Genomic DNA, 56,354 nt, shown 5'->3' with positions numbered 1-56,354 from the left:
CTCGGCTTCGGCGCCATCGGCGCCCTGTCCTTCGGCGAGGGCGACTTCGTCCTGGTGCTCTACCAGCTCGGGCTGGTCGGCTGGGGGCTGGTCTTCCTCATCGCCAACCTCTGGACGACGAACGACAACACCGCCTACAACTTCGGCGTCGCCGGCGCGGAGATCGCGAACTCGCGGTCGAAGAAGCCGTTCGTGATCGGCGGCGTGATCCTCGGGACGCTGCTGGCCATCACCGGCATCTACGAGAACCTCATCCAGTACCTGGTGTGGCTGGGCATCCTCATCCCGCCGCTGGGCGGCGTGGTGATCGGCGACTTCCTCGCGCGGTGGCGGCGCGGGATGCCGGAGGCCGTGGCGCTCCCGGACGTCGAGTGGCGCAACCTCGCCGTCTACGTGGTGGCCGCGCTCGCCGCCTGGTGGAGCAGCGAGGCGAACTGGTTCATCCCGCCGGTGGTCGGCGTCGTCGTCGCCGTGGCCGGCGTGCTGGCCGTGCAGCGCGGACGACGCCCGGTGGAGGAGTCCGTCTCGGCCTGAGGAACCGCCGGGCCACGACCCGGGTCAGTGCCGGCGGCGGCTCACGGCAGGTTGTAGGCGTCCCCGCCGGCGAGTGCCGTGAGCACCACCATCGCCCCGAAGACCAGCGCCGCCGCGAGGAATACACCGAGGGCGAGCAGCCAGCCCCGCTCCTCGGCGCCCTTTTCCGTGGGCTTCTCGGCCGCCGGCCGGTACTGGACGGCCGGCTGCTGGACCGTTCCCGGGCGCTGCTCGGCTGCGATGCTCATGGCCACTCCTTCCGCGGGGTCTACGGGCGCCGGCCGGCGCCCGGACCGGGTCCCCGGTGGACCCGGATCCATGCTCGTGGCGGCGGAGATCCCTGCAGGAGGGCCCAAGGGGGCACGGTCGGCGGGCCGGAAGTACCTGAGTGGCCCCCGACGACCGGTGGCGGTGTCGAGCGCATCCGTGGAGCTCCGGAGGGCGCCGCCCCAGCACCGCACCCCGGAACCGGTCCACCCGCCCGGGCGCCGTTGCCGATCGGGGGTCCGGCGACCCGGCGGGACGAGGCAGCCGCATCGCGGTAGCCCACCCGGCCTTCTGCGGAACTGCTGACACTGGAACCCACGGGATCGCCTGGCCCGAGTCGATCCGAACAGTCCACAGTCAGGGGCCAACGTCCCTCGACGACGCGCGTGGTCCCGGCCACGATCGGAGGGATCCGCACACAGACCGCTAGTAGGGGGACCCCGTGCCGATCAAGCGTGCCTTCATCATCGCCGCGGCGGCCGGCTCACTGACCGTCGCCCCAGCCACCAGCGCGATCGCCGCACCGGACTCGGGCGGATGCCGAGAGTTCGGCCAGTTCGTGAGCTTCCTGGCGACGAAGCTCGGGGCCGAGTTCGGCGCGACCGCCGCCACCTCGGCCACCGCAGGGCCACGGGCGTTCCCGGAGAGAGTGGTCATGCCGGAACAGGACCGGGAGTGCGAGAACGTCGGCTAGGTCCGCGCCGCCGGCGATTACCGGCCGGCACGAGACGGACCTCGTAGCAGCCCACCGGCGGACCGGTGTGCGGCCCCCGGGGCAACCCGGCGCGCTCCCTACCCGGGGGGATCGGTGACGGGGTGGTGGGTTCTCAGCCGTCGACGTAGCGGTTCCGCTCCACCACGAACTGGCCGGTGGCGGTGTTCGAGTCGATGAACTCCGGCAGCATCGGGATCCGCACCGTGACGGTGACGCAGACGGAGAATTCCTCCCCCGGCGCCAGCGTCGGCGAGTAGCCGCCGGCCGCGTCACAGCCGGCGCCGGCGGACGCGTACGCCAGCCGCATGTCGGTGAGGTCGACCGACTGGTCCTCCACCGCGAGCTCCGCCGCCCGAAGCGCCCGTTCGTGCCCGGTCACCGGGTCCGGTGCGGTACCCATCGCCCGGCCGGCCTCGCGGGCCGCGGCCTGCGAGGCGAACACCCCGCGCTGCACCGCGGAGAACCCGGCCACGATGTAGACCAGCGGCACGAACACCACCAGCGCGATGAACACGAACTCCACCAGCGCCGACCCGCGCTCGCCGGACACCATGCCCAGCCGGCGGCGCAGCCAGGTCACGCCGCCTCCTTCATCGCCCGCCCGGTGGCCTCCAGCGGCAGCAGGTTGCCCAGCACCGCGAGCAGCGAGGGCACCGAGCCCGAGCAGCGGACCACCACCAGGTTCGCACCGCTGGGATCCGCCTCCTCCGCGGACGTGCAGGCCAGCCCCTGCGCCGTCTGCACCGACGTCGCCCGCGCCACGATCTCCACCGTGCGGCCGGCACCGGCGGACGAGGCGACGTCGGCGTTCGCCGCATACCGCGCCCCCTCCTGCGCGCTGGCGGTGACCACGTTCCGCACATGCACGTAGACCGCGACCTGCAGCACCGCCAGCAGCAGCGTCACGATCAGGATCGACACCAGCACGAAGTCGACGACGGCGCTGCCCCGCTCGCCGTCGTCCGGCACGTCGAGGGACCGCTCAGCCACCGGCGCCGGTGACGGAGTTCAGCGCGTTGGTCACCGCCGTGACGATGGCCTCCTGGAACACGGCCAGGATCGCCAGCACGAGGGCCGCCGTCATCACCGTCACCATCACCCAGCCGGGGACGTCGCCCCGCTCGGGGTCCTCGCCGGCCATGCGGTCCGACAGGGCGGACAGGGCAGCGAACAGGTACGCGAATGCGCGCATGGAGTGGTCCTTCCTACTTCCGCTCGCCGCTCATCGGGAGAGCGAGACGATGCTGATCAGCCCCGGGAACAGGGCGAAGAGAACGGTGACCGGGAGCACCAGGAAGACGACCGGGACCATCATTCCGATCTCCTTGCGCCCGCCGGCCTCGAGCAGCCGGCGTTTGCCGGCCTCCCGGACGTCGGCGGCCTGCGCTCGCAGCACCTCGGCCAGCGGCGTACCGCGCTCGATGGCGACCAGCAGCCCGTCGATGAACCGGGCGAGCGGGTCGAGCGAGGTCTGGTCGGCGACCTGTTGCAGCGCATCGACCAGCGGCACGCCGGCCCGTGCGCGGCCTAGCGCGGCGCCGAGTTCGCGGGCCAGTTCACCGCCGGAGAGCCGGGTGACCCGGGCGATCGCCGCGGTCGGGCTCTCCCCGGCGGTCACGGCCAGGGCCAGCAGCTCGGCGACGACCGGGAACTCGGCGAGCAGCAGCTCCTCCCGCCGGGTCACCTGCTGGGTGAGCCACCAGTCGCGGCCCAGTACGCCACCGACGGCGCCGGCCAGGCAGAACAGCCCGGCCGACAGCACGTTGACGCTGCCGGCCGCCACGGAGCCGAGCGTCGCCGCCAGTGCCGTACCGAGCAGGCCGAGCCCACCCCAGACGACCTGCTCGATGCGGAAGTCCTCGACGGTCATGGCGCCACCGAGGGCGTCCAGGCGGCGACGCACCGAGGCGCGCCCACCGAGGAGCCGGTCCACCATCCGGGCGCCGGTGCCGATCGAGGGCCCGGCGATCCGGCGGACCGCGGTCAGCAGGCCCGCCTCGGTGGCCGTGCCCAGCAACCGGGACGGCGGCGGGGTGTCGTGCACGTACGGCGCCAGCCGGTCGACCAGCCGCACCGAACGGCACGGCGGCGCGTAGGCGAGCACCAGGAGCAGTCCGGTGGCCGCCACCAGCCCGAGCACCATGCCGAGCACGCCGGGGGTCACGAGCGCACCCCGCTCACTGGAGCACCCGGACGTCCTCGGGCAGCCGCCCGATCCGCAGCATCAGCCGGTAGGCGACCAGGCAGACCGCTCCCCCGCCGAGCAGGATCGCCGTGCCCAGCGCCGAGTCGTAGGCCGCGAGCGTCGTCGACTGGGTGGCGAGCAGGAGCAGCACGACCCACGGCGCGGCGACGGCCAGCCGTGCGGCCTGCACCACCCAGCCCTGCCGCGTCTCCAGCTCCGCGCGGGCGCGGGCGTCCTCGCGCAGGAACGTCGAGAGGGTGCGTAACACGCGGCCCAGGTCGCTGCCGCCCACCTCGCGGGCGACCCGGAGGGTCTCCACGATGCGGTCGCCGACCGGGTCGGCGAGGTCGTCCTTCAGCCGGTCGAGCGAGGTGCCGAACCGGCCGCTGGAACGGTACTCGGCGGCGAACCGGGCGAACGGCGGGCGCAGCACCTCCGGGCCGCGGGTGGAGAGCGTCGACAGGGCCTCCGGCAGCGACAGCCCGGCCCGGACGGCGGACGTCAGGTTGTCCACCACCTCGGGCCAGACCTCGCGCAGGTCGGCCCGGCGCTTGTCGGCGAGCCGGCGCACCTGCACGTAGGGCAGCAGGAAGCCGAACAGGCCGAACACCAGGCTGACCGTGATCGTGGCGGTGGCGAGCAGGACGACGACGGTGACCAGCAGCCCGAGCCCGACCTGCAGCGCCAGCAGCTGGGCGCCGTTGATGCCGGTGAGCCCGGCCGCGGCGAGCAACTGCGCGCGCCGGCCGGGCCGGCGGGGGTCGGTCCGCGGCCTCGGGGCACGGGAGCCGCTGCGCCAGATCAGCAGCAACCCGACGCCGAGGAGCAGCCCCAGGAGGGCGCCGGATCCGGTCATGCCAGCAGGGCCGGCAGGTCGAAGCCGGCGGCGGCGAACCGGTCGGCGTGCGGCGGGTAGCCGTCGGCCCGCACGAGCCGGCCGTCGCGGCTGGTGAACACGTCGGCGGTCTCGATGACGCCGTCCTCGGCCCGTCCGGGCAGTGCGACGATCTCGCGCACCCGCCGCCGTCCGTCGGCGTCGGTGCCCACGTGCACCACCAGGTCGACGCTGGAGGCGACGGTGGGGACGACGAACGACGTGCCGATGTTCTCCCCGGCCAGCAGCGGCAGCGTGCACATCTTCACCACTGCCTCGCGGGCGCTGTTGGCGTGCAGCGTGCACATGCCCGGCAGCCCCGAGTTGAGGGCGATCAACAGGTCCAGGCACTCCTCCTGCCGCACCTCGCCCACCACGATGCGGGAGGGCCGCATGCGCAGCGCCTCCTTCACCAGCCGGCGCAGCGGGATCTCGCCGGCGCCCTCGAGATTGGGCTGGCGGGTCTGCATGGAGACGACGTCGGGCAGCGGTACGCGGAGCTCGAAGACCTCCTCGCAGGTGATCACCCGCTCCCGCGCGGGGACGGCGGCGCAGAGGCAGTTGAGCAGCGTCGTCTTGCCGGCCTGGGTGCCGCCGGAGACGAGGATGTTCAGCCCGGAGGCGACGGCGGCCTCCAGGAAGCGCGCCGCCGGGGCGGTGATGGTCCCCAGCGCCACCAGCTCGTCGAGCGAGTGCGCCTGCAGCACGAACTTGCGGATGTTGACGGCCATGTGCCGGCGGGTGATATCCGGGATGACCACGTGCAGGCGCGAGCCGTCGGGCATCATCGCGTCGACGAACGGCGTCGACATGTCGATCCGTCGGCCCGAGGTGCGCAGCATCCGCTCGACCAGGTCGGCCAGCTCCCCGGGGGCCAGGATCGTCGTCGTCAGCTCGCTGCGGCCATGCCGTGCGACGAACACCCGGCCCGGCTCGTTGACCCAGATCTCCTCGATCTCCGGATCGTCGAGGTAGCGCTGCAGCGGGCCGAAGCCGGCCACCCGGTCCAGCACGTCGCGGACCACCGACTCGACGTCACCGATCGGCGGCAGCGCCGAGGTCAGCGACCGCTCGGAGTAGTCGGCGACGACGTCGCGCACCAGCAGCCGCACCGGGCCCGGGTCGGTGAACGGGTCGAGCCCGCGACGACGGATGAGCTCGCGGACCTCACCGTCCACGACATCCAGAGCAGTCGGCACACCCATCCCCCGTCGAGCCCAGCCAGCAGTCGAATCGCCGGCGACTGTAAGGAAACGGATCAGTCCGTAGGGGTGACGTCAGGCGATCTGTGGACACCCGAAAGCGCGATCGGCACGAGGAGCACCCGGTCGGGTGAACGGGCACCGGGGATACCGCCGGCCCGCCGGGCCGGAGGGGCCGGAAGTCGAGGACGTCGGTCACGTGTCCGAGGTCGGTCACCCTCCGCCGGCAGACCTCAGATGTCCGGGGGCCGGCCAAACACGGCCGGCCCCCGGTCATGCCTCAGCCGGTGGTGGAGTCGTGCAAGGGCCCCTGGTCGACCGCCCCCGCACCCCGGGAGTCGTGCGGGACGCCCACGGTCACCGTCCCCTCGCAGGAACCACCGTGACCGTCATCGACGACAAAACCGACGTGGTAGACGCGGCCGTCACCGCCACCCGATCGCTCGGCGCGGAGCTCGGCGGTGGCGGTCCCGACGCCGGTCGCGTCCGGACCGGTATTCCCTGATCCGGGCTCGCGGACGGGCTCGTCCTGCCTGATCGAGGTCACGGTCACCGTGAGCGCGTCACCCTCGGGATCGCTGAGACCGACCACGCCGACCCGCGCGTACTCGTGCTGCGGCGGCCAGAGGCTTGCCACGCTGGACGCCGCGTCCGCACATGACGGCGGGCGGTTCAGCACCGTGACCCGCTGGCTGTCGCGACCGGTCCCACCGTCGTCGTCGGTGACCGCGAGGTCGATCGTGTAGGTGCCCTCGATCTCGTAGGAGATGTCCGTGCTCGGTGATGCGCCGTACTCGGCGCTGCCCCGCGCCGGCTGCAGTGGTCCCGTGCCGGTCCACGCGTAGCCGTAGGGTTCGTCGAGCGCTCCGGCCGGGTCCGTGAACGTGCCGACCGAGCGCACCGGGTCGTTCCGGTAGACCGTCACATCGTCGCCCAGGTCCACCGTCGGGGCGACATTGGCCACTTCGACGTCGGCCGTGTCCGTCGCACAGACGCCGAAGGTGTCGCAGACCCGGACGGCCACCTGGTGCACCGAGGGACCGTCGAGAGCGGCCGCTGAGAAGGTGGGCGTCAGCCCCGTTCCGTCGTCGTGGGAGCCGTCACCATCAAAGTCCCAGGTCACCGTTTCGACATTGTCGTCCGGGTCCGTCGCCGAACCGGCAAGCACCGTGGACCCGCCCTCGGGGACCCTGTACGGGCCGCCGGCGTCCGCGACAGGCGGATCATTGAGGTCGCGGACGGAGATACGGACCGTGTCCGATGAGCTGATCTCGGGCTCGAGCATGTCACGGACGGTGAGCCGGAACACGAGCTGCTGGTCCTCGGTGAACCAACCGACGTCGAACCCCGGCTCCGGGCTCGACGGGTCGTCGAGCGCGACCGGAGGACCGGAGACCTGCTCCCACAGGTAGGTCAGGTCTCGGACGGCGCTCCTGGTGCCGTCGAGCCGCACGCCCGCAGCCTCGTCGACGGTTTGGTCAGGGCCCGCATCGGCGACCACGTTCGAGGTCTTGGTGAGACGGGCGATGAGCGGAAGGGAGCGCTCGTCATTCTCCCCCGTCAGCATCTCCCCCACGAGGGCACCATTGTGCTCCTGGAAACCGAGGACCTCGAGCTCATAGGTGACGTTGCCGACCGGGTGTGCGAACCGCTTATTGGGCACGGGCAGGCGGATGGCGTCCGGGCAGGGGTTCTGACAGCCGCTCTGCGCGTTCTCGGTCTCAACGATGCCGAGCCCCATGTGGAGCGAGTCGGCAAAGGTCAGCGAGCGGCCCCCGTCGACCACCCGGGTCGTCACGGTGAGGTCCACCGCGGTGATCCCGGTGTACAGGTTGATCACCGTATTTTTGTGGGTCAGCACGCCGAGTACGAACGGCTGTCCGAGGGGCGCTCCATCCGCCGGGCGGAATGCCAGCCGACTCTGGGGCCCGCCGGCCTCTCCCACGCCCCAGCGAACCTGAACGGGAAGGTCCTCGCCGCAGGCGGCCTGGCCGGCACCACCGCAGTACGAGACTCGGGTGTCGCCGGGTCCGGGCTCGTTCTGGTGGTTGGTGAAGGTCGCCGACGTCGTCGTCGAGATAGCGGCGGACGCGGTCGACGGTCCGGCTGACATCGCGCCGGTCGCCAAGGCCAGCGCGAGCACGGCTCGCAACGATCTCTTCATCGTTCCCCCATCCCCCGGTCCGACCAGGCAGCCGGGCGGCTGTGGACCGGGATGGCGCGAGGATGCTGCACCGAAGAAGTTCGCAATGTGTCTCCTGGGACTCATGTGGCCGCTGGGGTTGTGGCCTGTTGAGTCGTCGCCAGGAGTGAGTCTCCCGTCACAGCGCGAAGAAACACGTGATTTCGGCGCTACCCGACGAGGGCAGGTCGAGCCGGGTTCTGGGCTCGCCGTGTTCCGCATATCCGCCCGGTTGCCGACGCCCTCCGTAGCCGGGTGGAAAGCTGCTTCCGTCTCCACGGGAGGCTTCGCCCGCCCACGGCCGAGACTCCGATCCGGCCGCACGGTCGAGCGATCCTCGGCTAGCTAGCTTCGCTCGGCAAGTTCCACGACGGCGTCGACCACCGCGTCCCCGTCGAGCAGCACCCGGTCGTTGTGGTCGGCGCCGGCCACCTCGACCAGCCGGTGCAGCTGCCGGGCCGCCTCGGCCACGGCCCGGCTCTGCTCCGGCGGCACGATCGAGTCGGCGGTGCCGAGCACCACCGTCGTCGGCACGTCCACGCCGGCGAGCTGCTCGGCCAGCGGGTAGCGGTCCCACAGCAGCGCCCGCACCGGCAGCAGCGGGTAGTGCTCCGCGGCGACCGACGCCAGGTCGACGAACGGCGAGCGCAGCACCAGCCCGGCCGGCGGGTGCTCGGTGGCCAGTTCGGTGACCACCGCCGCGCCCAGGCTCTCGCCGAAGTAGAGCAGCCGGTCCGCCGGCACCCCGGCGTCCTCGAGGAGGAACGCCCGCGCCGCGCGGATGTCGCGCGCCAGTCCCTCCTCCGTCGGGCTGCCGGGGTTGCCTCCGTAGCCGCGGTAGTCGAACAGCAGGACGCCGAGCCCGGCGTCGGCCAGCGCCCGGGCGAGCGGCGCCCGCAGGCCGCGGTGCCCGCCGTTGCCGTTGGCGACCAGCACCGTGGCCGCGTCCTCATCAGCAGCAGGCACGTACCAGCCGCCCAGGTCGAGCCCGTCGAAGGTGCGGAGGACGACGTCGCGGCCACCGGGGATGACGTCGCCGGCGCTACCCACCGGGCCGGAGTCCGGCAGGTAGATCAGGCTGCGCTGGAACCCCCAGAGCAGACCGACCACCAGGGCGAGCAGCAGCGCCACCGCCCCGGCGCCCACCAGAAGCGACCGCACCACGCGTCCGATGATGACCGCCCTACGTGGCCGCGTCACCGCCCGGGGCAGGACGGCGCAGCACCGACGGGCGGCACACCGCGGCGACCCCCAGCACCATCACCGCCGTCGTCAGCAGGGCGGCGCCGACCGACACCAGGTCGGTCAACGCGCCGTTGAGCGTCGCGGCCAGTGGCCGGGAGCCGACGAAGCCGACCAGCCACAGCGCCATGATTCGGCCGATGAACGCACGCGGGACACGGTCGTAGAGCAGCGTGGTGAGACCGTTCATGGCCAGCGTCAGACCGACGCCGCCCACCACGAAGGCGACGACGGCGGCGGGCACGTTCCAGCTCAACGCCAACCCCACCGCCGAGAGCCCGAGCAGCACCAGACCGCTCGTGGCCAGCCATGCGTGGTCGAGGAACCGCACCAGGACCGCCTGGACGAAGAAGCCCAGGAACGCCCCGACGCCGAACGCAGAAGCCAGCAGCCCGACCAGTCCCGGACCGCCCCCGAGGGCATCGGCCAGCGACGGACCCAGCGTCACGGCGGGGTCGGCGCCGACGCCCACCGCGGTGACACCGAGGAGCAGGACACCCACCACCGGGTCGGTGCGCAGGTAGCGGATCCCGGCGATGACCGACAGCCGCGGGCCCGGGGCGACGGGACCGCCCGGCGTCCGGAGGCGGAACACCGCCACGAGGAAGACGACGTGACCGACGGCGGCGAGCAGGAAGGCGACGCCGTAGCCGGCGGTGGCGGCCACCACCCCACCCACGGCCGGGCCGACGGCACGGCCCACCGAGAAGGTCAGGTTGTCCAGGGCGACGGCTCGGGCCACCTCGCCCTCCCGCACCAGCGACGGCAGCAGCGCCTGCATCGCCGGTCCGCCGACGGAGAACCCGATGCCGACGACGAGCGCGGTGACCATCACGACCCACGGAGGCACGTCGGCCACGTCGTGCGTCAGCAGGACCCAGCCGGCCAGGGCCGCGGCGCCGAGCGTGCACAACGCGCGGCCGAGCAGGATCTGCCGGCGCGGGCTGCCCCGGTCGGCCATCGCCCCGCTCACCGGGGTCAGCACCAGCTGGGGCAGGAACTGGGCGAAGCTCACCAGACCCACGAGGAAGGCCGAGGAGGTCAGCTGCCAGACGAGTGCCGCGCTGGCGATGTTCTGGATCCAGATGCCGACGTTGGCCAGCAGCTTGCCGGCCCAGTACGGCCCGAAGACCGGGTCGGTGACCAGCCGCCGCGACGGCCGGGGCGCGGCGGGTCCGGGTGCATCCTCCGGCCCGTCCCCCACTCCTAGGCAATCTAGGCAGCGCCGTCGGACGCCGGTCACCCGGGCCGGTCAGTCGGCCACCGGCCGGCCCGTCAACCGCGTACCGTCGCGGCACGGAGCCGTCCAGGCTCCCGATGAGGGAGCGCACCATGGGTGACAAGTCCCCGCGACAGTCGATGACGAAGAAGGCGACCGGAAAGTCGATCAAGGAGAAGCGGAACGACCGCAAGGCCAAGGTCGACACGACGTCCCAGATGGAGAACTTGACCCACGGCAAGAAGCACTGACGCCAGAGGGCCCTCCTTCCCGGTACGGGAAGAAGGGCCCTCTGTCAGTGCAGTGTGCCGCTGTCAGTCACCGGGGGCGGGCACCGGGCAGGGGGCGTAGAGACCCCGGGTACCGCCGGTTCCGGTGCTGGTGAACTCGCAGCCGTAGGCGGGGTCGGCGACCACGTTCCGGTTGAGCACCGAGGCGCCCTCAGGCTTCACGCCGTTCTCCACCCAGTCGACCAGGTCGAGGAACTGGTCCGCCGCCTCCGCGTTCGTGAACTCGCAGTGGCCGGCGGCGCGGATCGCCCGCTGCACCAGCAGTCTCTTGTTGCCCTGCTCACGGACGTCGGCGGCGTAGTACTGCTCCATCGAGAACGGCACGTAGTAGTCGCCGAGGGTGTGGATCGACAGCACCGGCACGTCGATGTCGCCGGTGATGTCCGGGACGTACGCGTCCGGACCGCTGCGCCGGGCCTCGGGCGCCGGAGCGACGCGCTCGATCGCCTCGTCCAGGGTCTTGCCGTCCCCGACGAGGACACCACCCGGGACGATCCGCTTGTCGGGGTAGTCGGTGTCGACGTTCGACCAGACGGGGCCGGGGGCGACGCCGTCCAGACCGCCGGGCTCCGCGGCGACGACGCCGTAGACGAAGTTCCGCCCCTCCCAGAAGGCGAAGGCATTCTCCGCACCGGGCCGCGGGCCACCGGAGATCTCCGTGACGAGATTCTCGAGCACCTGCCCCCGTTCGTTGAGCGTGCCGTCTTCATTCCGGAGCTCGTCCTTGATCTCCGGGACGTACGTGGTCACGTAGTCCGTGGGGATCGGATACGCATCGACGTCTGCGAGCGTCTGCGCCAGCAGGTTGTAGTCGAGGAAGAAGTCGTAGAGCTCCCGGTCGCCCATCACACCGCACATCGGCGCGGCACCGGCCCACTCGACCCCGCTGTCCCGCTCGAGCAGGACGCCGATGACGTGGCCGCCCATCGAGACGCCCTGCAGGTAGCGCTGGTCGGCCTCGCCGACCTTCTCGTCGAACAGCTTCGCGAGCTCCTCGGTGGAGCGCACGCCGGCCTCGATGTCGTACCGGTTCGCGCTGTAGGACGAGGCCGCCCAGGCGTACCCGTTGGCGATGTAGGTCTCGCGCAGGCCGTAGCCGGGGTTGTCGACGGTCAGAGCGGTACGGGTACCGCGGTAGCCGTGCTCCCAGAACACCACGTCGCCGTTCCACTTGTCACCCAGGGGCACCTCGATGCGGTAGGCCGCCCCCTCGTGCGTGCCGTAGAGCACCCTGGTGATCGGGGTGCCGTCCTCGGCAGTCAGGGGCTCGAAGGGGATGGCCGACGGGTCGATCGTCCACTCCAGGGTGAACAGCGGCTCTTGCGGGGAGACCTGGACCGGCTGCCAGCCCTTCTGGCCCGCCGACGGGTGACCCGCTGCCTTCCCCGGCGGCTGGACGAACGGCGGCGGATCGGCCAGTGCCGGCCCGCCGGCGACGAACGCACCCATCCCCACTCCTGCGGCGACAGCGAGGGGAACCAACCGGTTGCGGTGCAGGGACAAGACGCGACTCCTTCGTCGTGGCTGTGGTGCTCCTCACAGCGAGGTGCCTCCTGTGTACCTCACGTGAGCAAGCGGCCACTGCCCGGGGGCTTTCTCCCGGGTGCGCCCCGTCAGCGCAGGACGGCGTCGATCAGGTGCGGGCCCGGCTCGGCCAGTGCCGTCCGCAGCTGGTCGGCGAGCTCCTCGGCGGTCGTCGCCCGCGTCGCCGGCACACCCATCCCCTGCGCGAGGGAGACGAAGTCGAGCCCCGGCCCGCCGATGTCCAGGAGCTTGGCCGCCCGCTCCCCGTCGCCGGCCGCCCCCACGCGGGACAGCTCGTGCTGCAGGATCGCGTAGGAGCCGTTGTCGCAGATGATCGTGGTGATGTCGGCCTGCTCGCGGGCGTAGCTCCACAGCGCCGAGATCGTGTACATGGCGCTGCCGTCGGCCTGGATGCCGATCACCGGCCGGTCGGGGCAGGCCACCGCCGCGCCCAGCGCCATCGGCAGCCCGTCACCGATCGCCCCGCCGGTCAGCGCCAGCCAGTCGTGCCGGGGCGCACCCGAGGTCAGCTCCATGATCCCCACCCCGGAGGTGATCGCCTCGTCGACGACGATCGCGCGCTCGGGCAGCAGCGCGCCGATGACCGCCGACATCGCCCGCGGCGTCAGGGGTCCCGTGGGCAGCTCGGGGCGGGACGCTTCGAGCAGCTGCGGCTCCGCGCCCGGGGCGGCCAGGTCGGCCAGTGCCCGCAGCGCCGCGACGCCGTCCTCCCCCGGCTCGCTGAGCACGTGCACGGTGCAGTCCTCGGGCACCGGGTGGCCGGGGACACCGGGGTAGCCGAAGAAGTGCACCGGCGCCGTGGCGCCGGCGAGCACGAGATGCCTGGTCCCGGCCAGAGCCTTCATCGCCACCTCGGGCGGGTAGGGCAGCCGGGCGACGTCGGGCAGCCCGGCGCCACGGGCGGCGCGCGCCGGGAAGGTCTCGGTCATCAGCCGGACGCCGGTGCCGGCGGCGACCTGACCGGCCGCCAGCAGACCGTCCTCGCCGACGGTGTTCCCGCCGAGGAAGAGCACGGTCGGCTCCCCGCCGGCCAGGACGGCCGCGACCTCCTCGACCACCGGCGGCGCCACCCGGGGAGCCGGTCGCGACGGCCGGGGCTCGGCGACGGCGGCGCCCTCCTCCCACGACACGTCCGCCGGGAGGATCAGCGTCGCGATGCCTCCGGCGGAGACCGCGGCCACCGCATCGACGGCGTCCGCGGCGACGTCGGCCGGCGACAGCGAGCGGCGCACCCAGGCCGAGAACGTGCCGGCGACGGCATCGATGTCCGATTCCAGCGGGGCGTCCAGGCGCTTGTGCGCACGGGCGTGGTCACCCACCACGTTCACCATCGGGGCGCGCCCGCGGCGGGCGTTGTGCAGGTTGGCCAGTCCGTTGCCCATGCCCGGCCCCAGGTGCAGCAGGGTCGCGCCCGGCCGCCCGGCCATGCGCGCGTAGCCATCGGCCGCGCCGGTGGCGACGCCCTCGAACAGGGTGAGCACGCCACGCATCTCCGGGACGTCGTCCAGCGCGGCGACGAAGTGCATCTCGGAGGTGCCGGGGTTGGCGAAGCAGACGTCCACGCCCGCGTCGACGAGGGTGCGGATCAGCGCCTGGGCGCCGTTCACGCGGGGCTCGCCGTCTGGACGTCGAAGTGCAAGAACGAGACCCCGCCGGTGGCGAAGTTGGCGAGGTCGGCGCCGGCCGCCCGCCCCTCCGGGGACGTCAGCGCCTGCCCCATGGCCTCCTCGGAGTCGAAGTCGAGCTCCGCGACGAGGTAGGGCGCCGGCTGGGCCGGGTCCATGGCCTTGCCGTGCCCGAAGGTCAGCCGGACGAGCCCGGGCTGCTCGAGCGCCAGCGGGGTGTGGATCTCCCGGTAGTAGGCATCGAACGCCGCGGGGTCCTCGGGCGTCCCGTAGCTGACCACCAGCCTGTGCACCATCTCGCCGTACCTCCGGATCCGCCGGGCTCCGTCTGCCCGGAGCCTCAGCTGCACCCAATCAGGTACCCGGTGACCGCCGCGACCCCAGACCTCCCGCCCCCACCCCGGGGCTCTGTCCACAGGCCACCGGAGAGCGGGCCCAGGGCGTCCCTCCCGCCGTTACGGTCCCGATGACCCGCTGCTCCCCGGTGCGGTGTCCGCGACCGGGCCGTCCCGATTGGATCCTCATGGCGAACGTGAACGTCACCTACCAGCAGATGGAAGACGCCGCCGGCCGGCTGGTGAACGGGCGCGCCGAGATCGACGGCATGCTCGGCCAGCTGAAGGGCCTCGTCGACCAGCTCGTCTCCGACGGGTACGTCACCGACAGCTCCAGCCGCAGCTTCCAGGCGTCCTACGACGAGTTCGACGCCGGCGCGAAGAACATGATCGGCGGCCTCGACGGCATGGCCCAGTACCTGAACACGGCCGCCACCACCTTCCGCGACGCCGACACCCAGCTGGCCGGCGCCCTCGGTCGCTGATCACCTGCCTCGCACGGACGACAGGCCGCCTCGCCACGCGAGGCGGCCTGCGTCGCGTCGGGGCACCCGCCGCCGAGCCGTCAGCCGACCGGCGGGCCCGGTACCGCGAGGGTGAGCAGCGAGCCGTTCCCGAGGTGCAGGAGGGCCCGCCCCGGCTGGACCGGCCTGCCCACGGCGCTGCGCGGCACCCGCACGCCGATCAGGTCACCGTCGGTGCTGCCCTGCGGGGAGAGCAGCACACCCTGCCGCGCCTTCTTCGCGTCCACCTGCCAGCCGGACAGACCGGTGCAGATGCTGTCGGCGTTCCCCGCCAGCACCAGGCTGCGTCCCGGGCCGGCGTAGCCCTTCACGACCTCGCGGAACACCTCCGACGCCGGCACGTCGCGCAGCACGTCGGCGTCGTCCAGGAGCAGCACCAGCGGCCGGCCGGGCTCCGCGGTGAGCAGCTCCCTCCAGCGGTCGGCCGGGGCGGACGCCTCCTCGACCAGCTCGAGCACGCCCGGACGGCCGGCGAACGCCCGCAGCGGTGACGCCTTCGGCGCGCAGACGACGATCGACGTCCCCTGCCGCAGCAGCGACTCGGCCACCCAGCTGAGCACCGTGCTCTTGCCCGAGCGCGCCGGCCCGGCGACGACGAAGGCCGGGCCCCGCTCGACCAGGTCCGGACCGGCCGCCATCAGCTCGTCGCCGCCCACGCCGACCAGCGCGAAGCCGGCACCTGCGTCGGCCGGCCGCATCTCCCAGGCCGCCTCGAAGCTGATGCGCGCGGGCAGCACGTCGACCCGGAAGGGCCGGGCCGACCGCGGCACCAGCGCATCGCGCACGTGTGCCGCCTTGGCGATCTCCGCGATCGCGGCCGCCTGCCCCTGGCCCGACTCGTCGTCGGCGAGCAGCGCCACCTGGGTCTCGACGGCGCCGTCGACGGTGATCCCCCGCCCCGGCGGCAGCCGGCCGGGCACCTGCTTGCCGGGGATCCCGACGAGCGGGTAGTCGCCCCGGTCGGCCAGGCGCAGCACCAGCTTGTTGTCGGTCAGCGACGACAGCCGGGCAGTACCCAGCGCCCGGTCGCCGGTCATCACCACCGAGATCCCGGCCGAGGCACCTTCCCGGACGATCGCCATGAGGATGTCGGTGAGCCGCCCGCCGTCGACCTCACCGAGGGTCGGCGTGAACCCCTCCCAGCGGTCGAGCAGCAGCAGCACGTGCGGCAGCCGCTCCTCCGCCGGCGCCGACCGCCGCTGCTCGGCGAGATCGGCGAAGCCGCCTTCCGCGAGCACCTGCTGGCGGCGTTCCATCTCCCGCTTCAGCCGGTCGAGCAGCCGGGCCGCCCGCTCGGTCTGGGTGCGGGGAACGACCGCGCCGCACTGCGGCAGGTCGGCCAGCGGCAGCAGTGCGCCGTTGCCGCAGTCCAGCGCATACAGGTGGACGTCGCTGGTCGAGCAGCGGGCGCCGACCGAGCCGGCCAGCGTGCGGAGCAGCTGCGACCGTCCGCTCTTCGGCGAGCCGATGACCAGCAGGTGCCCGTCGGTGGCCGGGTCGAAGGCCGCCACCCGCCGCTCCTGCAGCGCGGGAAGGTCCTGCAGGCCGTACGGCAGCCGGACCGCGCCGGCGGCGGGGGCGTCGAGGTCGGCCACCAGCACGCGCGCCGGCAGCGCCTCCAGCCACGGGCTGCGCTGCGCCGGCACGTCCTCGTCCACCGACGCCCCGCGCACCGCCTCCACCAGCACCGACAGGTCGGTGATCTCGACGTCGGACCAGCGGGTCGCCGTCGCGGGCTGCTGCGGTGCCGCGTAGCCGACCTGGTGCCAGGCCAGCGGGACGACGAACGGCACCGCCGCCGCGATCGCACCCTGACCCGGACGGCGGCCACCGATCCGGCCGGCCTGGAACGGCACCAGCGCGCCGTGGCCCAGCCGGGCGACGCCGCGACCGGGCGCCGACTTGGGGATGCGGGCGGCGTCCGGGGCGTCGAGCACGTCGCTGCTGTCCGCGCCGTCGGTGACCCGCAGCGAGATGCGCAAGTTGGTGTTGGCGCGGATCTCCGGCGAGACGACGCCGCTGGGCCGCTGGGTCGCGAGGATCAGGTGGATGCCCAGCGATCGTCCGCGCTGCGCGATGTCGACCAGGCCGGGGACGAAGTCGGGCAGCTCGCGGGCCATCGAGGCGAACTCGTCGATGACGATGAGCAGCCGCGGCAGCGGCGGGCGCCCGGGCTCGCGGGCCTGCAGGTCGAGGTAGTCGTCGATGTCCTTGACGCCGGCGCGCGCCAGCCGGTGCTCGCGGTACTTCAGCTCCGCGCCGAGCGAGGTCAGGGCGCGCTCCACGAGGTGGGCGTCGAGGTCGGTGACCATGCCGACGGTGTGCGGCAGGTGCACGCAGTCCTTGAACGCGCTGCCGCCCTTGTAGTCGACCAGCACGAAGGTGAGCGCGTCCGGCCGGTTGGCCACCGCCAGCGAGGCGATCATGGTCTGCAGCAGCTCCGACTTGCCGGCTCCGGTGGTGCCGGCGACCAGCCCGTGCGGGCCGTCGGTGCGCAGATCGAGCGTGAACGGCCCGTGCAGCCCCGAGCCGACGACCAGCCGGGTCGTGCGCCCCTCCAGCTGCCAGCGCGCGCGGATGCCGTCCACGGTCGGCGGCTCCAGGCCGAGGACGTCGAGCAGCCGCACGCTGTCGGGCAGGACGGCGTCGTCCTCCTCCAGGCTCACGTCGCGCAGCGGCGCCAGCGCACGGGCCGCCGTCTCGGCCAGCTCCGCGCCGACCGGCTCGGCGAGCACGGCCGGGACCGGGTCGTGGCCGCTGCGCCGCACCAGGAGCTCGTTCTCCTCCGCCGCGTCGAACACCGCGGTCGCGGTGGCCGCCTCCGGCAGGAACCGCTCCTCCTCGTCGGCGCAGACGGCGTAGACGCCCACCGCCGGGCCGTCCTGCAGCACCTGGGCGAGGCCTGGGGTGGCGCGCAGCGGCCGGAAGCCGTGGACCACGAGCACGTGCGCCGGGAACGACTCCGGGTCGATCCGGCCACCGGCCGACGCCGTGGCGTCCCGGCGGGCCTTGATCAGCGCGGCCAGCTCGGTCACCCGCGCGGTCACCGTCTCGGGGTCGTTGCCCACGAAGGCCACCGGGCCCTCGCCGTCGGCCGGCCGGGTGTGCGGCAGCCAGCGCACCCAGTTCCACTCCGCCGGTCCCCGCGCAGCCAGCACGGTCAGGGCGAGATCACGCGGCGGGTGGTGCACCGCCAGCTGCAGGACCACCCAGCGCAGCAGACCCGCCAGCGGCTCGGCCGGGCCGGCCAGCCCGACGACGCCGGCCTCGCGCAGCGGGACGACGACCGGCACCGCCCGGACGGTGCGCTGCTCCGGCGGCTCGTCGCGGCCGGACCGGTCGGTGACCACCACCTGGGCGGGCAGGTCGGCAGCGCCCAGGCGCAGGTCGAGGGCGTCGGGGTCGGTGCGGCGCCGTTCCCACAGCCGCCGGCCGGGGAGGACGGCGGCGAGCAGGGCGGTGGCCGGATCCGGATGGGCGGCTCGGCGACGGGCGGTCTCCTCGGCCACCGCCGTCCCGATCCGCTCGAGCGCGCGGGCCAGTTCCCGCTCGAACTCCTCGCGGGCCCGGCGCTCCTCGCGGGCGCTGTGCCGGCGGTCGGCCACGGTGTTGCTGACCATCATGATCGGGCTGGCGACGGCGAACACGAGGTACAGCGGCGAGCGCAGGACGACGGCCAGCACGATGCCGATGACCAGCGGCGCCAGGATCATCACCAGCGGGAACCGGCGGGGCTCCTTCGCGGTCGGCTCCCGCGGCAGCTGGATGCGCACCTCGCGGGTGGACGGCAGCAGCCGCGGCGCCCGGACGAACGCCCGGGTGCCGGGGCCGGCCGGCTCGATCGCGGCATCCGGCACGGGAGCCGGGCCGACGACCAGATGGGTGTCGCCCAGCTGCACGAGCTGCCCCGGCGCCACCGCGACACCTTCGTCCCCGGGCACCGGCTCGCCCTCCAGGAAGCTGCCGTTGGCCGAGCCGAGGTCGCGCAGCGTGGCGCCGTCGGCGCCGATCCGCAGCAGTGCGTGCCGCCGCGACATCGACCGGTCGGCGAAGCCGACGGCGCTGCTGCGGCCGAGCTCGTGGTCCCCCATCGGCAGCTCGGCGATCAGGCCGCTGCTGGGACCGCTGAGCACCCGCAGCTGCCAGCCACGGGTCGGCGGACCGGCCGGCACGGCAGCCGCCGCCGACAGGTGCACCAGCGCACCGTCGACCAGCGGGCTCTCCCCCACCGGCTGGTCGTCGTCCAGCCGGTTCCCGGCCAGCCAGAGCCCCTCGGCCGACCGGCCGGAGACCCGGGCCAGCTCCGCCGTCACCCGGCTGACCGGGAGGTCGTCGTCCACGTCCACGGCGACGTCGAGCAACGCGCCGTCGCCCTGCCCGACGCTCAGCTGGACGCGCACCGCACTCCCTCCCGACCGTCCCCGACCCGGTGACCGCCCGGAGGATCCGAGAACGGCCCCGGCCGTTGCGGTACGCCGGGCTGACGTCGCGAGACCGTAGACGGACGCGTCCGTTCCGGTCCATCGGCGCCTGTGGAAACCCCCGGTAGCGGGTCACCCGCACGGGCGGCCGGAGTTCGGGGTGGTCAGAAGGTGAGGACCAGCCGTCCCCGCACCCCGCCCGCCTCCAGGGCCCGGTGGGCGTCGGCCGCCTGCTCGGCGGGGAACGTGCGGGCCACCCGGAGCGTCACCGCGCCGTCCTCCACCTGCCGGCGGAGCCGGTCGAGCGCCGGGCGGTCGGTGGCGACCTTCCGCACCAGCGTCGGGAACACCCGCAGGCCGCGCTCGCCGTTCCCGCGGTAGCCGCGGACCGTGGCCACCGCTCCCCCGTCCCGGACGGCGGGCAGCACCAGCTCGTCCTGCACCGAGCCGTCGGCCAGCCCGTCCACGCCCTCCGGGTGGTGCTGCCGGATCCGGTCGGCGACGTCGCCGCCCCGCCGCACGACGACGTCGGCACCGAGACCGCGGACCAGCTCCTCGTCGGCCTCCGACGCGTCGGCGACGACCGACAGCCCGTCGGCCTTGGCCAGCTGGACCACGTAGCCGCCGAACGCCCCGGCCGCGCCGGTCACCGCGAGCACCTGCCCGGGCTGCAGTCCCATGAGGTCCAGGGCCAGTCGCGCGGTAAGCCCGTTCATCGGCAGCGTCGACGCCTCGACGGCGGTGGCCCCGCGGGGAGCCCGGACGACCGAGTCACCCGGCAGCACCTTGTCCTCGCGGTAGGCGCCGAACGGGCCGAACGGGACGACGATGCCCATGGCGAGGTCGCCGACGGCGAGGTGGTCGACGCCCTCGCCGACCTCGCTGACCACGCCGGCGACGTCCATGCCCGGGACCCACGGCGGGGTCTTCACCGGATCCCGGTCGGCGTAGGCGCCGGAGCGGGCGTGGGTGTCGGTGGGGCTCACGGCGGCGGCCTCCACGCGCAGCCGCACCTGGCCCGGTCCGAGCGGCTCCGGCTCCACGTCGACGATGCGCAGGGCCTCGGGCCCACCCAACTCGGTCACTCCCACGGCACGCATGCGCCCTGCCTAGCACGGAGCGGTAGCCGGCGCGTCGCGCGTGTCGCCGGAATAGCGCCCGGGGCCGGGGCGCTGGTGCACCCATCCCCGGCACGAACCCCGAGAGGTCGCACATGCCTGCTCCGCCGCAGGAACCCGCTCGGCACACCGACAGCCAGGAGCCGGCGGCCGCCGGCTCACCGCGCCGCCGGCGGGTGCCGCTCCGGCTGATCGCCGCCGGCGCCGGCGTCGCCCTGCTGGTCCCCGTCGCCTCACAGGTCGCCGAGTGGGTCTCCGGGTTCGAGAATCCGCTCGAGCAGCGGGTGATCGACCGCAGCACCGCGCCGCTGCTGCTGGCCCTCGAGGACCTGCAGGAGTTCCACGCCGCGAAGGCCACCTTCCAGGTCGTCATCGACCGGGAGAAGGACACTCGGTTCGTCCCGTCGGCGATCAGCGGGGAGCGGGTCAGCTTCCTGGCCACCGGCACCGCCGACGCCTCCGTCGACTTCGACGTCCTGGCGGGGAGTGGCGTGACGCTGTCCCCGGACGGCACGTCGGCCGAGATCGTTCTCCCGGCCCCGCGGATCGGCGAGGTCCGGATCGATCCGGACAGCAGCCGGGTCCTCGACCGCGACCGCGGCGCACTGGACCGGGTCGGTGCGGTGTTCGCCGAGAACCCCTCCGACGACGGCGAGCTCTACGCGTTGGCCGAGCGCCGGCTGGCGGTGGCCGCCGCTGAGAGCGACCTCCTCGACCGCGCGGAACGGAACACCCGCGCCATGCTGACCGGCCTGGCCCGGTCCCTCGGTGTCGACCGGGTCGACGTCCGCTTCGAGCCCGCACCGGGCGACGCGGGCTGAGCCGCCCACCGTCGGCCGTCCCTGGGAGTCGCCGGACCGGCGGACCCTTTCCCGGCACAGTCCGTCTCTGCCCAGTGCGGCTGGGCAGAGACGGACTGTCCGTGGAACCTGCTACGGTCCGGCCTCGGCTCTCGGTCCGGGTCCGGGCTCAGCCCTTGAGCTTGTAGGTCTTGAGCAGACCCCGGCTGATGATCGTCTTCTGGATCTCGCTGGTGCCCTCGCCGATGAGCAGGAACGGCGCCTCGCGCATGAGCCGCTCGATCTCGTACTCCTTGGAGTAGCCGTAGCCGCCGTGGATGCGGAAGGACTGCGTGGTCACCTCGGCGCAGTACTCGCTGGCGATCAGCTTGGCCATGCCGGCCTCGACGTCGTTGCGCTTGCCGGCGTCCTTGAGCCGGGCGGCGTTGACCATCATCAGGTGGGCGGCCTCGACCTTGGTGGCCATCTCGGCCAGCTGGAAGGCGATCGCCTGGTGCTGGGCGATCGGCTTGCCGAAGGTCTCCCGCTGCTGGGCGTAGGCGACGGCGAGCTCGAAGGCACGGATGGAGATGCCGCAGGCACGCGCGGCGACGTTCACCCGGCCGACCTCGACGCCGTCCATCATCTGCGCGAAGCCCCGGCCGGGGTCCCCGCCGAGGATGTCCGACGCCTGGGCCCGGTAGCCGTCGAACACCAGCTCGGTGGTGTCGACGCCCTTGTAGCCCATCTTGTCGATCTTGCCGGGGATGGTGAGCCCGGGCTCGACCTCGCCGAAGCCGGCCGGCTTCTCGACGAGGAAGGTCGTCAGGTTCTGGTGGGCCTTCTCGGCGCCCTCGTCGGTGCGCACGAGGGCGGCGACCAGCGTCGAGCTGCCGCCGTTGGTCAGCCACATCTTCTGGCCGTCGATGACGTAGCCGCCGTCGGCCTGCTTGACCGCCTTGGTGCGGATGCCGGCGACGTCGGAGCCCAGCCCCGGCTCGGACATCGAGAACGCGCCGCGCACCTCGCCGGTGGCCATGCGGGGCAGGTAGTGCTCCTTCTGCTCCTGCGTGCCGTGCTGCTTGATCATGTACGCGACGATGAAGTGGGTGTTGATGACGCCGGAGACGCTCATCCAGCCGCGGGCGATCTCCTCGACCACGAGCGCGTAGGTCAGCAGCGACTCGCCGAGGCCGCCGTACTCCTCGGGGATCATCAGCCCGAAGATGCCGAGCTCCTTGAGCCCGTCGACGATCTTCTGCGGGTAGATGTCGCCGTGCTCGAGCTCCTGGGCGTTCGGGATGATCTCCCGGTCGACGAAGCTCCGAACGGTCGACAGGATTTCCTGCTGGATGTCGGTCAGGTCAGCGGTCTGGGCCAAACGGGTCAACGGTCCACTCCTTCGGGACTCCGGCGTCCGAGTTACCCGCGAGTATGGAGCACCGCCGGACGAGCTCCGGCGTGTACCTGCTCACGCGGGCCGGCCCGCGTGGTGGAGTACCCCGACCGGCGCCGCCGGACAGGAGGGACGCATGAGCAGCAGGGACGAGAACCTCAACCGGGGCGATCCGCCGCCGGCGCCGGGGGCAGCCCAGACCGGGTACGGCCAGCCGGGGCCGGGCTACCCCCCACCCGGGTACGCCCAGCCGGGCTACCCGCCGTCGGGGTACGGCCCACCGGGCTACCCGCCCGGCTACGGCCGGCCGACGAACACGATGGCGATCCTGGCCCTGGTCATGGCGTTCGTCTTCGCGCCGGCCGGGCTGGTGCTGGGCATCGTCGCGCGCAAGCAGATCCGGCGAACCGGCGAGGAGGGCAGCGGCCTGGCCCTGGCCGGCATCATCATCGGCGGCCTGGTGACGGCGTTCTTCGTGCTGGTCATCGTGCTCTGGATCGTCGCCTTCGCCGCCCTCAGCCAGAGCGGCTCCTTCGGCCCCTGACCCGCCCGGCACCCGCCCGGCACCCGCCCGGCACCCGCCCGGCAAAGGAGGCTAGGCATACGGGATCGCGCCCGGATCCGTATGCATAGCCTCCTTTGCCGGGGGCGGGGTCAGCTCTCCGGCGGCGTGAAGGACGACGTCCGGGACAGGCCGGCGGCCCGGCCCTTGCCGGCGATGACCAGGGCCATCTTGCGGCTGGCCTCGTCGATCATCTCGTCGCCGAGCATCGCCGAGCCCTTCTTGCCACCGGCCTCCGACGTCGCCCAGTCGTACGCGTCGAGGATCAGCTCGGCGTGGTCGTAGTCCTCCTGGGACGGCGCATAGATCTCGTTGGCCGCGTCGATCTGGCCCGGGTGCAGCACCCACTTGCCGTCGAAGCCGAGCATCGCCGAGCGCTTGGCGACCTCCTCGAACGCCGGCACGTCGCGCACCTGAAGAAAGGGGCCGTCGATCGCCTGGACGCCGCGGGCGCGGGCGGCCATGAGGATCTGCATGAGGATGTAGTGGAACGGGTCGCCCGGGTAGTCGGGGTGCAGAGCGCCGACCACCAGCGACTTCATGTTGATGCTGGCCATGAAGTCGGCCGGGCCGAAGATGATCGTCTCGATGCGGTCGCTGGCGAACGCGATGTCGTTGACGTTGATCAGGCCCTGCGCCGTCTCGATCTGCGCCTCGATGCCGATCCGGCCGACCTCGAGGCCGTTGGCCTTCTCGATCTGGGTCAGCAGCATGTCCAGCGCCTTGACCTGGGCGGCGTCCTGGACCTTCGGCAGCATGATGCAGTCGAGCTCGGCGCCGGCCCCACCGACGACCTCGACCACGTCCTGGAAGGTCCACTCCGTCGTCCAGTCGTTCACCCGGACGGTGCGGATCTTGTCGCCCCAGCCGCCCTCGTTCAGCGCCGCGACGATGTTCTTGCGGGCGCCGGGCTTGGCCAGGGGCGCGCACGCGTCCTCGAGGTCCAGGAACACCTGGTCGGCCGGCAGGCCCTTGGCCTTCTCCAGGAACCGGGGGTTGCTGCCGGGAACGGCCAGGTTGGAACGACGGGATCGGAGCTCGGCCACGGGTCCTCCGGGATGGTGGGTGGGTTGACGGTAGAGCTGGGGTGGAGTCGGGACGTTCGGTTACCGGAGGGTAGCGACGACCATTTCCGCCCGCAGAACCGCGTTGATCATCGGCCGACGGCCCCGTCGCAGGGTCCCGGCGCGAGCGTGCGAGTGGTGGGGGATGACGGAGTCCTTCCTCAGGTTCCCGGCTCGACGAGGGTGGTCGGCCGGCTGGCCCGCACCACCAGCGCCACGCCGGCGACGACGAGCACCACCCCGGGCAGGGCCAGCAGCGGCGGGACCTCGCCCAGCAGCACGAGCGCGAACACCAGGGCCCCGGGCACCTCCAGGAGCACTGCGAGGCTCACCACCGTGGGGCCGACGGAGGAGAGCACCAGGTTGAGCAGCGTGTGCCCGAACAGCTGGGCGGAGACGGTGATGACCGCGATCAGCCACCAGTCCCGCGCCTCGAAGCCGGCGAGCGGCGCGTCGACCAGCACCGCCGGCACCGCGATCGCCAGCGCGCAGACCGAGTAGGCGACGACCGCGTACGCCGACGTGGCCAGCCGCTGCCGGGCGCGCGCCCCGGCCAGCACGTAGCCGCCGGCGCAGATCGCCCCGAGGAGGGCGAGGCCGTCACCGGCGAGCGCCTCCAGGCTCACCGTGACGTCCACCCCGACGATCAGCACGACGCCGGCGAACGCGAACAGCAGGCCCCACCAGACCGCGGCCGGCAGCCGCACCCCCGAGATCCGCGCGGCCAGCGCCGTCCAGATCGGCGTGGTGGTGACCAGCGCGACGGATGCGGCGACGGTCGTCATGGACAGGCTCGGGAGCCAGGCCGCGAAGTGGGCGGCGAGGAACATGCCGGCCAGGGCGGAGCTGCGCAGGTCACGCCAGCGCAGCCCGGTCAGGGTCGAACGCTCCCGGGTGAGCAGCACCGGGAGCAGTGCGGCGGCGCCGGCCGCGTTGCGCCAGAACGCGAGCGCCAGCATCGGCGCGGCGACCAGCGTGGTGAGCGGCGCGGACAGGGAGACCCCGATGACGGCGAGCGACAGGAGGGCGACGTCCCGCCCGCCCGGGCGGTGCAGCGCCCAGGCGGACGTCGCATGCCCCTCTTGCAGAGCCCCGCCGCCAGCGTGCGAGTGGCGGGGGGCAGGAGGGCCCTTCACCAGGAGGGAATCCGGATGCGGCCGCCGGCGACCGGGACGACGGCGCCGCGGACGGTCGCGGCCACCGCCTTGCTCCCCGACGCCGTGACGGTGCACTCCAGCACCGAGGGCCGGCCGAGCTTCTCCCCCTGCCGGATCAGGTAGGACGACGTCCCCTCCGGGGCGAGCAACCCGCACTCGACGAGCCACACCCCCGCCCCGAGCGCCGCGGAGCCGGTCGCCGGGTCCTCGCCCCAGCTCAGATCCGCGGCGAAGACCCGCGCGTACGCCGTTCCGGTGTCGGCGTTCCAGGACAGCACCGAGACCCCCTCCCCTACGTCCAGCGCGGCGAGCGCCCGCGGATCGGGCACCGCGCGGTCCACGACCTCCGGCCGCACCGACAGGTACGCGAAGGGCAGTCCGCAGCCGGCGACGTCGACGGGCACCCCGGTGGTGTCGGCGGGCGCCAGCCCCATGGCGGCCGCCAGCAGACCGGGGTCCGGTCCGTCCGAGAGCGTGGGACGGCCGCCGGACAAGGTGGCGCCGTCGGAGTCGACCACCACGTCCAGCACCCCGGCGCCGCACTCCTGGCGCAGCGTCCCGGCGGGCAGCCGCCCGGTCCGGACGAGCGTGTGCGCCGCACCCACGCTCGGGTGACCGGCGAAGGGCAGCTCGGCGAAGGGCGTGAAGATCCGCACCCGGTAGTCGGCGCCGGGCTCGGTGGGCGAGCAGAGGAACGAGGTCTCCGACAGCTGGAACTCGTTGGCCAGCGCCTGGCACTGCGCCGTGGACAGCTCGTCGGCGTCGAACACCACCGCCAGCGGATTGCCGGCGAACGCCCGGGGGGCGAACACGTCGACGACCTCGTAGTCCAGCGCAACCGGGGCAGTCACGGCGCCGACGGTAGCCTTCGCCGAGTCCGAGCGTGCGAGGGCTCGCACAGCCAGAGCCGTGGGTCATGAGGCCGACGAGCTGGGGGCACCTCCCGCTTGCGGGGGACAGCGAGGACTCGAGACCGAGCGTGCGAGGACTCGAGACCGAGCGTGCGAGGTCTCGCAGCGACACAGCCGTGCGGCACGGAGCCGACGAGCGCCAGCGAGGAGGATTCGTGACCACGGTGACGAGGGCCTACGTCTCCCGGCTGGCCGGGCTGACCGTCTTCGACCCCAACGGCGACCGCGTGGGGAAGGTCCGCGACGTCGTCGTCGCCCTGCGGGTGGGCACCGCCTGCCCCCGGGTGCTGGGCCTGGTCGTGGAGGTCGTCGCGCGCCGCCGGATCTTCGTGCCGATGGGCCGGGTCACCGCCATCGACCCGGGTGCGGTGATGCTCGCCTCCGGCACGTTGAACCTCAAGCGCTTCGAGCAGCGGGCCGGCGAGACCCTGGTGCTCGGTGAGCTGCTGGACCGGCAGGTGCGCATCAACGAGTCCGGCCGCCCCGCCCACGTCGTCGACGCCGGCATGGAGCAGACCCGCACCGGCGACTGGCTGCTCACCCGGCTGGCCGTCCAGGAGCCCGGCCGGATCGGCCGCCGCGGGCAGCTGCACCAGCTCGCCTGGGACGAGGTGGCCGGGCTGGCCCTGCCGCAGACCGGGCAGGGCGCCGAGACGCTGATCGCCACCTACCGCGAGCTGAATGCCGCCGACATGGCCCACGCGCTGCAGGAGCTGCCGATCAAGCGGCGGCACGAGGTGGCCGAGGCCATGGACGACGAGCGGCTGGCCGACGTCCTGGGCGAGCTGCCGGAGGCCGAGCAGATCACGATCCTGGGCACCCTCGAGGAGAGCCGCGCGGCCGACGTCCTCGAGGAGATGGACCCGGACGACGCCGCCGACCTGCTGTCGGAGCTGCACGACGTCGACCGGAACCGGCTGCTGGAGCTCATGGAGCCCGACGAGGCCGAGTCGGTGCGGCAGCTGCTCAAGTACTCCGAGGACACCGCCGGCGGGATGATGACCAGCGAGCCGGTGATCCTCGCTCCCGACGCCACGATCGCCGAGGCGCTGGCACGGGTCCGCCAGGAGGAGATCACCCCCGCGCTGGCCAGCCAGGTGTACGTCTGCCGCCCGCCGTCGGCCACGCCCACCGGCCGCTACCTGGGGCTGGCGCACATCCAGCGCCTGCTCCGCGAGCCGCCGTCGACGCTGGTCAGCGGGGTGCTCGACGACCTCGAGCCGCTGCGCCCCGAGGCCCCGCTGGCCGAGGTCACCCGGTACTTCGCCACCTACAACCTCGTGGCCGCGCCGGTCGTCGATGCGCAGGGCCGGCTGGTCGGTGCGGTGAGCGTCGACGACGTCCTCGACCACCTGCTGCCCGACGACTGGCGGGATCGGGCCCGCCGTGGCTGACACGCCGCGGCTCGACGTCCCCAGCGGGGGCGCGCGCCGGTTCGGCAGCTTCCTGCGGCTGAACCCCGACGCGGTGGGCCAGTTCGCCGAGGGCATCGCCCGGTTCCTGGGCACCGGCCGGTTCCTGGCGGTGCAGACGATCCTCGTGGTCGTCTGGATCTCGCTCAACGTCTTCGCCGTGCAGCTGCGCTGGGACCCCTACCCGTTCATCCTGCTGAACCTGGCGTTCTCCACCCAGGCCGCCTACGCCGCGCCGCTGATCCTGCTGGCGCAGAACCGGCAGGCCGACCGCGACCGCGTGCAGGCCGAGGAGGACCGCGCCCGGGCCACCCAGACCCGCGCGGACACCGAGTACCTGGCCCGCGAGCTCGCCGCGCTGCGCGTGGCCATCGGCGAGCTGGCCACCCGCGACTTCATCCGCGGCGAGCTGAACCGGATCTCCAGCGACGACGGCGAGGAACGGCGCGACAAGCCGCGCCGGCGCGACCCGGTGAGCGGCTGAGGCCGGTCCGTCGGCCGACCGATCGGTGTGCGCGGATGGGCAGTTCGTCTCACGAACTGCCCGTCAGCGCACACCGTCGACCGCGGCAGCCGACCCGCCGTCAGCCGGTGAGCACGTGCACCAGCGCACCGGCCGCCCCGGCGAGGACCAGCACCACGATGAACGGCGCCCGCAGCGCCAGGGCCAGCGCGGCGACGGCGAGCCCGGCCAGCCGCCCGTCCAGCACGATCTCGTCGCCGCTGGTCAGCCCCTGCACCACCACGAGCGCCGCGAGCAGCGCCGCCGGCACGAAGTCGACGACGCGGGCGACCCATGGCTGCTCCACCCACGAGGCGGGCACCGACAACCCGGCCAGCTTCAGCAGGTAGCAGCCGACCGACGCGACCAGCACCGCCGTCCAGGTGGCGCTCACGCGACGGCCCTCCGCGGGCGCCCGGCCAGCGCCACCGCCACCACCGCGGCGATCACCTGGACCCCCGGCGGTACGAACGGGGTCAGCGCGAGCGCGACCACAGCTCCGCCCAGCGCCACCCGGAGCTGCACCCTCGGCTCGGCGAAGCCGCGCCGCAGCCGCGGCCACAGGAGCGCGAGGAACGCCGCCGGCACCACCGAGTCCAGCGCCGCCGCCGCGGCCCCGCCGAGGCCGGAGGCCCCGAGCACCCCCACCAGGGTCATCGCGTTCCAGCCGAGATAGATGGTGGCCCCGGTAGCCCAGAAGGCCAGCCGGCCCAGCTCCCGGTCCGGCGCGGCGACGGCCATCGCCGTCGTCTCGTCGATCACCCAGTGGGCTGCACCACCCCGCCGCAGCGGCCCGCGCGGCGCCAGCAGCGGAGCCATCCGGACGCCGTAGACGGTGTTGCGGACGCCCAGGAGGAGTGCGCTGCCGACGGCCGCCGGCGCGCTGCCGCCGGCGCCGAGCACGCCGACCAGCGCGAACTGCGACGCACCGGTGAACATCAGCGCCGAGAGCGTCATCGCCTGCCAGACGTCGAGTCCGGCCGCGTCGGCGGCGGCCCCGAACGCGATCCCGTAGAGGCCGACCGCGAGCCCCAGTCCAACGGCGTCGCGCAGGGTCTCGGAGCGGTCGGGCGGCACGGTGCCGACCCTAGGACGCCGTCGCCTGAGCGAGAGATCACCCTCCGGCGACAGGACCGTGACCTCGCCCGCCGTACAGTGGCAGACGACCGATCGCGCGCGGGTCGCCGCTCCGACCGCCGACCGCCGGACGCCGGTCCCCCGTCGAAGGAGACAAGCGAACACGATGTCCGACCAGCTGACCGGCACGCCGGCGCTCGACGCCGTCAACGCCGCTCTGGCCACCGTCCAGGACCCCGAGATCAACCGCCCGCTCCCCGAGCTCGGCATGATCAAGGACGTGCGGATCGGGCCGGACGGCTCCGTCGCCGTCGAGGTCTACCTCACCGTCGCCGGCTGCCCGATGCGGGAGACGATCACCACCCGGGTCACCCAGGCCGTGTCCGCCGTCCCCGGTGTCACCTCGGTCCAGGTCGCGCTCGACGTGATGAGCGACGAGCAGCGCAGCGAGCTGCGCAAGACCGTCCGCGGATCCGACGCCGCCGAGCCGGTGATCCCCTTCGCCCAGCCGGGCTCGCTGACCCGCGTCTACGCGGTCGCCTCCGGCAAGGGCGGCGTGGGCAAGTCCTCGGTGACGGTCAACCTCGCCGCCGCGCTGGCCAAGCGCGGCCTGGCGGTCGGCGTGGTCGACGCCGACATCTACGGCCACTCGGTGCCCCGCATGCTGGGCGTGGACGACAAGCCCACCCAGGTCGACAACATGATCATGCCGCCGCAGTCGATGGGCGTGAAGGTCATCTCGATCGGCATGTTCACCCCCGGCAACACCCCGGTCGTGTGGCGCGGGCCGATGCTGCACCGCGCGCTGCAGCAGTTCCTCGCCGATGTCTGGTGGGGCGACCTCGACGTCCTGCTCATGGACCTCCCGCCGGGCACCGGTGACGTCGCGATCTCGGTGGCCCAGCTGGTGCCGAACGCCGAGATCCTCGTGGTGACGACGCCGCAGCTCGCCGCCGCAGAGGTGGCCGAGCGGGCCGGGGCGATCGCCACCCAGACCCACCAGCAGGTGGTCGGCGTGGTCGAGAACATGTCCTGGCTGGAGCTGCCCGACGGCTCGCGCATGGAGATCTTCGGCTCCGGTGGTGGCGAGGCGGTCTCCGACGCACTGACCAGGACCCTGGGCGCCCGCGTCCCCCTGCTCGGTCAGATCCCGCTCGACACCCGGCTGCGCGAGTCCGGCGACGCCGGTGCCCCGATCGTGCTTTCCGAGCCCGACTCCCCGGCCGCCCAGGCGCTGGAGAAGATCGCCGACGGGCTCGCCGTGCGCCAGCGCGGGCTGTCCGGCATGTCCCTGGGCCTCACCCCCGTAAAGCACTGAATACTCGCTCCGGCGAGCGGGGGCCGGAGGCTCCCCGAGCCGGGGCGAGCATGCGCTTTGTCGCGACGAGCGGGGGGCCGAAGGCTCCCCCGAGGAGTGACGGCAGCGGCTCAGCGCCACGGGGGACGGCACGTAGTCGCGGCGTCGTCCGGAGGACGACAGATCACGTGGCGTCGACGTCGAAGGGCGGGGGCACGCTGCGGTCGCGCGGGCGGGCCGCGACCGAGGCGGCGGTGCTGCCGTGGTGCACGACCGGGTTCTCCTCGTCGTCACCGAGCAGGTGCGTCCGGACGAACGTCCTCGGGTGGTACTTCCGGAGGTCGAGGTCGCGCAGGTCGGCGAAGTCGTCGCCGAGGGACTCGTTGACCTGCTCCCGGACACCGGTGATGGCGGTCCGCACCTTCTTCAGCCCGCTGGCGGCGTCCTTGGCCAGGTCGGGCAGGCGCTCGGGACCGAAGATGAACAGCGCGGCGAGCGCGACGACGAAGAGCTCGGGCCAGCCGATCGAGTTGAACACCGCCGCCCCCTTCCCCGGTCCGCCTGCGCGCGCTCACCGCCAAGCGTAGTCAGCACACCCCTTGTTCCCGCCTACGCGAGCTCGCGGCGTGCTGCGGCAAGGATCCTCAGGCCGCGCCGAGCGTCGCCTGGACCGTCCGGGAACTGCCGCCGCGGATCAGCTCGATCACGACCTCCTCGCCCGGCTGCCGGGCGTCTACCGCAACGGCCAGCTCCTCGGAGCTGCCGACCGGGGTGTCGTCGACCGCGATGATGATGTCCTCCTCGCGGATGCCGGCCTGCGCCGCGGCGCTCCCCGGCTCGATGTTGACCACCAGCGCGCCGTCCCGCGTCCCGTCGGTCACCGACCGGGCGTTGACGCCGAGCGCGGCGTGCACGGCCGTGCCGGTGGAGATCAGCTGCTCGGTGATCCGCTTGACCGTGTCGATGGGGATGGCGAAGCCCAGGCCGATCGAGCCACCACCCATGCCGCTCGACGCGATGGCGGTGTTGATGCCGACGAGCGCCCCGGTGGCGTCCACCAGCGCACCGCCGGAGTTGCCCGGGTTGATGGGCGCGTCGGTCTGGACGGCGCTGATCACGGCGTTGGTGTCGGTGCCCTGACCGGACAGCCGGACGGGCCGGTTCAGCGCGCTGACGATGCCGCTGGTGACGGTGCCGGCCAGGCCGAGCGGGGAGCCGATGGCGACCACGGGGTCGCCGACGACGACGTCGTCGGAGCGGCCCAGGGACGCGGTCACCAGGCCGGGCTTCTCCACCTTGATCACGGCGAGGTCGCTGGCCGGGTCACGGCCGACGATGCGCGCCGCGGATCCGCTGCCGTCGGAGAACACCGCCCGGATCTCGGCCCCCTCGACGCCGTCGGCGCCGGAGATGACGTGGTTGTTCGTGACGATGTAGCCGTTCTCGCCGTCGATCACGACCCCGGAGCCGGTGGCGCCCGCCTGCCCCACGCGGACCTCGATGGAGACCACCGCCGGCATGACGGCGTCGGCGATGTCGGAGACCGAGCCCGGTTCCCGGGTGATGCCCGGGTCCACCTGCGACAGGGTCGTCCCCGGGCTGAACAGCGGGGTCTCGTCGGCCGTGCGGGTCAGGTACCAGCCGACGCCACCGCCCACCACGCCGACCACCAGCAGGCCGAGCACGGCGAGCGTCGTCAGTCGGACCGAGATGTCGCGCAGCCGTACCTTGCGCCGCCCCTGGGCGTCGACGACGACCGGACCGGGCTGGCTCTCCTCGTCGTACACCGCGGGGGCACCGAGGCCCGCCGGTGACGCCGGGTCGCGCCAGGGATCGCTCGGGGCGTCGGCCTTCCACCACGGACCGGTGGCGGTGCGCCGGGCGCCGGTCCGGCCACCCGGCGGCTCCTGGAGCCCGTACCGGCCGGGCGCGGGGGGTCCGAATGCCCGCAGCAGCGCCTCTGGAGGCGGAGGCGGCAGCGGGCGGGGCGCGGGCGGGGGCCGGTCACCGGCGAAGCTGCCGTCGACCTGCTCCGGCCGGCCGAACGCACCGGCCTGTGCCGGCGTGGGCTGCGGGGCCGGCACGGCCCGGGGGGTGAGTCGCTGCACCGCCGCGTCGTCGAAGCCGCCGAGCCGCCCCGCGGGACGCGAGTAGCCGGCGTCCCCGGGCACGGCCGGGTCGCGCTCGTGGTCGGTGCTCAAGGGGTGCCGCCCGGGGAGCCGGTGCCGGTCGAGAGGTCGACGGTGACCGTCCGCACGACGGGAGGGGCGATCTCGGTGTGCTGCTCGGGCTGCGGGCGGTCCGCCGCGGGCGCGGGGGCGGCATCGGCCGGCAGCGTCAGCGCCAGTGCGGCGACCCCGGCGCCCAGACCGGCGAGCGTGCCGGCCACGCCGCGGCGGAGCCAGCGCGCGCCGAACGGCCCACGGTGCTGCGCACCCTCGCTGAGGTCCAGGGACCAGGAGCCGGTGCTCCCGGTGACGGTCAGTTCCCCCGCGGCGGCGCTCATCGCACCCGTTCCGTCACCGGAACCGGGCACCTCGGCGGTGAAGGGGATGGCGCGCAGGCGCGACATCAGGTCACCGGGGATCGTCACGTCCGCGGATCCGTGCAGGGCCGCCTTCGCCTCCCGCTGCGCCGCCACGGCCATCCGGCAGGCGGCACAGCCGGCGAGGTGCCGGGCTGCCCGTGCCGCCGGACCGGCCGTCAACTCGCCGTCGACCAGCGCGGCGATCGCCTCCTGGGCCAGGTGGCTCTCCGGGATCACGCCCCGACCTCCCCGGCAGCGGCCACGCGTCGCGGCGCCAGATGGGCGAGCGCCTCACGCAACTGCACCCGGCCGCGGTGGATGCGGCTGCGTACGGTGCCCAGCTTGATGCCGAGGGTGGCCGCGATCTCCTCGTAGGTGAGGCCCTCGATGTCGCAGAGCACCACGGCCACGCGGAACTCCGGCGACAGCGCGTCCAGTGCCGCCTGCACCTGCGGATCCAGGTGGGTGTCGGCGTAGACCTGCTCCGGGCTCGGCGCCCGGCCGGGCAGCCGCTCGGTGTCCTCGGGCAGGGCGTCGAACCGGATCCGCTGGCGGCGGCGCACCATGTCCAGGAACAGGTTCGTGGTGATCCGGTGCAGCCAGCCCTCGAACGTGCCCGGCGAGTAGTCGGCCAGCGAGCGGAACACCCGGACGAAGGTCTCCTGCGTCAGGTCCTCGGCGTCCTGCGGGTTGCCCGACAGCCGGTAGGCGAGGCGGTACACCCGGGCGGAGTGGTCACGGACGACCTGCTCCCAGGACGGGGCCACCCAGCTGTCCGCGGCCATGCCGGTGCCCTCGGGCTGCACGGGGGTGGCCTCGGACACGCCACCAGGATCGCAGACGGGGCCCGACGCGCCCTCCCCCGCGTCGACGGGTCGGGCGGACACGGCTCGCTTCAGGCGCACGTCCGGATCAACGAACGACCAGCACACCCGTGTTCCCGCGCACCGCGGCTCCCAGGAGACGCACAGGTACGGCCGCGCATCACGGCCCCGCGCGACCCGGCCACTACCCTCGGCCGGTGATGAGCGCCCAGCAGCCGCCGCCCGGAGGCGGTAACGAGCTGGGCGCCGCCTACGCCGACCGCTTCGCCGCGGAGTCGCCCGAGATGCAGGCGGCGCGGCACCGCACCCATGCCCTGTCCGGCTCGCAACCGGTGGAGCCCCCCGTCGGGGCCGTGCTCGCGGTCCTGGCCGCGACGACCGGGGCCCGCTCGGTGGTGTCCATCGGCAGCGGCGGCGGCCTGGCCGCCCTGTGGCTGCTGCGCGGCATGCGGCCCGACGGCGTCCTCACCGCCCTGGACGGCGATCCCGAGCAGCTGCGGGCGGCGCGCACCGCGCTCGCCGAGGCCCGGGTGCCCGCCAGCCGGGCGCGGCTGATCTTCGGCACCCCCGGCGAGGTCCTCCCCCGACTCTCGCCCGGCGGCTACGACATGGTGTGCTGCGCCGGCCCGCCGCGGGAGTACGCCGAGCACCTGCCGGGGCTGCTCGCCCTGGTGCGGGTGGGCGGCACGCTCACCTGCCACGGGCTGCTCGAGGGCGGCCGGATCGCCGACCGCACCGCGCGGGACCCGCAGACGGTGGCGTGGCGGGAGATCTCCCGCACCATCCGCGACGACGACAGCCTCCTGCCGGCTGTCCTGCCCATCGGTAGCGGGCTGCTCGTCGCCACCAAGCGCGCCTGACCGACCAGGCATAGGAGGCTTTGCCTACGGATTCGGCTCAAGAACCGTAGGTATAGCTTCCTATGCCGGGGGGGGTCAGAGGTAGGCGCGGGTGCCCTTGCCGAGCACGGTGATCCCGCCGGCGCTCACGTGGTAGCGCTCGCGGTCCAGATCGTGGTCGAAGCCGATCCGGGCGCCCGCCGGGACGACGACGTTCTTGTCCAGGATCGCCCGGCGCACGTGCGCGCCCTCACCGATGTATGCGCCGTCCATCACGACGCTGTTCTCGATGCGGGACCCGCGTTCCACCCGGACCCCGGGGGAGATGACCGAGCCGTGCACCGCGCCGCCACCGATGATCGCGCCGGCGCTGACCATCGACTCCTCCGCGCGGCCGCCCAGGACGAACTTCGCCGGCGGGCGCTGCGGCGGCAGCGTGTAGATCGGCCACCGCTCGTTGTAGAGGTTGAAGACCGGCGACACCGACACGAGATCCATGTGGGCGTCGTAGTAGGAGTCGATGGTCCCGACGTCGCGCCAGTAGCCGTGGTCGCGCTCGGTCGCCCCGGGGACCACGTTGGTGGAGAAGTCGTAGACCCACGCCTCACCGGATCCGGCCAGCATCGGCATGATCGAGCCGCCCATGTCGTGCACCGAGTCGGGGTCCTCGGCGTCGGCCCGCAGCGCCTCCAGCAGGGCGTCGGTGCTGAAGACGTAGTTGCCCATGGAGGCGAAGCTCTCCTCCGGCGAATCCGGCAGACCGGGCGGGTCCGCGGGCTTCTCCAGGAATCCGCGCACCTTCCCCGACGCGTCGGAGTCGATGACCCCGAACTCGGTGGCCTCCCGGCGCGGCACCCGCAGGCCGGCGATGGTGACCCCGGCCCCGGTCTGCAGGTGCTGGTCGATCATTTGCGCCGGGTCCATGCGGTACACGTGGTCGGCGCCGAAGACGACGACGATCTCCGGCCGCTCGTCGTAGATCAGGTTCAGGCTCTGGAAGATCGCGTCGGCGCTGCCGGTGTACCAGCGCGGGCCGAGCCGCTGCTGGGCCGGTACCGGGGTGATGTAGTTGCCGAGCAGCTGGGACATCCGCCAGGTCTGGGTGATGTGCCGGTCGAGGCTGTGGCTCTTGTACTGGGTCAGGACGGCGATCTGCCGGACGTCGCCGTTCACCAGGTTGGAGAGCACGAAGTCGATGAGCCGGTAGTTGCCCCCGAAGGGGACTGCCGGCTTGGCGCGGTCCTGGGTCAGCGGGGACAGCCGCTTTCCCTCACCGCCCGCCAGGACGATGCCGAGCACCCGTGGACCGCCGCGCATGGACAGCACCGTATCCGCTGGCGGGACCGGCGGCGCCCTGCGTGGGCCGCACCCGCCCCCCTAGGGTGACGGCGTGCACATCGGGATCGTCACGCGTGAGTGGCCGCCGGACGTCTACGGCGGGGCCGGGGTGCACGTCGAGCACCTCGTCGCGGCGCTGCGGGCGCTGCCGTCGCCGCCGCAGCTGGACGTCCACTGCTTCGGCGGCCCGCGGAGTCCGGGCACGGCGGGATACGGAGCCACCGGCCACCCGGTGCCGCCCGCGTTGCGCGAGGCCAACGGCGCGCTGCAGGCGCTCGGTGTCGACGTCGAGATCGCCGCCGCCCTCGCCGGCGTGGACCTGGTGCACAGCCACACCTGGTACGCGAACGGCGCGGGGATGCTGGCCGCGCTGGTGCACGGGATCCCGCACGTGGTCACCGCGCACTCGCTGGAGCCGCGGCGCCCGTGGAAGGCCGACCAGCTGGGCGGGGGCTACCGGCTCTCCTCGTGGGTCGAGCGCACCGCCTACCTCGCGGCGGACGCCGTGATCGCGGTCAGCCACGGCATGCGCGCCGACGTCCTCGATGCCTACCCGGACCTCGTCCCGGCCCGCGTGCACGTCGTCGGCAACGGGGTGGACGCCGACGCCTACCGGCCGGTGCACGACCCGGACGTCGTGCGCGGGCTCGGGGTGGACCCCGACCGCCCCTACGCGCTCTTCGTCGGGCGGATCACCCGGCAGAAGGGCGTTCTGCACCTGCTGGCCGCCGCCGAGCAGCTGCCCGCCGACGTCGGCCTGGTGCTCTGCGCGGGCGCCGCCGACACCCCGGGCGAGCGGCAGCAGGTGGCCGACGCGGTCGCCGAGCTGCAGTCCCGCCGCGGCGGAGTGGTGTGGATCGAGACGATGCTGCCCCGTGAGCAGCTGGTGCCGCTGATCAGCGGGGCCACCGTGTTCGTCGTCCCGTCGGTGTACGAGCCCCTCGGCATCGTCAACCTGGAGGCGGCGGCCTGCGGCACCGCCGTCGTCGCCAGCGCCGTGGGCGGCATCCCGGAGGTCGTCGACGACGGCCGCACCGGGCTGCTCGTGCCCTACGACGAGGACGATCCAGCCGGGTTCGCCGCCGGCCTGGCCGCCCGCACCGGCGAGCTGCTGGCCGATCCCCAGCGCGCCGCCGCCATGGGGGCCGCCGGCCGGGAACGCGTGCTCGCCGAGTTCGGCTGGGCCGCCATCGCCCAGCAGACCGTGGCGGTGTACGAGGCGGTCCTCGCCGCCCGCGGTTGAACCGCTGGTACCTTCTGCGCACCGGCTCGTGCCGGCGGCGCAGCAGCAGCGAAGTCCGGTGCGAACCCGGCGCTGTCCCGCAACTGTGATGGTCCCTCGCGGACCTGAGCCAGATCGCCTGCCCTGCGTCCTGCAACCGACCCTCGCGGCAAGGGTCGCGCATCGGGCGTCGGGTCAGCTCGTGGGCGACGCTCGCCGCCTCCACTGGAGGCAATTCCTTGTTCGGCACTCCCCTCGCGGCGCGGTCGACGCCGCGCGCCCCCCGGCGGCCCACCCCCGCCCTCCTGGCCCTCCTCACGGCCCCGCTCCTGGCGCTGACCGCGTGCGGTGGTTCCGCCGACCCCACCGACGACGCCGCGGCGTCCGCCTCGCCGGAGTCCGGCGCCTTCCCGGTCACCGTGACCGGCGCCGACGGTGAGCTGACCCTCGAGGACCAGCCCGAGAACATCGTCTCGATGTCGCCGACCGCCACCGAGATGCTCTTCGCCATCGGCGCCGGCGACCAGGTCGAGGCCGTGGACGACAACTCGAACTACCCGGCCGGGGCACCGACCACCGAGCTGTCGGCCTTCACGCCGAACGCCGAGGCGATCGCCGAGTACGAGCCCGACCTGGTCGTCCTGAGCAACGACCAGAACGGGATCGTCGACGCGCTGGACGCGCTGTCCATCCCGACGCTGCTGCTCCCGGCCGCCGAGAGTCTCGACGACACCTACGAGCAGCTGGAGACCCTCGGCGAGGCGACCGGCCACGCCGAGGAGGCCGACGAGGTGGCCGCCGACGTGCAGGACCGGATCGCCGCCGCGGTGGAGTCGGTGCCGGCCGACGCCGAGGGGGCGAGCGTCTACCACGAGCTCGGCCCGGAGCTGTACTCGGCGACCAGCGACACGTTCATCGGCAGCATCTACCGCATGTTCGGCCTGGAGAACATCGCCGACGGCGCCCCCGATGCGGCCGGCGGCTACCCGCAGCTGTCCCCGGAGTACGTCGTCGGTCAGGCGCCGGAGCTGATCGTCCTCGCGGACACGAAGTGCTGCGAGCAGTCGGCGGAGACCGTGGCGCAGCGGCCGGCGTTCGGCACCGTGCCCGCCGTCCAGGAAGGCCGGATCCTCGAGGCCGACGACGACATCGCCTCCCGCTGGGGTCCGCGGATCGCCGAGTTCGCGGAGTCGGTCGCCGAGACGCTGCAGGGCTGAGAGAAGCACCCCCGATGACGACGACGGCGCCCGGTGCGCGCACGGCCGCGGGAGCACCCCGCAGCCGGCGCCGCTCCGGCCGGGTGTTCGCCGGAGCCGGCCTCGCGCTGGTCCTGGCGATGCTCGCCGGGGTGTGGGTGGGGGCGCTGCCCCTCCCCCCGGGCGCCGTCGTCGTCACCCTGCTCGACCGGCTGCTCGACCCGTTGGGGGTGACCGTGCCGGGCACCCTGGAGGGCTCCTCCGCCGCGGTCCTGCTGCAGCTGCGCCTGCCCCGGGTGCTCCTGGCGTCGCTGGTGGGCGCCGGGCTCGCCATCTCGGGTGCCGCGTACCAGGGCGTGTTCCGCAATCCGCTGGCCGACCCCTACCTGCTGGGGGCGGCGGCCGGTGCAGGGCTGGGAGCCACCCTGGTCATCGCGTACTCCCCGGTGCAGGCGGTGGGGCCGATCGGGGTCGTCCCCCTGGCCGCCTTCGCCGGGGCGCTCGTCGGCGTCGGCTGCGCCCTCGCGCTGGGCAGCGTGGCCGGTGGTTCGCACAGCCCGACGCTGCTGCTGGCCGGGATCGCCGTCGCCGCGTTCCTCGCCGCGGCCCAGACGCTGGTGCAGCAGCAGAACACCGACGACCTGCGCGAGATCTACGGCTGGCTGCTCGGTCAGCTCGGGAGCGCGCAGTGGTCCGACGTCACGCTGGTGCTGCCCTACCTGGGCGCGGCGGCCGGGGTGCTGCTGCTCTGCGGGCGGGCCCTGGACGTCCTGGCGCTCGGGGATGACGAGGCCAGCTCGCTGGGCATCCACCCCGGCCGGCTACGGCTGCTGGTCATCCTCGCCGCCTCCCTCGCGACCGCCGCTGCCGTGGCGGTGAGCGGCCTGATCGGGTTCGTCGGCCTGGTCGTGCCGCACATCGTGCGGCGGCTCGTCGGCGGCGCGAACTCCCGGGTGCTGCCGGTCTCGCTGCTGGTCGGCGGGGCGTTCCTCGTGCTCGCCGACCTGCTCGCCCGGGTGGTCCTCGCTCCCGCCGAACTCCCGATCGGCGTCGTCACGGCCTTCGTCGGGGCGCCGTTCTTCGCGGGCCTGCTCTGGGCCGGGGCGAGGCGGCGATGAGCCGCCGGCCCCCCGTCCCCGTCCCGGCGGGCGGGGCCCGCGTCGAGGTGGTGGGCCTGAGCGCCGGCTACGGCCGGCGCCCGGTCCTCTCCTCCGTGCGGTTCGCCGTCGACGCCGGCGGCTGGCTCGGCATCATCGGACCGAACGGGTCGGGCAAGTCGACGCTGCTGCGCTCGGTGCTCGGGCTGCACCCCTATGAGGGGGAGGTCCGCATCGACGGCGCCCCGACGACCGGCATGCCGCGGCGGGACCGCGCCCGCCTGCTGGCCTACGCCCCGCAGCTGCCGGTGCTGCCCGAGGCCGTGAGCACCCGCGACTACGTCACCCTCGGCCGCACCCCGCACCGCCCGCTGCTGGCCGCGCCGCGCGCGGTGGACCGGGAGGTCGTCGCCGAGGTCATGACGCGGCTGGAGCTGACCGCGCTGGCCGACCGCGCGGTGGTCACCCTCTCCGGCGGCGAGCAGCAGCGCGCCGTCCTGGCCCGCGCGCTGGCCCAGCAGCCGCGGGTGCTGCTGCTCGACGAGCCGACGGCGGCGCTGGACCTCGGCCATGCGCAGCAGGTGCTGGACCTGCTGGACCACCTGCGCCGCCAGGACGGGCTCACGGTGGTGAGCACGCTGCACGATCTCACGCTCGCCGGCCAGTACGCCGACCGGCTGACCCTCCTCGCCGACGGCCGGGTCGCCGCGGAGGGGACCCCCGAGCAGGTCCTGACCGCCGAGGCGCTGTCGGCCCACTACGGGGCGCGCGCCCGCATCGTCCCCGGGGCGCACGGCCCCGCGGTGCTGCCGGTGCGATAACACTGTCGTCCTCCGGACGACACCGCCTCCGATTGCCGTCCCCGGCCGGTGCTGAGCCCTTCCCGTCCCGACTCGGGGGAGCCTCCGGGGCCATGACACTGCGGTCCTCCGGACCGCACCGCGGCCTGGAGCCGTTCCCCCGTCGGGCGGAGCGACTCCGTCATCCCTGCGCGGACCCCTCCGGGGCCCACTCGGGACGACCATGCTCAGCGGGCCGGGCGGAACCGGACGGCGTCGCCCGGCCGCAGCTGCGCCACCGCGCCGAGGTCGGCGGTGACCACGACGGCGAGCACCGGATAGCCCCCCGTGACCGGGTGGTCGGCGAGGAACAGCACCGGTGCCCCGTCGGGCGGGACCTGGACGGCGCCGGGCACCAGTCCCTCGCTGGGCAGCTCCCCCTCCCGGGCGCGCCGCAGTCCGGGGCCGGCCAGCCGCAGGCCCACCCGGTCGCTGTCCACGCCGACCCGCCACTCCGCGCCGGTCAGCACCGGCCACGCGTCGTCGGCCAGCCAGTCCCGTCGCGGGCCGGGCAGGACGCGCAGCACCGGCCGGTCCGACGGGGCGCCGACGGGGGCGACGTCGACGAACGGCTCCTCCCCCGCCTCCGTGCCGACCGGCAGCCGCACGCCCGTGGTCAGCGGCGCCGGACCGAGGCCGGACAGGGTGTCGGTGCTGCGCGAGCCCAGCACCGGCGGGACGTCGACGCCGCCGCGCACCGCGACGTAGCTGCGCAGGCCCACCGGTGGGGTGCCCAGCCCCAGCACCGCTCCGGCGGGTACGGGCACGGGGCCGGCGAACGGCGCGGGCCGCCCGTCGACCGTGACCGGCGCCGGCGCCCCGGTCACGGCCACGAGCAGAACCCGTCCGGCACGGACGCGCAGGCCGCCGGCGGTCACCTCGAGCAGGGCCGCGGCGGGCCGGTTGCCGACCAGCCGGTTGGCCAGCTCAGCGGCCGGCCGGTCGGCGGCCCCGGAGCGGGACACCCCGATCGACGCCCAGCCGGGGCGGCCGGCGTCCTGCACGGTGCTGAACGGGCCCGGCGCCAGGACGGTGAGCACTCAGCGCACCTCCCGGAACCGGACGTCGGTCCCGGGCGCCAGCAGCGCAGGCGGGTCCCGGTCGACGTCGAAGAGCACCGCGTCGGTGCGGCCGACCAGCTGCCAGCCGCCGGGCGAGGCCCGCGGGTAGACCCCCGCGTACGGGCCGGCCAGGCCGAGGACCCGGCCGGCACCCGGGTGCGGGGGGTCGCCCGGCGCGGCACGTGCAGCTCCGGCGGCAACCCGGTCAGGTACCCGAACCCCGGCGCGAAGCCGCCGAAGGCGACGGTGAACCGGAGGTCGGCGAGCATGGCCACGACGGCTTCCGGTGAGCGGCCGGTCAGCCGGGCGACGTCGGCCAGATCGGGACCGTCGAAGACCACGGGCAGGTCGAGCGGCGCCCGGGCGTGCCCCGCGGCCGGCGGGACCGGCACCAGGCGGCGCAGTGCCGCGGCGTCCAGGTCGGTGGGCGGCCGGTCGAGCACGACGAGCAGGGTGCGGGCGGCCGGCACCAGGTCCACCTGCCCGTCCAGCGGGCCGGCGGCCAGGGCGGCCCGCAGCCCCGGGACGGTTCCGGGCTCGGCCGCCTCCACCAGCAGCGCGCGGTCGCCGTAGCGGACCACGTCCACGACGTCCCCGCGGTCTGCCACCCGACCATGATCGGTCATCGGTCACCCCGCCGCGGGAGGTAGCGTCCGCCTCGCCGCCCCGCACCCGCCCGGGCGCCCGACCCGTCGCGGATCGGGGACCCGGGCGGCACAGGATGTGCGCCCGGTCCCGCGGGCGGACACTCAGGCGTGACCATCGCCGGCCGGTTCGCGACCGCGCTCGCGGCGGTCTCCGACCCCGACCTCGCCGGGCCGGAGCTGCTGCCGGTGCGGCTCAGCCGGGCGTGCGCCGGAGGTCGACGGCGCCGGCCTGAGCACGGCCGACGCCAGCGGCCGCCGGGTGCCGTTGGGCGGCAGCAGCGCGGTCGCGTCCGCTGCCGAGCGGATGCAGTTCACCGCCGGCGAGGGCCCGTGCACGGCTTCCCAGCGCACCGGCCAGCCGGTGTTCGCCGTCGAGGAGGACCTGCGCCGGCGCTGGCCGATGTTCGCCGACCTGCTGCTCGGCGGAACGCCGTTCCGCGCCGTGATCGCCCTGCCACTGCGACCGGGACCCTACGGCGACGGCGCGCTGGACCTCTACGTCACCCGGGCCGCCGCCGTCGCCGAGCTCGACGTCTTCGCGGCCGTCGCCGTGGGCGAGCTGGTCACCTCGGCCCTCACCGACGCGGCCGTCTGGTCCAGCTGGTCCCCGGCCGAGGGCCCCGGCTGGCTGCACGGTCCGGTCCCCCGGCGGCGCGCGGCGGTCTGGGAGGCGATCGGCAAGGTGAGCGTCGCCCTCGACGTCGATCCCACCGACGCGCTGGCGCTGCTGCGCACCGACGCGTACACGGCCGGCCGGTCGGTGGACGAGGTGGCCGCCGACCTGCTCGCCGGCCGGCCGCCCGAGGATCTCCGCCCCGGCGACTGACCGTTCAGCCGGCGAAGGGGGCCAGCACCAGCCCGGCCGCCTCCAGGGCGGCGCGCACCGACCGCGCCAGCTGCACCGCGCCGGGGGTGTCGCCGTGCACGCAGATCGACACCGGCTCCATCCGCACCTCGGTGCCGTCGACGGCGGTCACCACCCCGTCGGTGGCCATCCGGACGGCACGCTCGATCACCGCGGCGGGCTCGGACACCACGGCCCCGGCCGTACCGCGGGGCACGAGGGTGCCCTCGGCGGTGTACCCGCGGTCGGCGAAGCCCTCGCCGACGGTCCGCAGTCCGGCGGCCGCCGCCGTGCGCAGGAGCACCGAGCCCGGCAGGCCCAGGACGGCCAGCCCGGGGTCGTAGCCGGCGACGGCGTCCACCACCGCCCGCGCCTGGGCCTCGTGGTGCACGACGGCGTTGTAGAGGGCGCCGTGCGGCTTGACGTAGGACACCCGTCCCCCGGCCGTCCGGGCGATGCCGTCGAGGGCGGCCAGCTGGTACAGGACGTCGGCCGCGAGCTCGTCGGGTGCGACGTCGACGAAGCGCCGGCCGAAGCCCGCGAGGTCGCGGTAGGAGACCTGCGCGCCGACCGAGACCCCCGCGGCGACGGCCGCGCCGCACACCCGCCGCATGGTCACCGGGTCGCCGGCGTGGAAGCCGCAGGCGACGTTGGCGCTGGTGACCACCTCGAGGAGCGCGTCGTCGTCCCCGAGGCGCCACACCCCGAAGCCCTCGCCGAGGTCGGCGTTGAGATCGATGCAGCCCGTGCCCGGTGCGCTCACCCGGGCAGTGTGGCACCGGGATGGCGGCCACCCCGGCGGCGCTGCACGGGGCACGCCCCCTGGCTGACCGCCCGGTACGCGTCCAGCGCGACCGGTCGACAGGTCGCCGTGTCGACATGGCCACACATCGACACTTCTTGTCCGCCCCCTCACCGGGCGTGTGACATCCTCTGCGACGGGTCGTCGTCCACGGGGGATGTCCGGACCCGAGGGGGATGGGTGCCTGAGCTCAACTCAGGGCTGTCGGCGGCCGCACTGCTGGCCGCCCTGCCGGACACGGTCGTCGTCGCCGACGGCGAAGGGCGGATCGCCTACGTGAGCCCCGCGGTGACCGCCCTCCTGGGGCACCAGCCGGCGGACCTGGTCGGGAAGCCACTGCAGGTGCTCATGCCCGAACGTCTCCGCCGCGGGCACGGCGAGGGTTTCTCCCGGTACCGCGCGACCGGCGAGGGCAAGCTGGTCGGGGCCACCACCCAGGTGCCGGCCCTGCACGCCGCCGGCCACGAGGTGGCGGCGGACCTCACCCTCTCCCGCCTGACACCCGCGCCCGAGGACACCGACCAGGACGCCTTCGTCGTGGGAGTCCTCCGTGACGCGAGCACCACGATCCTCCTGGAACGCCAGTTCGAGGTCAGCCGCTACCTGGCCGCCACCCTCCGGGTGACGGCGGCGCTCACCGAGGCCCACGACGCCGACCTCGCCTTCCACCAGCTGCTGCCGACGCTCTGCACGGAGCTGGACTGGGACGCCGCGATGCTCTGGCAGCCCGACGAGCGCGGCCGGCTCGTCCACGCGGGTACCTGGAGCGCCCCCGACGCCCCCGTCCCGTCGCTCGGCGCCGACTCCGCCGGCCGATCGTTCCGGCGCGGCGAAGGGCTGCCCGGGCACGCCTGGCAGCGGCGGGTGCCGGTGGTGGTCGAGGACCTCACGTCCGATCCGCGAGTGGTGCGGCACCAGGCGGTGCGAGCCGACGGCCTGAGCACCGGGGTGGCCTTCCCCGTCCTCCACGGCGACGAGCTGCTCGCCGTCTGCGAGCTGTTCTCGACCGACTCCCGGCCGGTGCCACCCGAGCTGCTGGAGGTGCTCGCCCACGCGGGCCGGCAGATCGGTCAGTTCCTCGGCCGGCTGCGCGCCGAGTCCGACGTCCGGGAACTCGCCGACACCCTGCAGCGCAGCCTGCTGCCCTCGCACCTGCCCGCCATCCCCGGCGTGCGGCTGGCGGCCCGGTACCGGGCCGGGGGCGAGTCCGCGCTGGTCGGGGGCGACACCTACGACGTCACCCCGCTCCCCGACGGACGGTGGATGGTGCTGATCGCCGACGTCTGCGGTACCGGGGCCGAGGCCGCCGCCGTCACCGCGGTCACCCGGCACACCGCACGGGCCGCGGCCACGGGCAGCCCGGCGGAGATCCTCCGCGCGGTCAACGCCGCGCTGCTGCACGAGCAGGGCACCGCACCGCTGCGCTTCGTCACCGCCTGCTGCCTGGTCCTCGAGCCGGCCGCCCGGGGCCTCCGGGTGCGCCTCGGCGTGGCCGGGCACCCGCTGCCGCTGGTCACCGATCCGGACGGCGACGCCCGTCCGGTCGGGACCGCCGGCCGACCGCTGGGCATCGACGCCGACGTGGAGTTCACCGAGACCGTCCTCGAGCTGCCACCCGGCAGCACGCTGGTGCTGTACACCGACGGGGTCACCGAGGCCCGGGACGACGCCGGGCAGCAGTTCGGCGAGGACGCGCTGCTGCGGGTCGTCGCCGGCGCTCCGGTCGCCGACCCGGAAGCCGTCGTCGCCGCCGTGTCCGCCGCCGTCGAGGCGCAGCTGGCCGGCTCCCGGCACGAGCCGGACGACCTCGCCGTCCTGGCGCTCGCCGTCCCCCGCTGACCCTCCCGCCTCGCGAGCGGCAGGCGCCCGCGGAGGTCCGCTGGCTACGGTGGGGCCGTGGCGCGCGTGGTGGTCGTGGGCGCGGGCCTGGGCGGGCTGGCGGCCGCCGCGCGGCTGGCCGCGCTCGGTCACCCGGTGACCGTCGTGGAGCAAACGGCGGAGGTCGGCGGCAAGCTCGGCTGGTTCAGCCGCGACGGGCACTCCTTCGACACCGGCCCGAGCCTGGTCACGCTGCCGCAGGTGTACCGCGACCTGTTCGCCGCGACCGGCGCCCGGCTGGAGGACGCCGTCGACCTGGTGCGGCTGGATCCCGCCGTCGGCTACCGGTTCGCCGACGGCACCCGGCTGACCGTGCCCGGGCGCCCCGACGCCGTCCCCGCCGCCCTGGAGGACGCCCTGGGCGCGGGCGCGGGCCGGCAGTGGAGCGCGCTGATGGACCGCGCCGCCGCCATGTGGCGGATCAGCGAGGGCCCCTTCCTGCGCACCCCGCTGGCGGGGGCGGTGACGCTGGCCCGGCTCGCCCGGCGCCCGGGCGACGTCGCGACGATCGCGCCGTGGCAGTCGCTGCGCGGGCTCGGCCGCCGCCATCTCGACCATCCGCACCTGCGCACGCTGCTGGACCGCTACGCCACCTACTCCGGCTCCGATCCGCGTCGCGCACCCGCGGTCCTGGCCACCGTGCCCTACGCCGAGCAGACGTTCGGCTCCTGGTACGTGCGCGGGGGGCTGCACCGGCTCGGCCTGGCGGTGCTGGACCGGGCCGTCACCCACGGTGCCGTGCTGCGCACGGGCAGCCCGGTGCGCCGGGTCCTGGTGGAGAGCGGCCGGGCGGCCGGCGTGGAGCTGGCCGACGGCGAGCGGCTGCGGGCCGACGTCGTCGTGTCCGGCGTCGACGCGACCGCCCTGCACACCGACCTGCTCCCCGGCGAGCCGCGCACCCGGGGTGCCCGCCGGGCCCTCGGCCGGGCGACGCCGTCGCTGTCGGGGTTCGTGCTGCTGCTGGCCCTGCGCGGGCGGACACCGGGGCTGGCGCACCACACGGTCCTGTTCCCCGACGACTACGACGCCGAGTTCGACGCGGTGTTCGGCACCGGCCGGTACGCCGGCCGGCCCGGGCCGGTACCCGACCCGACCGTCTACGTCAGCGCACCCGACGACCCCACGCTGGTCCCCGACGACGACAGCGAGTCGTGGTTCGTCCTGGTCAACGCGCCGCGGCACGACCCCGCGGCCGGGATGGACTGGGACGCCCCCGGGCTCGCCGCGGGCTACGCCGACCGGGTGCTGGAGGTCATGGCCCGCCGTGGCCTCGACGTCCGCAACCGGCTGCGCCGGCGTGAGATCCGGACGCCGGCGGACCTCGCCCGGGACACCGGCAGCGTGGGCGGGTCCATCTACGGAACCTCCAGCAACGGCTCACGGGCGGCGTTCCTGCGGCCGGCCAACGCCTCGCCGGTCCCCGGCCTGTTCCTGGTCGGAGGGTCGGCCCACCCCGGCGGCGGGCTGCCGCTCGTCGGGCTCTCGGCGGAGATCGTGGCGGGGCTGGTCGGGCCGGCCTGACGGTCAGGCCGCACGGGTGGCCGCCACGGCGACCAGCGGAGCCCCCGGCGCGATCCGCCGCGGCTCCCGCGGCCGCAGCCCGGCCGCCCGCAACGCGGTGTCCAGCCCGCCGGCCTCCGGGAGGGACATCTCCCCGTCCTGAGCGCGCAGCAGCAGGTCGAAGTGCCGGCTGAACAGCTGCGGTGTCGCGACCGTGGTGACGACCAGGAGCGTTCCTCCTGGCGCGAGCAGCGCTCCGACGGCGGCCAGCAGGGCCGCCCGTTCCGCCACCGGCACGTAGTAGACGACGTTCGCCATCAGCGCGAGGTCGAACGGCCCCGCCGCCTCCGCGGCGAGCTCCCGGACGTCGGTGCGCAGCACCCGGCCCCGCCGGCCGAGTCCTCGTTCGTCCAGCGTCCGCCGGGCCAGCCCGGCGGCCTCCTCGTCCGTGTCCACCCCGACGCCCTCGGCTCCCGGGGCCGCCTCGAGCATGGTGGCCAGCTGCAGCCCCGCGCCGCAGCCCACGTCGAGCACCTTTCCCGGGGACACCTCGGCCACGGTCTCCCGCAGGACGTCGTCGACGAACGGCTCGAAGGCGGCCGAGACCCGCGCGATGACCCCGCCCTGCTCCGCGACGTCGCGCCGCCCGGGCCCGCCGGCGAGCACCGCGGCCAGCCCCCGGTAGAGGCCGGTGTGGAAGCCGGTGAACGCCTCGTACGAGGCCCGCACCAGGTCGTCGGTCACCACGGCGCGGCCGGCGGCGGTCAACGACCAGCCGGCGCCGTCCTCGGCCACCAGCCCGGCCGCGGCCAGCACCCGCAGGAAGGCCCCGAGCAGGTCCTCCCGCACCACCCCGAGCCGCCGGGCCAGCTCGGGGGCCGGCACGGCGCCGCCCCCGACGGCGTCCAGCACGCCCGTTCCCAGGCCGGCCGCCCCGACGTGCAGCCGCACCGCGGCCTGCCCGTCGCGGGTGGCCCGCAGCCGGGCCCGGGCGTTACCGCTCCGCACGACGGTGAGCACGGTGCGGGCGCTGAACATCCGGGCCATGTCCGCTCCTCCGGGTCGGCGGGAGCCCACTGTGGTCCGGCCGGCCGGCGCGCGCCAGTACCTCGCCGCCCGCTGCGTCAGGCTCGCGCGGCCCCGTAGCCGAGCAGCGCCGCCAGGCCGAGCGCGCTGCGCGGCGCGTAGGCGGCCCGCCACAGGCCGCCGTGCGCCGCCTCGTAGGCCTCGTCCTGCCACGGGTGCTCGTGCTCGGGTCCGCCGCCGGTGTGCAGGTCGTGCACCAGCAGCGCGGCCATGAGCACGTTGGCCGTCGCCGGCTCGAAGATCTCGACGCCGAACCGGTGCGCCCCGGCATACGCCGCGGCCAGCGCCCGGTTCTTGAGCACCGACCGGGTGCGTGTGGGCGGGGCCACGTTCATCGACACCGTGCTCCCGGACGCCCGCGCCACCGTCGCCCGCCAGCGCTGCAGGCGCTTGGCCAGCGCGTAGTTCGGGCCCTGCTGAGCGACCAGGCTGTCGGCGATCCCGGGGTCGGTCCCCGGCACGTACGCGCGCCGCAGCAGCCGGCCGCCGGACGCCGTCCGCAGCGGCCGGCCGAGCAGCTTGGCCGACCGGGACCGGCCGGCGTAGGCCCGCACCGACTGCTCGACGGCGTCGGCGGGGACGGCGAAGACGTCGGTGGGCGTCGCGAGGAAGGCCAGCGCGGCGTCGGGCCGCGCCTCCAGCAGCCGCACGGTGAGCGCATCCACCGCCGTCGACACCCGCACGTTGGTGGCGCCGTCGGCGTAGACGTAGTTGCCGACCACCGGCCGCCCCGGCAACCCGGCGGCCCAGTCCGCGATCGCCGGTACCTCGGCGATCAGGTCGCCGCCCGCGCCGCGCGGATCGGCCTGGGTCCCCGACTCCGCCATCGGCACCAGCAGGGTGCCGGCTCCGCCGCGGGCGGTGTCGAGCACCCGCTCCCACAGCGGCGCGCGCGGCAGGTCCACGCCGGCCACCCGCGCACCCCAGCGCAGCAGGGCGGTCAGGGGCCCCATCTCCGCGCCGGCGCCGAGCACGACGGCGGTGCTGTCCGGGAGCGACAGCCACTCGGGATGGGCGGCCACGGTGCGGACCGCTTCGGCGCACGAGGGCTCGAGGACGCCGGCCTCGACCCAGCGGTCCAGCCGGCGCAGCAGCGCATCGCCGCGCAGCCGGTCCCCGTGGAAGGGCAACGAGAGCTCCCGCTCGGCTTCGGCGGTGCCGGTCACCTCGGCGGTGTGCAGCGCCCGGCCGGCGGGTGCGGTGGTCAGTGCGTCGAGGCCGGTCTCGCCGTCGTCGCCCGCCACCCGCATGCGCTCGTGCAGCGAGGCCAGGCCGGAGGCGGCGATGGACCGTGCCGCCTCGGCCGAGGGCAGCCCGGCCTCCACGAGCCGGCGGAAGTGGGTCAGGTAGCCCGCCCGCCAGTTGGTCTCGTGCTCGGCGGCCAGCGCGCCGGCCGCGTCGACCGGTCGCAGCGCATCCGCGACGACGGCCCGGCCGAGGGCGGCCGTGCTGCGTCGCCCGTCCGGACCGGTGGGGAACTGGACACCGCGGTCGTCGTCGGCCATCAGTCGCCTCCCACCGGCACACCGTCCATCGGCACAGCATCCACCGGGACGCCACCGGCCGGCAGCCGGGGTCCCCGACCAGCAGGAACGACAGCGGCCCCGGTCGCCGGCGAGAGCCGACGGCCGGGGCCGCGTCGATGTGCTCGGGGATGCCGTGCGGCGACGTCCCTCAGGAATTCAGCTGGTCGCGCCCTTCAGTGCCTCGGACAGTGCCGCCGCCTCGTCGGGCGACAGCTCGACGACCAGGCGACCGCCACCTTCCAGCGGTACCCGCATGACCAGGCCGCGCCCTTCCTTGGTGACCTCGAGGGGACCTTCACCCGTGCGCGGCTTCATGGCCGCCATGCGTGCCTCCTTCGCCAGCCGCGCTCCTGCTCCGTGAACAGGGGCGCGGTGTCCGATGCTCCGCAGCAATGATCCCGTATGACGGCGTTCCGTCCAACACGGGGCCTAGACGGGTGACGCCCGGAAGCATTCCGGCACGTGGTCGTCGACCATGCCGGTCGCCTGCATCAGCGCGTAGGCGGTCGTCGGGCCCACGAACACGAACCCGCGCCGCTTGAGCTCCCGCGCCATGGCGACCGACTCGGGGCTGGTCGCCGGCACCTCGGCGAGGGTGGCCGGGCGGGACCGCGGCCCCGCCGGGGCGAAGGACCACAGCAGCTCCGAGAGGCCTCCGGGGACCCGCTGCGCGGCGCGGGCGTTGCTGATCGCCGCCCGGATCTTGGCGCGGTTGCGCACGATGGCCGCATCGGCCATCAGCCGTTCCTCGTCGTCCTCGGTGAACTCCGCGACGGTGTCGATGGCGAATCCGGCGAACGCCTCCCGGAAGGCCGGCCGCTTGCGCAGGATCGTGATCCAGGACAGGCCCGACTGGAAGGCCTCCAGGGAGAGCCGCTCGAAGAGTGCGTCGTCCCCGCGCAGGGGCGTGCCCCACTCGTGGTCGTGATAGGCCACGTACTCAGCGGTGCTGGTGGCCCATGCGCAGCGTCCGGGTTCGTCCACGGCCGGAACCTAGCCGGAGCCACCGACGGTTCCCGCCGGCGGCCGGCCGGATCAGCGGGCGGCGGCGTCCACGGCCTCGACGCTGGGCTCCGGGCGGGGTGCGCTGCGCCGGGTGGCCAGGACGCAGCCGACCAGGACCAGCGGCAGGCCCAGCGCGATGCCGAGGGTGAACGGCTCCTCGAGCAGCCACACCCCCAGCAGGACCGCCACCACCGGGTTCACGAAGGTGATGACCAGCGCCCGCTGCGGACCGACCTCCCGGATCAGCACGAAGAAGATCGCCAGGGCGATCGCGGTGCAGAGCACCCCGAGCGTGGCCAGGGAGAGGACCGCCTCGGAGGACGCGCCGGCCACCTCGTCGAGCCGGGGAAGGGCGAACGGGGCGTAGACCACGGCGGTGACGAACAGCGCCACGGAGCTGGCGGCGACCCCCGGGACATCCGGAAGTGCCCGGAAGACGATCAGCGGCGCCGTCGCGTAGCCGACCACGACCAGCGCGACGGCGAGGATCGGCAGCAGCTGCGCGCCCTCCAGGTCCAGCCCGAGCAGCACCGCGATGCCGACGACCCCGATCCCCATCCCGAGCAGCCGGACCGGGGTCAGCCGCTCCTCCTCACCGGCCAGCCGTGCGGCCAGCGCCGCGGCGAACGGCACCGCGGCGACGAGCAGGCCGGTCAGCGAGCTGGACAGTGACTGCTCGGCCCACGACAGCAGCAGCCACGGCCCGGTCATCTCCAGCACCGTGAACAGCAGCAGCGGCTTCCAGTGCCGCAGGGCCGGGCGCAGCTGCCCCCGGTAGATGGTCCACGGCAGCAGCAACGCCGCCCCGATGGCGCAGCGGGCGAAGACCACCGACACCGGCGAGACCTCGCCGACCGCCACCTTGATCAGCAGGTAGGGCGCGCCCCAGATCACCGACAGGGTGAGGAAGAGGACCCAGCCCCGGCGGCTCACGAACCCTCCTCCGCGGCCCCGACGTCGTTGTGCACGGCCCCATCCTCACCGACCGGGGTCGGGCAGGGCGCACCCGGTCAGAAGCTGCGGGCGAAGGCGGCGAAGCGCTTCAGGGACAACCGGATCCCGGCGAGGGCGAACGGCTTGACCAGCACCCAGCCGAGCTGCCCGAGCAGCCCGTACGGCAGCCACAGCCGCTCGGTCCAGACGAAGGTGGTGTGCTCGCCGCGGGGCTCGATCTCGAAGATGCCGGGCCCGCGCACCAGCCGGCCGGTGTGCTGGACGACGACCCGCCGCGGCGGGTCCCACTCGGTGATCACCATGGTGTCGAGCAGCCCGACGCGGCGGCCGCCGGGCAGCGGCAACCCGGTCCGTGCGGCCAGCCGGCCGCCGATCCCCTGGGCGGGCCCGCCGACGGTGCGCACGTCGGTGGCGAGCATCCACTCGCCCTGCCGGGTCCAGGCGGTCAGCGCCGCCCACACCCGCTCCGGTGCGGCATCCACGTCGATCCGCTCGACGACCTCACGCATCGCGGTCTCCTTCTCCGTCCGGCGACGCGACCCCGGGGTCGGTCGGTGTCTCCTGCTGGGTGCGCGCGGCGAGCTCGGCGCGCAGCGCGGTGATCTCCGCGTCCCGCTCGTCCAGGGTCTGCGCCAGCTGGTCGAGCAGCCAGTCCACCTCCACCATCCGGTATCCCCGGACGGTCACCGCGATGCGCAGCGCCCGGACGTCGTCGGAGGTGACCCGGCGGTGCTCGGGCAGCTCGACCGGGGAACGGTCCGGCTCGGCCGGCGGCTGGGTCTCCCCCCGGCCCAGGAGCAGCGCGGCCACCAGGAACAGGGCCCCGCCGACCAGCACGACGGCGACGACGAAGACGAGGAAGGAGAGCACCTCAGGCGTCGGAGGGGCCGGTGACCGGCCCCTGTCCCCCACTGCCGTCCTCACCGGCGCGCCGGACGGCGTCCGCCGCCCGGATGAGCGCCACGGCCTCGGCGACGTCGTCGGTCACGGTGAACAGGTCGAGGTCGCCCGGGCTGATCGTGCCCCCGGCCAGCATCGTGTCGCGGATCCAGTCCACCAGGCCCGACCAGTACGCGGTGCCGAGCAGGATCACCGGGAAGCGGGTGACCTTGCGGGTCTGCACCAGCGTGAGCGCCTCGAACAGCTCGTCGAGGGTGCCGAAGCCGCCGGGCAGGATCACGAAGGCCTGCGCGTACTTGACGAACATCGTCTTGCGCACGAAGAAGTAGCGGAACGAGATGCCGACGTCGACCCACTCGTTGAGCTCCTGCTCGAACGGCAGCTCGATGCCCAGGCCGACCGACATGCCACCCGCCTCGGAGGCGCCACGGTTGGCGGCCTCCATGGCGCCCGGCCCGCCACCGGTGATCACCGCGTAGCCGGCCTCGACCAGGGCGGCGCCGAGCTCCACGCCGGCCGCGTAGTGCGGGTGGTCGCGCGGTGTCCGGGCGCTGCCGAAGACGCTGACCGCGGGCGGCAGCTCGGCGAGGAGGCCGAAGCCCTCGACGAACTCCGAGGTGATCCGCATGACCCGCCACGGGTCGGTGTGCACCCAGTCCGCCGTGCCCTGCCGGTCCAGCAACCGCTGGTCGGTGGTCGTGCCCCGGTGCTGCGGGTCCGGCTCGCCCCCACGCAGCATCACCGGTCCCTTGTGGCGGATCCGGCCCGAGCGGTGGCCGTCGGACGGCGGGGTGGTCATGAGCTGCTCCGGGACAGGTAGGCGGTGAGCGCGTCCACGGCCGGCTGCAACCGGTCGACGAGGACGTGCTCCTCGCGGGTGTGGGCCAGCTGGGGGTCCCCGGGCCCGTAGTTGATCGCCGGGATGCCGAACGCGGCGAACCGGGCGACGTCGGTCCAGCCGAGCTTGGCCCGCGCCGGGCGGCCCGCCGCGGCGACGAACGCCGCCGCGGCCGGCTCGGCCAGGCCGGGGAGGGCTCCTCCGGCGTTGTCGACGACGGTGAGCGTCGCGCCGGAGGCGGTCGCGTCGGCGAAGACCTCCCGGACGTGCGCCTCCGCGGCGTCCTCGTCCCGGTCAGGGGCGTAGCGGAAGTTGACGGTGAGGGCCGACTCGTCGGGGATGACGTTCCCGGCGACCCCTCCGGAGATGCCCACCGCGTTGAGGCCCTCGCGGTAGGTGCAGCCGTCGATCTCCACCTCCCGCGGCCGGTAGGCGGCGAGCGCCGCCAGCGCCCCGGACAGCCCGTGGATGGCGTTCTCCCCCAGCCAGCTGCGCGCGCTGTGCGCCCGCCGGCCCGTCGTCGACAGCACCGCGCGCAGCGTGCCCTGGCAGCCGGCCTCGATCTCGCCGTCGGTCGGCTCGAGCAGGATGGCGAGGTCGCCGTAGAGCCAGCCGCGGCGCTCCCGGGCCACCCTGCCGAGACCGTTCTTGACCGACTCGACCTCTTCGTTGTCGTAGAAGACGAAGGTGAGGTCGTGCGCGGGCTGCGCGCCCGGCACGCCGAAGACCGCGGCGAGCCGCAGCATGACCGCGTCGCCGGACTTCATGTCGCTGGTGCCGCAGCCGTAGAGCCGGCCGGTGGCCACGTCGAGCCGGCTGGGCACGTTGTCGGCGATGGGCACGGTGTCCAGGTGGCCTGCCAGCACCACCCGGGTGGGCCGGTCGAGGTTGGTGCGGGCGAGGACGGCGTCGCCGACCCGCTCGACCTCCAGCCCACCCAGGGCCCGCAGCGCGGACTCCACCGCGTCGGCGAGCGCGGTCTCGCTGCCCGACACCGAGGGCGCGTCGACCAGGGCGCGGGTCAGCGCGAGGACGTCGGAGGACAGGTCGAGATCTGGCTGGGCACTCACGCCTGCCGAGCCTAGGGGGCGCGGTCCCGCCCGGCCGCCCCGGCGCGGAGTGCGGCTGGGTAGCGTCGTCGTCGTGACTGACGCATCGCCTGCCCCCGTCTCCGCCGTAGCCGCCGGTCTGGCGACCGTCACCCCGTCCGGCACCGTGCTGGACACCTGGTACCCCGAGCCCCGGCTCGGGGCCCCCGCGGGCGCCACCCCGGGGACGACACGGCTGGGTGCGCTCGAGCTGTCGGGCGAGCTCGGCCCCGACTACGGCGGTCTGGTGCGCCGCGACGAGGCGCGCGGGGTCGAGGTCATCGCCGTCCGCACGGTGATCCCCGACCTGGCGGAGCCGCCGGTCGACACCCACGACGTGTGGCTGCGGCTGCACCTCCTCTCCCACCGGCTGATCCGGCCGCACGGCGCGAACATGACCGGCGTCTTCGGGCTGCTGCCGAACGTGGCCTGGACCAGCGCCGGCCCGGTGGCGGCCGCCGGGTTCAACGCGCACCGCCTGCGGGCGGCCGTCGGCCACGTGACCGTCTTCTCCGTGGACAAGTTCCCGCGGATGGTCGACTACGTCATCCCCACCGGGGTGCGCATCGCCGACGCCGACCGCGTCCGCCTGGGCGCGCACCTGGCCGAGGGCACGACGGTCATGCACGAGGGCTTCGTGAACTTCAACGCCGGCACGCTGGGGCCGTCGATGGTCGAGGGCCGGATCAGCGCCGGCGTCGTGGTCGGCGCGGACAGCGACATCGGCGGCGGCGCCTCGATCATGGGCACCCTCTCCGGCGGCGGCAAGGAGACGATCTCGATCGGCACGGGCTGCCTGCTGGGCGCCAACGCCGGCATCGGCATCTCGCTCGGCGACGACTGCGTCGTCGAGGCCGGGTGCTACGTCACCGGCGGCTCGCGGGTCACGCTGCCCGACGGCTCGGTGGTCAAGGCCCGCGAGCTGTCCGGCCGCGATGGGCTGCTCTTCCGGCGCAACAGCGTCAGCGGCGCGCTGGAGGTCGTCGTCCGCAAGGGCACCTGGGGCGCGCTGAACGCGGAGCTGCACGCGAACTGAAGGAGCAGCACTCCCCCCACGGGCGGGCGTTCCAGGGGAGTGGCCAGGAACGGCACCTAGAGTCTGGCGTGATGAGCAGCCCCCGCACCGCGACGCGCCCTGCCACAGCCCGGGCGCGCAGCACCACTCGCGCGCGGTCGGCCGCCCGCCGCAACGACACCCGCCGGAGCGGCACCCATGGAGCCGGCCGGCGGCGGCCACCGGCCGGTCGGCCGGCGACCCGCGCTCGCCGGTCGCCCGGAGCCCACGGCGTCGCCCGCTGGTGGCCGGCGCTGCTGGTGGCCGCGGCCGTGTTCGCCGGTGTCGCCCGGGGCGCCGAGGAGAACCCGATCGCCGCGGCGACCGGCACCTGCACGGTTCCTGACGGCTCGGTCGCCGTCACCGCCGAACAGGCGATGAACGCCGCCACGATCGCGCAGGTCGGGCGTGACCGGGGCCTGCCCGACCGCGCGGTCGTGATCGCGCTGGCCACCGCGCAGCAGGAGTCGCGGCTGCGCAACCTCGACTACGGCGATCGCGACTCCCTCGGGCTGTTCCAGCAGCGCCCCTCGCAGGGCTGGGGAACATCGGAGCAGGTACGGGACCCCGTCTACGCCGCCGGTCAGTTCTACGACCGGCTGGTGACAGTCCCGGGCTGGGACGCCGGGCGGCTCACCGAGGTGGCGCAGGCGGTGCAGCGTTCGGCCTACCCGGAGCTGTACCAGCAGTGGGAGGGCATGGCGCAGCAGCTGACGGCGGCCGTGGCGGCCGATACCCTCACCTGCTCCTGATCCGTCTCCGGCCGCTGTTCGCAGGTTGCTGCGGGCTCGTCTGCGCAGCGCGCGACAACCCACGGTTCACGTCCACCTCGTCCGGGTGAGACACGGGGCCGG

General features: G+C 74.4%; 56 protein-coding genes, 1 pseudogene and 1 riboswitch (1 of these 58 only partly in view). Of the genes and pseudogenes, 19 read left to right on the top strand and 38 right to left on the bottom strand.

Annotated elements, in window-relative coordinates; all coding sequences use genetic code 11:
- A protein-coding gene (codB, locus tag BLASA_RS04610) for a cytosine permease (RefSeq protein WP_014374860.1) crosses the window boundary here: on the top strand, window positions 1-534 show its end. Its footprint begins 759 nt before the window's first position; the window shows 534 of its 1,293 coding nt (coding positions 760-1,293); the start codon falls outside the window, past its left edge; its stop codon occupies window positions 532-534.
- Between the two features lie 41 nt (window positions 535-575).
- Here codB and BLASA_RS04605 read toward each other — a convergent pair whose 3' ends face one another.
- Window positions 576-782 carry a hypothetical protein gene (locus BLASA_RS04605; RefSeq protein WP_014374859.1) on the bottom strand — a complete coding sequence of 69 codons (207 nt, stop codon included), beginning with the start codon at window positions 780-782 and terminating at the stop codon, window positions 576-578.
- Window positions 783-1,243: 461 nt separating this feature from the next.
- Between BLASA_RS04605 and BLASA_RS04600 the strand changes: the two genes are divergently transcribed.
- A complete protein-coding gene (locus tag BLASA_RS04600; protein WP_014374858.1) occupies window positions 1,244-1,495 on the top strand; it encodes a hypothetical protein in 252 nt (83 codons plus the stop codon).
- Between the two features lie 133 nt (window positions 1,496-1,628).
- Here the strand turns inward: BLASA_RS04600 and BLASA_RS04595 are convergent, their stop codons facing one another.
- The 9 genes from BLASA_RS04595 to BLASA_RS04555 form a co-directional block, all read right to left on the bottom strand.
- On the bottom strand, window positions 1,629-2,096 hold the full coding sequence (locus BLASA_RS04595) for a hypothetical protein (protein WP_014374857.1): 468 nt from the start codon (window positions 2,094-2,096) through the stop codon (window positions 1,629-1,631).
- Window positions 2,093-2,506, bottom strand: a complete 414-nt coding sequence (locus BLASA_RS04590) for a TadE/TadG family type IV pilus assembly protein (protein ID WP_014374856.1) — start codon at window positions 2,504-2,506, stop codon at window positions 2,093-2,095. Before BLASA_RS04590 ends, BLASA_RS04595 begins: the two co-directional genes overlap by 4 nt.
- A complete protein-coding gene (locus tag BLASA_RS04585) occupies window positions 2,499-2,708 on the bottom strand; it encodes a hypothetical protein (protein ID WP_014374855.1) in 210 nt (69 codons plus the stop codon). The genes BLASA_RS04590 and BLASA_RS04585 overlap by 8 nt, the downstream gene beginning before the upstream one ends.
- A gap of 30 nt (window positions 2,709-2,738) precedes the next feature.
- Window positions 2,739-3,680 carry a type II secretion system F family protein gene (locus tag BLASA_RS04580; RefSeq protein WP_014374854.1) on the bottom strand — a complete coding sequence of 314 codons (942 nt, stop codon included), beginning with the start codon at window positions 3,678-3,680 and terminating at the stop codon, window positions 2,739-2,741.
- Window positions 3,681-3,693: 13 nt separating this feature from the next.
- A complete protein-coding gene (locus tag BLASA_RS04575) occupies window positions 3,694-4,557 on the bottom strand; it encodes a type II secretion system F family protein (RefSeq protein WP_014374853.1) in 864 nt (287 codons plus the stop codon).
- Window positions 4,554-5,753, bottom strand: a complete 1,200-nt coding sequence (locus BLASA_RS04570; RefSeq protein ID WP_014374852.1) for a CpaF family protein — start codon at window positions 5,751-5,753, stop codon at window positions 4,554-4,556. The genes BLASA_RS04575 and BLASA_RS04570 overlap by 4 nt, the downstream gene beginning before the upstream one ends.
- A 304-nt stretch (window positions 5,754-6,057) precedes the next feature.
- Window positions 6,058-7,920, bottom strand: coding sequence for a PKD domain-containing protein (locus BLASA_RS04565; RefSeq protein ID WP_041775605.1), 1,863 nt, complete (start codon window positions 7,918-7,920; stop codon window positions 6,058-6,060).
- 384 nt (window positions 7,921-8,304) lie between these two features.
- Window positions 8,305-9,123, bottom strand: coding sequence for an alpha/beta hydrolase (locus BLASA_RS04560; protein WP_041775604.1), 819 nt, complete (start codon window positions 9,121-9,123; stop codon window positions 8,305-8,307).
- Window positions 9,124-9,142: 19 nt separating this feature from the next.
- Entirely contained in the window at window positions 9,143-10,405 is a 1,263-nt protein-coding gene (locus BLASA_RS04555; protein WP_014374848.1) for an MFS transporter, read from the bottom strand.
- Window positions 10,406-10,533: 128 nt separating this feature from the next.
- On the opposite strand from BLASA_RS04555, the gene BLASA_RS24820 reads away from it, so the two are divergent.
- The gene (locus BLASA_RS24820; protein ID WP_014374847.1) at window positions 10,534-10,671 is read left to right on the top strand and encodes a hypothetical protein; all 138 of its coding nucleotides are present in this window, start codon (window positions 10,534-10,536) and stop codon (window positions 10,669-10,671) included.
- A 63-nt stretch (window positions 10,672-10,734) separates the two neighbouring features.
- On the opposite strand, the gene BLASA_RS04550 is transcribed toward BLASA_RS24820, so the two are convergent.
- The 3 genes from BLASA_RS04550 to BLASA_RS04540 form a co-directional block, all read right to left on the bottom strand.
- Window positions 10,735-12,159: a lipase/esterase gene (locus BLASA_RS04550; RefSeq protein ID WP_014374846.1), complete on the bottom strand. Its 1,425-nt coding sequence runs from the start codon at window positions 12,157-12,159 to the stop codon at window positions 10,735-10,737.
- 164 nt (window positions 12,160-12,323) lie between these two features.
- Window positions 12,324-13,862 (bottom strand): acetolactate synthase large subunit, encoded by a 1,539-nt coding sequence (locus tag BLASA_RS04545; protein ID WP_014374845.1) that lies wholly within the window; start codon window positions 13,860-13,862, stop codon window positions 12,324-12,326.
- A complete protein-coding gene (locus BLASA_RS04540) occupies window positions 13,859-14,176 on the bottom strand; it encodes an EthD family reductase (protein ID WP_014374844.1) in 318 nt (105 codons plus the stop codon). The genes BLASA_RS04545 and BLASA_RS04540 overlap by 4 nt, the downstream gene beginning before the upstream one ends.
- Before the next feature lie 227 nt (window positions 14,177-14,403).
- Here BLASA_RS04540 and BLASA_RS04535 point away from each other — a divergent pair, with 227 nt between their 5' ends.
- Window positions 14,404-14,700 carry a WXG100 family type VII secretion target gene (locus BLASA_RS04535; RefSeq protein WP_014374843.1) on the top strand — a complete coding sequence of 99 codons (297 nt, stop codon included), beginning with the start codon at window positions 14,404-14,406 and terminating at the stop codon, window positions 14,698-14,700.
- An 80-nt stretch (window positions 14,701-14,780) separates the two neighbouring features.
- On the opposite strand, the gene BLASA_RS04530 is transcribed toward BLASA_RS04535, so the two are convergent.
- Together BLASA_RS04530 and BLASA_RS04525 are read right to left on the bottom strand one after the other, a co-directional pair.
- Window positions 14,781-19,139, bottom strand: coding sequence for an FtsK/SpoIIIE domain-containing protein (locus tag BLASA_RS04530; protein WP_014374842.1), 4,359 nt, complete (start codon window positions 19,137-19,139; stop codon window positions 14,781-14,783).
- 185 nt (window positions 19,140-19,324) lie between these two features.
- Window positions 19,325-20,260, bottom strand: a complete 936-nt coding sequence (locus BLASA_RS04525) for a quinone oxidoreductase family protein (RefSeq protein WP_014374841.1) — start codon at window positions 20,258-20,260, stop codon at window positions 19,325-19,327.
- Window positions 20,261-20,373: 113 nt separating this feature from the next.
- Between BLASA_RS04525 and BLASA_RS04520 the strand changes: the two genes are divergently transcribed.
- Window positions 20,374-21,099, top strand: a complete 726-nt coding sequence (locus BLASA_RS04520; protein WP_014374840.1) for a DUF4230 domain-containing protein — start codon at window positions 20,374-20,376, stop codon at window positions 21,097-21,099.
- Window positions 21,100-21,247: 148 nt separating this feature from the next.
- Here the strand turns inward: BLASA_RS04520 and BLASA_RS04515 are convergent, their stop codons facing one another.
- On the bottom strand, window positions 21,248-22,447 hold the full coding sequence (locus tag BLASA_RS04515) for an acyl-CoA dehydrogenase family protein (protein ID WP_014374839.1): 1,200 nt from the start codon (window positions 22,445-22,447) through the stop codon (window positions 21,248-21,250).
- Between the two features lie 142 nt (window positions 22,448-22,589).
- On the opposite strand from BLASA_RS04515, the gene BLASA_RS04510 reads away from it, so the two are divergent.
- Complete coding sequence (locus BLASA_RS04510) at window positions 22,590-22,997, top strand: DUF4190 domain-containing protein (RefSeq protein WP_014374838.1); 408 nt, start codon at window positions 22,590-22,592, stop codon at window positions 22,995-22,997.
- A gap of 110 nt (window positions 22,998-23,107) precedes the next feature.
- On the opposite strand, the gene BLASA_RS04505 is transcribed toward BLASA_RS04510, so the two are convergent.
- From BLASA_RS04505 to BLASA_RS04495, 3 genes are all read right to left on the bottom strand, one after another.
- Window positions 23,108-24,061 carry an HpcH/HpaI aldolase/citrate lyase family protein gene (locus tag BLASA_RS04505; RefSeq protein WP_014374837.1) on the bottom strand — a complete coding sequence of 318 codons (954 nt, stop codon included), beginning with the start codon at window positions 24,059-24,061 and terminating at the stop codon, window positions 23,108-23,110.
- A 179-nt stretch (window positions 24,062-24,240) separates the two neighbouring features.
- Complete coding sequence (locus BLASA_RS04500) at window positions 24,241-25,215, bottom strand: DMT family transporter (protein WP_014374836.1); 975 nt, start codon at window positions 25,213-25,215, stop codon at window positions 24,241-24,243.
- Window positions 25,212-26,087, bottom strand: a complete 876-nt coding sequence (locus BLASA_RS04495) for a PhzF family phenazine biosynthesis protein (RefSeq protein WP_014374835.1) — start codon at window positions 26,085-26,087, stop codon at window positions 25,212-25,214. The genes BLASA_RS04500 and BLASA_RS04495 overlap by 4 nt, the downstream gene beginning before the upstream one ends.
- A 215-nt stretch (window positions 26,088-26,302) precedes the next feature.
- Between BLASA_RS04495 and BLASA_RS04490 the strand changes: the two genes are divergently transcribed.
- A complete protein-coding gene (locus tag BLASA_RS04490) occupies window positions 26,303-27,541 on the top strand; it encodes a magnesium transporter MgtE N-terminal domain-containing protein (RefSeq protein WP_014374834.1) in 1,239 nt (412 codons plus the stop codon).
- Window positions 27,534-28,043 (top strand): DUF1003 domain-containing protein, encoded by a 510-nt coding sequence (locus tag BLASA_RS04485; RefSeq protein ID WP_014374833.1) that lies wholly within the window; start codon window positions 27,534-27,536, stop codon window positions 28,041-28,043. The genes BLASA_RS04490 and BLASA_RS04485 overlap by 8 nt, the downstream gene beginning before the upstream one ends.
- Before the next feature lie 100 nt (window positions 28,044-28,143).
- Here BLASA_RS04485 and BLASA_RS04480 read toward each other — a convergent pair whose 3' ends face one another.
- Entirely contained in the window at window positions 28,144-28,455 is a 312-nt protein-coding gene (locus BLASA_RS04480) for an AzlD domain-containing protein (RefSeq protein ID WP_014374832.1), read from the bottom strand.
- Window positions 28,452-29,138, bottom strand: a complete 687-nt coding sequence (locus tag BLASA_RS04475) for an AzlC family ABC transporter permease (protein ID WP_014374831.1) — start codon at window positions 29,136-29,138, stop codon at window positions 28,452-28,454. Before BLASA_RS04475 ends, BLASA_RS04480 begins: the two co-directional genes overlap by 4 nt.
- A 166-nt stretch (window positions 29,139-29,304) precedes the next feature.
- Between BLASA_RS04475 and BLASA_RS04470 the strand changes: the two genes are divergently transcribed.
- Window positions 29,305-30,456, top strand: a complete 1,152-nt coding sequence (locus BLASA_RS04470) for an Mrp/NBP35 family ATP-binding protein (RefSeq protein ID WP_014374830.1) — start codon at window positions 29,305-29,307, stop codon at window positions 30,454-30,456.
- A gap of 163 nt (window positions 30,457-30,619) precedes the next feature.
- Here BLASA_RS04470 and BLASA_RS04465 read toward each other — a convergent pair whose 3' ends face one another.
- The 4 genes from BLASA_RS04465 to sigE form a co-directional block, all read right to left on the bottom strand.
- Window positions 30,620-30,973, bottom strand: coding sequence for a twin-arginine translocase TatA/TatE family subunit (locus tag BLASA_RS04465; RefSeq protein ID WP_014374829.1), 354 nt, complete (start codon window positions 30,971-30,973; stop codon window positions 30,620-30,622).
- A 106-nt stretch (window positions 30,974-31,079) separates the two neighbouring features.
- Window positions 31,080-32,636 carry a S1C family serine protease gene (locus BLASA_RS04460; protein WP_014374828.1) on the bottom strand — a complete coding sequence of 519 codons (1,557 nt, stop codon included), beginning with the start codon at window positions 32,634-32,636 and terminating at the stop codon, window positions 31,080-31,082.
- Window positions 32,633-33,199: an anti-sigma factor family protein gene (locus tag BLASA_RS04455; protein WP_014374827.1), complete on the bottom strand. Its 567-nt coding sequence runs from the start codon at window positions 33,197-33,199 to the stop codon at window positions 32,633-32,635. Before BLASA_RS04455 ends, BLASA_RS04460 begins: the two co-directional genes overlap by 4 nt.
- Window positions 33,196-33,786 (bottom strand): RNA polymerase sigma factor SigE, encoded by a 591-nt coding sequence (gene sigE / locus BLASA_RS04450; RefSeq protein ID WP_014374826.1) that lies wholly within the window; start codon window positions 33,784-33,786, stop codon window positions 33,196-33,198. Before sigE ends, BLASA_RS04455 begins: the two co-directional genes overlap by 4 nt.
- Window positions 33,787-33,986: 200 nt before the next feature.
- Here sigE and BLASA_RS04445 point away from each other — a divergent pair, with 200 nt between their 5' ends.
- Window positions 33,987-34,646 (top strand): O-methyltransferase, encoded by a 660-nt coding sequence (locus tag BLASA_RS04445; RefSeq protein WP_051004826.1) that lies wholly within the window; start codon window positions 33,987-33,989, stop codon window positions 34,644-34,646.
- 75 nt (window positions 34,647-34,721) lie between these two features.
- Here BLASA_RS04445 and glgC read toward each other — a convergent pair whose 3' ends face one another.
- Window positions 34,722-35,942: a glucose-1-phosphate adenylyltransferase gene (glgC, locus tag BLASA_RS04440; RefSeq protein ID WP_014374824.1), complete on the bottom strand. Its 1,221-nt coding sequence runs from the start codon at window positions 35,940-35,942 to the stop codon at window positions 34,722-34,724.
- Window positions 35,943-36,015: 73 nt separating this feature from the next.
- Between glgC and glgA the strand changes: the two genes are divergently transcribed.
- From glgA to BLASA_RS04420, 4 genes are all read left to right on the top strand, one after another.
- Window positions 36,016-37,206 (top strand): glycogen synthase, encoded by a 1,191-nt coding sequence (gene glgA / locus BLASA_RS04435; RefSeq protein ID WP_014374823.1) that lies wholly within the window; start codon window positions 36,016-36,018, stop codon window positions 37,204-37,206.
- Window positions 37,206-37,347: riboswitch (cobalamin riboswitch) on the top strand. Its footprint overlaps the gene before it by 1 nt.
- 77 nt (window positions 37,348-37,424) lie before the next feature.
- Window positions 37,425-38,402, top strand: coding sequence for an ABC transporter substrate-binding protein (locus tag BLASA_RS04430; RefSeq protein WP_014374822.1), 978 nt, complete (start codon window positions 37,425-37,427; stop codon window positions 38,400-38,402).
- A gap of 14 nt (window positions 38,403-38,416) precedes the next feature.
- Window positions 38,417-39,499 (top strand): FecCD family ABC transporter permease, encoded by a 1,083-nt coding sequence (locus tag BLASA_RS04425; protein ID WP_083877923.1) that lies wholly within the window; start codon window positions 38,417-38,419, stop codon window positions 39,497-39,499.
- Complete coding sequence (locus tag BLASA_RS04420) at window positions 39,496-40,299, top strand: ABC transporter ATP-binding protein (protein WP_014374820.1); 804 nt, start codon at window positions 39,496-39,498, stop codon at window positions 40,297-40,299. Before BLASA_RS04425 ends, BLASA_RS04420 begins: the two co-directional genes overlap by 4 nt.
- 206 nt (window positions 40,300-40,505) lie before the next feature.
- Here the strand turns inward: BLASA_RS04420 and BLASA_RS04415 are convergent, their stop codons facing one another.
- Both BLASA_RS04415 and BLASA_RS04410 read right to left on the bottom strand, forming a co-directional pair.
- Window positions 40,506-41,357, bottom strand: a complete 852-nt coding sequence (locus BLASA_RS04415) for a biotin-dependent carboxyltransferase family protein (protein WP_014374819.1) — start codon at window positions 41,355-41,357, stop codon at window positions 40,506-40,508.
- Window positions 41,358-42,004 (bottom strand): annotated as a pseudogene (locus BLASA_RS04410) (5-oxoprolinase subunit B family protein). It lies immediately after the preceding gene.
- Window positions 42,005-42,329: 325 nt separating this feature from the next.
- Between BLASA_RS04410 and BLASA_RS04405 the strand changes: the two are divergent.
- Window positions 42,330-42,851, top strand: a complete 522-nt coding sequence (locus tag BLASA_RS04405; RefSeq protein ID WP_231839550.1) for an ANTAR domain-containing protein — start codon at window positions 42,330-42,332, stop codon at window positions 42,849-42,851.
- A gap of 4 nt (window positions 42,852-42,855) precedes the next feature.
- Here BLASA_RS04405 and BLASA_RS04400 read toward each other — a convergent pair whose 3' ends face one another.
- The gene (locus tag BLASA_RS04400; protein WP_014374816.1) at window positions 42,856-43,632 is read right to left on the bottom strand and encodes a LamB/YcsF family protein; all 777 of its coding nucleotides are present in this window, start codon (window positions 43,630-43,632) and stop codon (window positions 42,856-42,858) included.
- Window positions 43,633-43,851: 219 nt separating this feature from the next.
- Between BLASA_RS04400 and BLASA_RS04395 the strand changes: the two genes are divergently transcribed.
- Complete coding sequence (locus BLASA_RS04395) at window positions 43,852-45,510, top strand: SpoIIE family protein phosphatase (RefSeq protein WP_014374815.1); 1,659 nt, start codon at window positions 43,852-43,854, stop codon at window positions 45,508-45,510.
- Window positions 45,511-45,567: 57 nt separating this feature from the next.
- A complete protein-coding gene (locus tag BLASA_RS04390) occupies window positions 45,568-47,070 on the top strand; it encodes a phytoene desaturase family protein (RefSeq protein ID WP_014374814.1) in 1,503 nt (500 codons plus the stop codon).
- A gap of 3 nt (window positions 47,071-47,073) precedes the next feature.
- Here BLASA_RS04390 and BLASA_RS04385 read toward each other — a convergent pair whose 3' ends face one another.
- The 9 genes from BLASA_RS04385 to dapE form a co-directional block, all read right to left on the bottom strand.
- Window positions 47,074-48,096, bottom strand: coding sequence for an SAM-dependent methyltransferase (locus BLASA_RS04385; RefSeq protein ID WP_014374813.1), 1,023 nt, complete (start codon window positions 48,094-48,096; stop codon window positions 47,074-47,076).
- 77 nt (window positions 48,097-48,173) lie between these two features.
- A complete protein-coding gene (locus BLASA_RS04380) occupies window positions 48,174-49,640 on the bottom strand; it encodes a hypothetical protein (RefSeq protein WP_014374812.1) in 1,467 nt (488 codons plus the stop codon).
- Between the two features lie 177 nt (window positions 49,641-49,817).
- Window positions 49,818-49,985 (bottom strand): DUF3117 domain-containing protein, encoded by a 168-nt coding sequence (locus BLASA_RS23985; RefSeq protein WP_012947303.1) that lies wholly within the window; start codon window positions 49,983-49,985, stop codon window positions 49,818-49,820.
- Window positions 49,986-50,090: 105 nt separating this feature from the next.
- Window positions 50,091-50,645: a DNA-3-methyladenine glycosylase I gene (locus BLASA_RS04375; protein WP_014374811.1), complete on the bottom strand. Its 555-nt coding sequence runs from the start codon at window positions 50,643-50,645 to the stop codon at window positions 50,091-50,093.
- Window positions 50,646-50,696: 51 nt separating this feature from the next.
- On the bottom strand, window positions 50,697-51,599 hold the full coding sequence (locus tag BLASA_RS04370; protein WP_014374810.1) for a DMT family transporter: 903 nt from the start codon (window positions 51,597-51,599) through the stop codon (window positions 50,697-50,699).
- 77 nt (window positions 51,600-51,676) lie between these two features.
- Window positions 51,677-52,129: an SRPBCC family protein gene (locus BLASA_RS04365; RefSeq protein WP_014374809.1), complete on the bottom strand. Its 453-nt coding sequence runs from the start codon at window positions 52,127-52,129 to the stop codon at window positions 51,677-51,679.
- Complete coding sequence (locus BLASA_RS04360; RefSeq protein WP_166486470.1) at window positions 52,122-52,490, bottom strand: DivIVA domain-containing protein; 369 nt, start codon at window positions 52,488-52,490, stop codon at window positions 52,122-52,124. Before BLASA_RS04360 ends, BLASA_RS04365 begins: the two co-directional genes overlap by 8 nt.
- Window position 52,491: 1 nt before the next feature.
- Window positions 52,492-53,319, bottom strand: coding sequence for a TIGR00730 family Rossman fold protein (locus BLASA_RS04355; protein ID WP_014374807.1), 828 nt, complete (start codon window positions 53,317-53,319; stop codon window positions 52,492-52,494).
- Window positions 53,316-54,428 carry a succinyl-diaminopimelate desuccinylase gene (dapE, locus tag BLASA_RS04350; RefSeq protein WP_014374806.1) on the bottom strand — a complete coding sequence of 371 codons (1,113 nt, stop codon included), beginning with the start codon at window positions 54,426-54,428 and terminating at the stop codon, window positions 53,316-53,318. The genes BLASA_RS04355 and dapE overlap by 4 nt, the downstream gene beginning before the upstream one ends.
- A 73-nt stretch (window positions 54,429-54,501) precedes the next feature.
- Here dapE and dapD point away from each other — a divergent pair, with 73 nt between their 5' ends.
- Together dapD and BLASA_RS04340 are read left to right on the top strand one after the other, a co-directional pair.
- The gene (gene dapD, locus BLASA_RS04345; protein WP_014374805.1) at window positions 54,502-55,482 is read left to right on the top strand and encodes a 2,3,4,5-tetrahydropyridine-2,6-dicarboxylate N-succinyltransferase; all 981 of its coding nucleotides are present in this window, start codon (window positions 54,502-54,504) and stop codon (window positions 55,480-55,482) included.
- A 71-nt stretch (window positions 55,483-55,553) separates the two neighbouring features.
- Window positions 55,554-56,252 (top strand): hypothetical protein, encoded by a 699-nt coding sequence (locus BLASA_RS04340; protein WP_014374804.1) that lies wholly within the window; start codon window positions 55,554-55,556, stop codon window positions 56,250-56,252.
- Window positions 56,253-56,354: the final 102 nt, after the last annotated feature.

Origin of the sequence: Blastococcus saxobsidens DD2, from assembly GCF_000284015.1 — a bacterium.
GTDB classification, from domain to species: Bacteria; Actinomycetota; Actinomycetes; order Mycobacteriales; family Geodermatophilaceae; genus Blastococcus; species Blastococcus saxobsidens_A.
Note: the sequence above shows the minus strand (reverse complement) of the source record. Positions and strands in the feature narration are given on the sequence as shown.

What these genes read in the sequence shown, in the direction of transcription:
- BLASA_RS04605 (WP_014374859.1), bottom strand. Translation starts at nt 782, where the DNA reads ATGAGCATCGCAGCCGAGCAGCGCCCGGGAACGGTCCAGCAGCCGGCC.
- BLASA_RS04585 (WP_014374855.1), bottom strand. Translation starts at nt 2,708, where the DNA reads ATGCGCGCATTCGCGTACCTGTTCGCTGCCCTGTCCGCCCTGTCGGAC.
- BLASA_RS04575 (WP_014374853.1), bottom strand. Translation starts at nt 4,557, where the DNA reads ATGACCGGATCCGGCGCCCTCCTGGGGCTGCTCCTCGGCGTCGGGTTG.
- BLASA_RS24820 (WP_014374847.1), top strand. Translation starts at nt 10,534, where the DNA reads ATGGGTGACAAGTCCCCGCGACAGTCGATGACGAAGAAGGCGACCGGA.
- BLASA_RS04550 (WP_014374846.1), bottom strand. Translation starts at nt 12,159, where the DNA reads ATGGGTGCGTTCGTCGCCGGCGGGCCGGCACTGGCCGATCCGCCGCCG.
- BLASA_RS04540 (WP_014374844.1), bottom strand. Translation starts at nt 14,176, where the DNA reads ATGGTGCACAGGCTGGTGGTCAGCTACGGGACGCCCGAGGACCCCGCG.
- BLASA_RS04535 (WP_014374843.1), top strand. Translation starts at nt 14,404, where the DNA reads ATGGCGAACGTGAACGTCACCTACCAGCAGATGGAAGACGCCGCCGGC.
- BLASA_RS04525 (WP_014374841.1), bottom strand. Translation starts at nt 20,260, where the DNA reads ATGCGTGCCGTGGGAGTGACCGAGTTGGGTGGGCCCGAGGCCCTGCGC.
- BLASA_RS04520 (WP_014374840.1), top strand. Translation starts at nt 20,374, where the DNA reads ATGCCTGCTCCGCCGCAGGAACCCGCTCGGCACACCGACAGCCAGGAG.
- BLASA_RS04510 (WP_014374838.1), top strand. Translation starts at nt 22,590, where the DNA reads ATGAGCAGCAGGGACGAGAACCTCAACCGGGGCGATCCGCCGCCGGCG.
- BLASA_RS04470 (WP_014374830.1), top strand. Translation starts at nt 29,305, where the DNA reads ATGTCCGACCAGCTGACCGGCACGCCGGCGCTCGACGCCGTCAACGCC.
- BLASA_RS04445 (WP_051004826.1), top strand. Translation starts at nt 33,987, where the DNA reads ATGAGCGCCCAGCAGCCGCCGCCCGGAGGCGGTAACGAGCTGGGCGCC.
- glgC (WP_014374824.1), bottom strand. Translation starts at nt 35,942, where the DNA reads ATGCGCGGCGGTCCACGGGTGCTCGGCATCGTCCTGGCGGGCGGTGAG.
- BLASA_RS04425 (WP_083877923.1), top strand. Translation starts at nt 38,417, where the DNA reads ATGACGACGACGGCGCCCGGTGCGCGCACGGCCGCGGGAGCACCCCGC.
- BLASA_RS04420 (WP_014374820.1), top strand. Translation starts at nt 39,496, where the DNA reads ATGAGCCGCCGGCCCCCCGTCCCCGTCCCGGCGGGCGGGGCCCGCGTC.
- BLASA_RS04405 (WP_231839550.1), top strand. Translation starts at nt 42,330, where the DNA reads ATGCAGTTCACCGCCGGCGAGGGCCCGTGCACGGCTTCCCAGCGCACC.
- BLASA_RS04385 (WP_014374813.1), bottom strand. Translation starts at nt 48,096, where the DNA reads ATGGCCCGGATGTTCAGCGCCCGCACCGTGCTCACCGTCGTGCGGAGC.
- BLASA_RS04380 (WP_014374812.1), bottom strand. Translation starts at nt 49,640, where the DNA reads ATGGCCGACGACGACCGCGGTGTCCAGTTCCCCACCGGTCCGGACGGG.
- BLASA_RS23985 (WP_012947303.1), bottom strand. Translation starts at nt 49,985, where the DNA reads ATGGCGGCCATGAAGCCGCGCACGGGTGAAGGTCCCCTCGAGGTCACC.
- BLASA_RS04365 (WP_014374809.1), bottom strand. Translation starts at nt 52,129, where the DNA reads ATGCGTGAGGTCGTCGAGCGGATCGACGTGGATGCCGCACCGGAGCGG.
- BLASA_RS04355 (WP_014374807.1), bottom strand. Translation starts at nt 53,319, where the DNA reads ATGACCACCCCGCCGTCCGACGGCCACCGCTCGGGCCGGATCCGCCAC.
- BLASA_RS04340 (WP_014374804.1), top strand. Translation starts at nt 55,554, where the DNA reads ATGAGCAGCCCCCGCACCGCGACGCGCCCTGCCACAGCCCGGGCGCGC.